This window comes from Alkalibaculum bacchi, from assembly GCF_937875145.1.
GTDB lineage: Bacteria > Bacillota > Clostridia > Eubacteriales > Alkalibacteraceae > Alkalibaculum > Alkalibaculum bacchi_A.
This window is the reverse complement of the sequence record NZ_CALNCS010000005.1, coordinates 1-57671: the sequence shown is the minus strand read 5'-3', so window position 1 is coordinate 57671 and position 57671 is coordinate 1. Positions and strand designations below refer to the sequence as shown.

The window sequence follows — 57671 nt, the reverse complement described above, 5'->3', positions numbered from 1 at the left end:
TTTAGATGATTTAAAGGTATCCATAGTAAGCGAAGACATTATGATAGAAGGATATCCTAGGAGGTAATATACATGTTTACAGGATTAGTAGAAGAAATTGGCATCGTTAAAAACATACAAAAAACAAGTCAATCAGCCAGGATTACTATAGAGGCTAGTATTGTTTTAGAAGACGTAAAACTAGGCGATAGCATTTGTACAAATGGAGTGTGCTTGACCGTAACAAATCTTCAGAACAATCGTTTTTCCGTAGATGTAATGCCAGAAACCGTTCGCGCTAGCAGCCTGAAATCTCTACGCTCTGGCAGTAGCGTAAATTTAGAAAGGGCTTTAAAGGCTAGCGACCGTCTTGGAGGTCATATTGTCTCTGGTCATATTGATGGCGTAGGCATTATTCAACATTTTAAAGAAGAAGAAAACGCTACGTGGATTACCATTGCAACGCAGCAAAGCATTCTTAAATACATCGTAGAAAGAGGGTCTATCGCCATTGATGGTACAAGTTTAACCGTTGCATATGTAGACGATAGAGTATTTAAAGTGTCCATCATCCCCCATACAAAAGAAAAGACTATCCTTCTAAGGAAAAGAATAGGTGATGAAGTAAATCTTGAATGTGATGTAATAGGAAAATACGTGGAAAAGCTTACAAGATACAGCAACGATAGCACTATAAATATGGATTTCCTAGCAAGCAATGGATTTATTTGATGCCGGCAATTAGCGACCAGCCACCAGCATTCAGCTATCAGCACTTTAGGGCTAAGCTTCGCGGGTCCAAAGATCCTTCACTGGCGCTCAGGATGACAACGCAGGAGTTTGGGTCATTGCTCTGGCTCGGAGACGAGTTTCCGCTTTCAGCTTTCCGCCATGTACTTCAATAAGCAAGAAAAGACTAGATAATAAAAACAAAGAAGAAAAAAGGAGTTGTATAGATTGTACAAATTTAACACTATTGAAGAATCATTAGAAGATATCAAAGAGGGTAAAGTCATCGTAATCGTCGACGACGAAGGTCGAGAAAATGAAGGGGATTTATATGTCGCTGCTGAGAAAGCAACTCCAGAAAGCATTAACTTCATGGCAAAATACGGCAGAGGCCTTATTTGCACTCCTATGAAAAAACAAAGATTAGAAGAATTGAAAATTCCTCAAATGTCACATATCAATACAGACCCAAAATGTACTGCCTTTACTGTTTCAGTAGACGCTAAAGAGGTCGCTACAGGAATTTCTGCTTATGAAAGATCGAAAACCATTATAAAGCTAACACAATCAGATGCTAGCAATCAAAGCTTCACTAGCCCAGGACATGTATTTCCTTTAGCAGCGGTAGATGGAGGAGTTCTAAAGAGAGATGGTCATACAGAGGCAGCTGTAGATTTAGCTGAATTAGCTGGACTTTATCCTGCTGGTGTAATCTGCGAAATCATGAACGATGATGGAACTATGGCAAGAGTTCCTGAATTAATGGAGTACGTAAAGATTCACAACTTAAAGATTATTACGATTGCAGACTTAATAGAGTATAAAAAAAAACAAGAAAAGATCGTTGAAAACTGTGCTAGAGCTCAGATGCCTACAAAATACGGGGAATTTGAAATCGTCGCTTTTAGAGAAAAACACTCAAATTTAGAACATGTAGCTTTAATCAAAGGAGATATTTCTAATAGCAAACCTGTACTTGTACGAGTTCATTCTCAATGCTTAACAGGGGATGTTTTTCATTCATTAAAATGTGATTGTGGTCAGCAATTAGAGCAAGCTATTAAAAATATAGAAAAAGAAGGTCGTGGAGTACTCTTATATTTGAATCAAGAAGGTAGAGGGATCGGACTTGTAAATAAAATTAAAGCTTATACTCTGCAAGATCAAGGTATGGACACCATTGAAGCAAATCTTGCACTAGGATTTCCTGAAGATTTGAGAGACTATCAGGTTGGCGCTCAAATTCTACAAGACTTAGGCATTAAGAAAATAAAGCTTATGACTAATAATCCACAAAAGATTTACGACCTCTCTTTGTACGGTATGGACATCGTAGAAAGAGTGCCGATACAAATAGAAGCAAATATCAAGAACGAAGCTTATCTCATGACAAAACAAGAAAAAATGGGCCATATTACCCATTATTAAAATAGGAGGAATGAAAAATGAAAGTATATGAAGGAAAATTGATTTCAAAAGGAAAAAAGTATGGTATTATCGTGGGTCGATTTAATGAATTTATCGGAAGCAAATTGCTCTCAGGAGCTATAGACGGATTAAAAAGGCATGGTGTACAAGAGGATGAAATTGAGATTGCATGGGTGCCTGGCGCCTTTGAAATCCCTTTAGTAGCTAAAAAAATGGCTGCAACAAAAAAATACGATGCAGTGATTTGTTTAGGTGCGGTCATTAGGGGGTCCACTTCTCACTACGATTTAGTTGCAGGTGAGGCTACAAAGGGAATTGCTCATACGTCTCTAGAATTAGGCTTACCCATTATTTTTGGCATCCTAACAACAGAAAATATTGAGCAAGCCATAGAAAGAGCAGGTACAAAGTCAGGAAACAAAGGCTATGATGCCGCTACTACGGCAATTGAAATGGTCAACTTATGTGAGCAATGGCCGAACAATGGGTGACGGTAGTTAAACGATAGTTGAACAATTCTTCATTGCATCTGTTTAATTATTTAAAAAGTTCCGCTTTCCACATTCAGCTTTCCGCTATTATGTTTTTTCTTCTCAACTGGTATATTTCCATGTTGTTATAGAGATAATAGGAGTAATAATGGGGTGCGAGAAGATGATTTTAAGAAAAAGAATATTATTTATTATTGCTATTCTCTTGTTTATTGAGCTGTTAGTGCTTACCTATGTTTTTCTCCTCTCCCCTACTAATCATGCAGTAGGGGATTCTTTCTTTGAAGTAAAATCTGGAACAAATATGGATAAAATTGCGCGCAATCTAAAAGAGCAAGATTATATTCGAAGTGTGTTGGCCTTTAAACTCCACCTTCGATTAAATCATATAGATAATTTTAAAGCAGGCAATTACAATCTAAAAACTACTATGAATGCTAAAAACATTGCACACAAATTGTCAATTGGAGATTCTGATCAAAGAGATATTAAAGTAACTTTTCCAGAGGGCAAAACATTAGTAGAAATGGCAGAGATCTTATCTCATCATACAGACTTTACGAAGGAACAGATTATTCAAGCATGGAACGAACCTGACTTTATAGACCAAATTATTAATGAATTTGATTTTATAACGGAAGAGATTAAAAATCCTGGTATATCCTATCCACTAAATGGATACTTATTTCCGGATACTTATTATATAAAAGATAAGAATACTCCTCCTCAAGATATTGCATTAAAACTAATTCAAAGAATGGAGCAAATGATTTTACCTTATTCAGATCATATAGATGCTCAAAACTCTTCTGTACATGAAATACTCACTTTGGCTTCTATTGTTGAATATGAGGCTAAGTGGGACGAAGATCGCCCACTTATTGCAGGTGTCTTTCATAATCGACTAAAAAACAATATGAGATTAGAAAGCTGCGCTACACTTGAAATGGCTTTAGGTGTACACAAGGAAGTATACACTCATAATGATATTCGCGTAGACTCTCCCTATAATACTTATCAGATTACAGGGATTCCTATAGGCCCGGGTAACAATCCTGGACATAAGTCTATTGAAGCTTGCCTTTTTCCCAAAGAACACAGTTACTTCTATTTTTTATCCGATATATATGGTGACGGTAAGACGTATTATTCTAAAACTTTAACAGAGCACAATGCTTTAAAGGCTAAGTATTTATCTTCAAACTAGCATAAAAGCTCTTTATATATATTTCTACTTTTGATAGAATAATTAAAAAGATTATTTGTAACTATAGTTACCTACTATTTATAAGAATTCATTTAGAATATAGTTATAGAAATCAAAAAAATTATTCGGAGGAGTATATATGATTAGAGATATTATTATTATAGATGAAGAAAAATGCAATGGCTGTGGACTATGTGTAAACGCCTGTCACGAAGGTGCACTGAAAATGGTTGACGGAAAAGCTAAGTTGATCTCTGAATCTTACTGTGATGGATTTGGCGATTGTCTTCCTGCTTGCCCAACAGATGCAATTACCATTGAAAAAAAAGAAGTAGCTGCCTACGACGAAGAAGCGGTAAAAATAAATATGGCTAAAAGAGCCGCAGAAAAATCCAGCGTGCCAACAGGTTGTCCTGGAAGCATGGCTAGCAAAATTGAGCGTAAGGAAGTACCTACTACACAAAGCCAAGAGACACCACAAATTCAATCACAGCTTGGTCAGTGGCCATGCCAAATCAAATTAGTGAGACCTGATGCGCCTTATTTTAAAGATGCTCATCTGCTCATTGCAGCTGATTGTACCGCTTTTGCTTATGCTAATATTCATAATGACTTTATGAAAGACAAGATCACCATTATTGGATGTCCAAAATTAGATAGTGGCGATTATAGCGAAAAACTTACAGAAATTTTAGCCCATAATGATATCAAAAGCGTAAAAGTACTAAAAATGCAAGTTCCTTGTTGTACTGGTATTGCTAATGCTACAATAAAAGCTTTACAAGATTGTGGAAAGATGATTCCATGGAGTGTTACAACCGTATCCACAGGTGGAGAAATCATCGAAAATTAAGTAACAACACCTTTCAAAAGATTCCTTAGATTAAGGAATCTTTTTTATTTTTGTAGAAGATTCTATTTCTAGTTTAGAAATTGTTTAAAGTTTGTGGATAACTTTAAAATATTGGTGGATATTGTCGTAATTCCTGTTAATAACATATTTTTATTGATAAATCATCTGTATTACCCATTTTCCATTAGATTTTCAATTTATTGTATTATATTCTGTTGATAACTTGTGCATATTGTGTAGATTTTAGGGGATAATAGTTGGTTCTTTGTTTATATCATGTAAATAAGTCGATATTTATTTGTAGACAAGCTGTTTACAAAATGTTAAAATTAGACAGTACCACTATAGAAATAATTGAAGGTGATTTAATATGGCATGTAATAATAAAAGAGTATTAATTCCTACAGTTTTAGATGGTCAACCGATAAATCATTTTTTTATACTATATTTCAATTTTTTTATTGCCTCTTTAGCTTTATCTACTTTCATCTGGCCTAATTCCTCCGCAACTTTACATATTGGATTTGAGATTATTTATACTATGATCACTATCTGCATTTTTAGTGTTATTTGGGTCGCTATAGATTTTGAAGACCTTTCACCCATGTACCGTGTCATAGGATTTGGCTTATTAACTGTAACTGTACTGAGTCTATTTCATATTGCTGAGTTTATAAACGTATACAAGGACAGGACCCTCTCTCTCTTTGAAATGCATACTCCCTATTGGCTCACTGCTCGGATTGTCGAGGCTATTATCATTGTTCATTCTGCAATGGTACATGGAACAAATAAAAAACATACTAAGACTTTTCTCCTAATAAAAACAGTTTCAATTATTATGGCCATTATATTATTCATTCACTTTGGCCGCAGTTACCTACGTCCATATGCCAAATGGGTTTATCAAGGTGAAATAAGTTTGATACTTTTTTCTACCATGCTTGTGTACATAATAATTTTGGGACAAATAATAAGAGGTTCTAAGTACGATTTTACAAAAGACAGACATGTGATTAGAGCTATATTTTGTTTCATCGGTGCCGCAATTTGTCCTTTACTCTTGAACATAAATGTGCAGTTAAAATTTTTAATTATTTTAGGTTATCTCTTTAAATTAGGTGCCTACTTTGCCTTATTACAAGGTGTTTATCTACAAGCTATTATACTTCCTTATAAAGCATTAGGACGTTCTAAAGAACAGTTAAATAAAACCTTAAATAGCTTACCTTTAGGCGTAATGGAATTTAAACCAAACAAAGGTATTACTTATGCAAATCAATACCTTTTAGATTTATTAGAATGTACTCCCTCTGACTTATATCAGATGACAATAAGTGAATTCTACACCGCTTTTGAAGCAGAGCTACAATCAGAACAATATGAGGTATTTGAATTAAAAACGTTAAAAGGCCATCATATTATTACTCAATTAAAGAAATTTGAAAATGAAAACAGTACCCTCATTGCTCTTACAGATACTAGAGCAGAACAAAAACTAAATACACTGCACCTTCAGACAGAGATGATTTTTAATTCAATAGCTTCTATGATAATACTCTTTGACGAAAATCACACCATTATATATGCAAACAAAAGCAATGAGCAATGTGTGGAACTAGATTCAAATTCGATAATAGGCCTTAGTGTTTATGAATACAATAAGATGCTAGATCTTAAGCGCAACAATGAAGACTACTTAAAATATGATGGTATTAGGCATCAAAATGCCCGATACACTTTAATCACTCCTAGCGGAAAGAAAAAAACCATAATAAGTCAATATAAAGAAATCAAAGATGCATATGATAATATTGTTGGTTATGTGTCCATCGCTAGCGATATCACTGATATGATTAGAGAACAAGAAAAGATCCAGCAGCAAGAGAGGTTGGCATTAATCGGTCAAATGGGAAATGGTATTGTCCACGAAACAAAAAATTATTTAGCTTCTATTAAAGGCTACTGCGATCTTCTTACTCTTAATTCAGAAGATATGACCATAAAAAACTATGCATCAAAAATTGAGACTATAGCTAATGACATGAATGCTTTGGTATCAAAATACTTAGAATTATCACGACCTTCAGAGGCAATTTTAGATATCCTCTCCATAAATGAATTAATCGAATCTGTTCTTTACATAATAAAAAGTCCTTCATTTTTGGATAATACCCTACTAAAACTAGACCTTTGCAAAGGTGATATGGAGATTTTAGCAGATGACAATCTCATTAAACACGTTATTATTAATTTAGCTAAGAATGGAGTAGAGGCTATGACAAATGTAGAAAATGCGCTCTTAATTATATCCACTAAAGTAAAGGGTCATTTTATGGAAATTTCAGTAAAGGATAATGGTTGTGGTATTTCAAAAGAAAATATTAAAAAACTGGGTACACCTTTCTTTACCACAAAACAATGTGGTACTGGCTTAGGATTAGCTAACTGTTTTAAAATCATAAGTGAAAGTGGTGGCCAAATAAATGTAGACAGTAAATTAGGAGAAGGAACAACTTTCTATATTGAATTGCCAATATTTGAGGATGATGTATATAACGGAAAAGATCCAAAAAAGAATTTTTCTACAATAGCGTAAAGCAATTTAGCTATCAGTCGTCAGTCATCAGCGTATTGCATTCCTTTTGGGTCATTTCGTTACTAGAGATAGTATACGGACTAGGATTTTTGTACTTAAAAGCAATTAAGTAGAATAGGCTTTACTTAATTGCTTTTTCATTTGCTTTCTTAAGTGTATTTTTCTTTATAATATGATATTATAAAGTAAGCAAAAATCTTATAATAAAAGCTAATTATTCCTTCTTAGGAGGATTTATATGAATTATGAAGATATCCTTAAAGTATTAAGAAAAAGTGATTATAAAATAACCCCTCAAAGAAAATCTATTATCCAGGTATTGATTGAAAATAATACAAGTTTAATTTCTATAGAGACCCTATTTATGAGAACGAAAGCACTCTATGGCAAAACTAATATTTCAACAATCTATAGAAATTTAGAAATACTAGAAAACTTAAATTTAATATACAAGGTGATTGATGAGGGTACCTCTTTATACAAACTCAATTGCAGCCATATAGGTCACCACCACCATCTTATCTGTAAAAATTGTGGAAAAACAGAGACAATCGACTTCTGCCCAATGGAGACCCTACAACAATTATCTAAAGAAAAAGAATTTAATCTAGAAGACCACAAGCTAGAATTATATGGAACCTGTAAGAAATGTCAGGTAAAAGAGTTGTAAATTCTACGTTCTAAGTTGTAAGTAAAATACTTTTAAGTATTCCTCTCAAGATGATAGCCATCAGCGGCCAGCGTTGGCCATCCGTATTTTTGCTATCTACGGTAGCATTGGTATCAAAAATTAATGATTAGTAGGTATTTTTATGCTAAGCTTAGCTCCTAAACTATGCCATTCTTAAAACATCAGAATAAAAATTTTATAAATCAAATAAATAGCCAAAGGCGATATTTACGCTCTGGCTATTACCTTGTTGTTTTCCTTTCAACATTCAGCTTTCCGCTTTCTGCTTATTCGATTGTATTTTCAAATCTTTGTCTTTCCGCTTCAATCATTCTCTTGACCATTTGTCCACCAATAGGACCGCCTTCCATTCCGTTTTGTTTTGCTGGTAAGTCTCCCTTATAATGATCATTGTTTTCTTTGCAGTACTGTAAATGTCCAATTTCTTCAGCACATTCTAATTTGAATTTTGTCATGGCTGCTCTTGCTTCAGGTACTAGTGTTTTCTTTGGTTTTGACATATCTTCACCTTCTCTATCTAATTGAACTTTATATTTTATTTATTACATACTATTATTATGTCGAACTTTAGATTTTTTATTACGAAAATTCTTGTCAAATTAAGGAAAATACAAAAAGTTATCAACATATCACCAAGTTATCAACATATACACAATGATTAATTGCCTTTATTTTCATAGAATATCTATTCTATTTATGTATACTAGTCGATTTACTAACAAGGTAATTTTAATTATCCACAAGTTGTTAAGCTTTTAAACAAATTTGTGCATAACTTGTACACATATTATATTAAATGCATTTATTTCTATTTTTATCCTTAAATAAAAAAGTTCTAAATTCAAACAGAACTTAGAACTTAAGCTTTTCTATTTATATATCCTATTTCTTTAAATACGAGCTCCGGATATGTTTGAGTCTGGTATTGTTTTGCTAGACTTAAAATAATAGACGAACACACAAAGAAGAGAATTCCCCCTTGAGGAGCCATAATAATAAAATCCACAATGCCATGTCCCACAATCATCCCTTGAATGGAAGCCAATAAAGGAAACGCAGGATTATTATTTTTGCCGAGTAAAAACAATAATCTAATAATGTAACTTTTCACCCATAAATATAATGTTAAACCTACAGCGCCGTATAAAGCAAGCATACTTATCCATATATTATGAGCATGAGTCTTCTTTATATTCTGCCATATTCCAAAAGTTCCCCAACCAGTAATAGGTTTATCTAAAAACAAATGTATGGATTTTTCCCATATAATATTTCTGCTCTTGGCTGGATGATTGATTTCTGGAGACAATAGTGCGAAGACAAGAACTGCAACAAAGATGGCTATTAATGTAATCCTCGCAACTTTATTCTTATTACACAGTCCATATACTAGTATTCCAAGTAGTAAACCTACAGTAGCCCCCCTAGAACCTGTTGCTATTAAAGCTAGGGCAAAGACCCCCATACTAAGCAAATACCATCCTTTTTTGTCTTCTTTTTTTCGTCCATACAAGTAAAATGCCAATAACACCATAGCTGCAAACCAAGCTCCGGCAATATTGGGATTTCCAAAAGTGCTATAAATTCTATAATTTTCTACAGTAGGTTTATAAGGTCCTTTAAAATATAGATCAGATGTCCAGGTCATATCTACAAAATAGGAAGCTAGTTTTTCAATTAAACCTAAAATACCTGCCATAAAAGAACAAGTCCAAACCTTATGCAAAAATTTATCAATCGTCTCCTGATTTTTCAAATAATCCTGTAAATAAATATTTAAGCTTATATATAACAATAAAAGAAATGATGCTAGCGCTGATAAAAGCGATTTATTGGCTATTCCTGATATAATAGACCAAATAAAGAGTAAAAACAAACCTACATTGATAGGATGTAGGATAATGGGTATTTTCTTTTTATATATTAAAAAAGCCATTATAATAGGAGGCACCACACTTAGGTAAGGACTAAGTACTGTGGCCAATATTCCAATATTCAACATAAATTACACCTGTTTTTCTTTATATATGTCTTTAATTTTATCACATATTATGGAAAAAGTTATGAATATATTGTAAATATTACATTAAGCTTTCATAAAGCATCTACAACACTTTAGTTCTAAGTCTTACGTTGTAAGTTCTAATTAAAACCTTTTAGATTACAATGATGAACGAGATAGAGCGTTAATGCAAGAAAGTGCCTTTGGCACTTTAGCCATCAGCAATCAGCTGCAAGCTATCAGTGCTAGGGTCGAGTCTCACAGGTCAAAGATTCAACTACACATAAAGATGGCTTATATAATAGTTAAATTCAAAAGTAAAACTTTCCTAATACACTAGATTAATTTTTCTATTACAAAATATAAGATAATTTTTAGCTGATATAGCTTAGTATCGTATCTAATGTATGAACTCTAGCATCATCATATTCTTGAAATATCTGAATAGCATAATTTACATCATTATACACTTTCCAATATCCATTTAATAAATAGTTTTTTCCGCCATTTAAAACAAAGCCCCTTACATCTTCAGAGGGGATTCCTAAAAAAAGTCCAATTTCATGAGGAAATTCTTTTATATAATTTTCTTTTAATTTCTCTAGCTGGCTATTTAGATCTCCAGTATAACCTTTACTTGTGAGAATTTGTCTAATATCATTTCTTTGTAAATGACTTTTCAAATTCTCCTCCTTATAAAATAAAAAAGTTGAGCTACTAGTACCTTCTCTAAGGCAAAAGACCTGCAACCCAAAAAAATCGGCTATATCATCCTGATTCTCCATCCATAAATCTAACAGATTTTGACGCGAATTTAGAGTCAATAAAGAAGACGGCTTAATGGATTGTATTGTCGGAGCAACTCCAAAACCAATGGTTGCAATTAATTGATCAAGCCCTCTTAGTCTATTTAGTTTGCGAATACAGTTCCATTGTATTTGATGATCTCTCACAATAAAAGCACCTCCATGCTCTTATTGTTTCCTGTTTTTATATTAAATTTGCTTGTTAAATTTGGTATTTTATTTACCAAAAGTTTATAAGTATAGCTTGATTTCTTAGAACAATAATAAAGATATGGAAAAAAATATGTTTATACACAGATATATTATTTACGGCCTAATTGGTATATGCTTAGAGATTTTTTGGACAGGATTAGAGTCTTTACTAAACAATAATTATACAATGGAGGCGAAAACTTCAGTTTGGATGTTTTTTATCTATGGTTTGGCTGTATTCTTTGAACCAATCCACCATAAAATGAAAAGAATAAACCCTATGTTTAGAGGTCTGATTTATATGATCCTCATATACACAGTAGAGTTTTTAACTGGAGGTATACTTAAGGTTTTACTAGGCGCATGTCCGTGGAATTACACGGATTGGGGATCCTTTTATGGATTGATTACCCTATCCTTTATGCCTGTTTGGTCTGCATTAGGATTTATATTTGAAGGAATACACCGTGGACTGGATACTATTGATATGAGATTAAGAGTGTAGTATAAAGCGGAAAGTGGAAAGGCTATAGCTACCGATGGTAGCTATAGCCTTTTTTAGTGCCGAGGCACATTTTCTTTACTCTGCCTATTATAATAGATTATCTTAATACTTAGTTGGTAGAGATCCTTCGCTTCGCTCAGGATGACTGAGGCAGGGGCTAGGGTCCTTTTCTCGCCTCTAGGCGAGTTAAGATTTTGCTGACCACCTTACCACCTGACTACCTTACCACCTTAGTTACTACAATTTCATCTCCAGGTCGAATAACGCCACCTTTTAACACTTTCGTAAAAATCCCTTCTGTAGGCATAATGCATTTTCCTACTTGTTGCTTTATAGCGCAACCAGTATGGCATTCTTTTCCTATTTGAGTGACTTCCATAAGCACATCGTTTATTTGTAATTTTGTACCAACGGGTAAAGTATGTAATTCTAAACCTTCAGTAGTCAAGTTCTCAGCAAATTTACCAGCGTCAAGATTTTCTACACCTAGTGCAATCATCTTATCTATACTCTCTTGGGCTAATAGACTTACTTGTCTATGCCATTTTCCACCATGGGCATCGTCCTTTAAACCAAAATCTTCAATAAAAACGCCTTCAGGTATAGGTGTCTTTATAACACCTTTTTTTTCACTTATATTAATAGCAGTTACTTTAGCCATGCCTTACCTCCAATTTGATTTTTATTTCATGTCCATATAGCAGGGTCCTTCTTTTAACAATAGTTGAACCATTGTTGAACGATCGTTAAACCATAGCTAAACAATTGTTAGTAAATATTCATCAACCACAACGGTAAGAGCATCATTCTCTACATTACTTCGCCTTTAGGCGAAATGTGGTTTTGCTGACCACCTGACCACCTATTTCTCAAACGTTCCCGACTTCCCACCAGTCTTTTTCACCAGTGTAATATCACCTATTACCATTCCCCGATCTACAGCTTTACACATATCATATATGGTTAATGCTGCAATGGAAACAGCAGTTAATGCTTCTACTTCAATTCCCGTTTTATAGGTGCATTTTGCTATAGCCGTAATTTCTATGGCTTTTTCCGCTCTATTTGGTTTTAATTCAACTTTGACAGAATCTATAGGAATATTGTGACACATGGGGATTAATTCATAGGTTTTCTTTGCCCCCATAATGCCTGCTATTCGAGCAGTAGCTAGTACATCACCTTTTGGGGTGTTCCCTTCTATAATCATATCCAAAGTCTCTAATTTCATTGATATTTTACCTACGGCGATGGCTTCTCTTTTAGTCATTTGTTTTTCCGAAACATCTACCATCTTTGCATTTCCTTTTTCGTCTATATGTGTAAGACTCATAGCTATCCTCCAATTTTATTCATACTTCTCACAGATGAGAAGTCCTTTCCAAAATTATGTCCCTGTGGCTTGTTATAAATTGTATCTTGTATTAAATGATCTAGTTTATCAGGATATTTTCGAATCGTCTCTATTAAATCAATTTCTCCATTATTTCCCAAACAAGGTTTTAGCTTACCATCGCTAGTTAATCGGATCCTATTACAAGTTGAACAAAATTTATGGCTCATAGGGCTAATAAATCCGACCTTTCCCTTGTAACCATCTATTGTATAATAGGTAGCAGGTTGACCTTTATTGCTTTTATAATCAAATACCAATTGAGGGCGAGCTTCGATGATTTCTTCATTTGGAATAATTTTATCTGAATTAGCCTCTCCAAAAGGTCCAATAGGCATAAGCTCTATAAATCGAACTTGTAAGGGCATATCCTTTGTCAACTCTATAAAAGAATCGATTTCATCGTCATTTACTCCCTTTACTAGAACAGTATTGATTTTTACAGGTTGCAAACCTATGGCCAAAGATTTTTCGATACCAGCTAGAGTATCTTTTAATTTACCCCCTCCAGTTATATAAGAAAACTTGTCTTCTTTTAAGGAGTCCAAGCTTATGTTTAACCGAGTCAAACCAGCTTTCTTTAAGGTTTCTGCCATCTTATTTAACATAACGCCATTGGTAGTCAATGAAATATCTTCAATACCTGAAATTTTAGCAATTCTTTCAATGATTTCGCATGCATCTTTTCGAATGAGTGGCTCTCCTCCTGTAATTCGGACCTTTGAAATTCCAATTTGAGCCATAGAGCGGACTACTGATTCAATTTCCTCTGCTGTAAGGTGTTTTTCTCGTTCCTCTGCACATTGTTCTCCCTCTGAAGGAGAGCAATAAATACACTTTAAATTGCATTTTTCTGTAATTGAAATTCTCAAATATTTTATTTCTCTATTAAATCGATCCTTCATTTTTTCACATCCATTTAAGGATTTCTCCTGTATTTTGTTTTGCCTTACTTTTACATACTTAATTAAAATATACAGATTGCTTGTTGTAATTGTTTACAATTTGCATAAAGAACCAGAGATTTTTCACAAAGGAATAGAAGAAAAGGATATGAATTAATATGTAAAAAAGAGTACAAAAATTAATCATAACAATATCTTCTCCTTTTCAAATCCTCAAGAAATACCTTTCATTTCTCTCGGTCATTCGGAAGGCAAGGTCGTTTCCAAACTTACCCACGGTCAATCAACCATAGTATCCCTTAGGTTGAGCAACTCGGAGTTATTATATTTATAGTTTAATTCACGTAGACAAGGATGTCAAGTATATGAACGATAGTTTAATAATTATTTAACGATTATTCGTGTAAGGCCATGGCAAGCGACACTTCTTTATGTTACAATACAGTTAAAATACGCAAAGGAGTGTTTCTAATGATAAAGGTTGGAATCTTAACTGCCAGCGATAAAGGTCACAAAGGGGAAAGAGAAGATAAAAGCGGTAAAGTCATACAGGAAAGAGTAGCTGAAATAGATGGAGAAGTAGTTGAATACCTAGTCCTTCCCGATGAAAGAGAAGTCATTAGTAGTGCATTGATTCGAATGGCAGATGAACTACATTTAGATTTAGTTCTCACAACAGGTGGCACCGGTTTCTCTCCACGAGATATTACGCCAGAGGCTACAAAAGATATTATTGAAAGAGAAACGCCAGGCATCCCCGAAGCAATAAGAGCAGAAAGCATGAAAATCACAAACCGAGCTATGCTGTCAAGAGCTGCTGCGGGCATTCGAGGTAAGACATTAATCATCAATATGCCAGGAAGTCCAAAAGCCGTAAATGAAGCTTTAGATATAATCTTACCAGCTCTAGGTCATGGCATTGAAATCCTAAAAGGACAAAGCGGAGAGTGCGCCAGGAAATGAGAAGTTGGAAGTGAGAGTTAGAGGTGAGAGCTTGGGTAGGCTCTGGGGTCTAAGATCCTTCGCTGTCGCTCAGGATGACTAAAACAGGATCCTAAGCTAGCTTTGGGATCCTGTTGTGTCAAAGATACCGTTTTGTGTCGAAGGTATCCTTTCACCATAGCTGCTGCATTGTCATCCTGAGGCTTTAGCCGAAGGATCTTACTTTTTCTCGCCTCTAGGCGAGATTGTACCTTTCCGCTTTCAGCATTCAGCTTTCCACTAAATCGTGCGCCGATATCAGTCCTGATTCAATGGCTTCTTTTCTAAGTTCTATGTAAAGTTCTGCTTTTGTAGCGTTTTCGTAAGGGAGTACGAATAGAATTCCTATTCCTAGTGCAATCATTCCTAGTATATACCATCCAATAAAAGACAGATCCAAGACCCACATATTAAACTTATGTCCTTTTGTCATGTTCATGCTCATCTGAATGGCTACATCCGTTTCCATTTGAGGATTATCTGCTAAAATATAAGGTACCATACTATAGGAGTAAGATTTTATAATACCTGGTATAATTAGCAATAAACTCCAGAAGAAGATATAAAGATCTCGAAAGAACATGGTCTTTACAATATTTAAATAGTTGCCCTTCGTAAATCCGTATCCTAAATAGTTTAAATCTGCGCCGTATCTAGAAGATTGCACAAAGAACTTTCGCCCACCCATTTCTAAAGGATACCCTAGAAAAATACGTAAAGCAATTCCTACAAGGAGAGCAATTAGAGCAATGATACCAAAGACAGCTAAGAGATATGCTAACATCTCCCCATCCATAATGGAGTCGAAAGGGATCTCATTGCCGAAACCATTGAAATCACCACTACTGTAATTATACTCGTCTAAAAAATTCGCACCAGTCTCATTTCCCATCCGCGCTCTCATGGAAGACGAACCACCGCCAGAGCCTCCTACAATAGCTAAAATAATACTGACTAAGAAAGATTTCCAGTAGGTAACTTTTAACACGCTTTTCGCTCTCGTTTTTAATTCTGCACGAGTCCACATCATTTATCACACCTTTTCATAATATTGAATACCTTTATTATATTATATGATTCTTTATTATGATATACATATTTTAAGATGCTTATTAATTATGCTACTGCATTTTTCATCTGAAGGAGCTTGCAACGAAGGATTTCTCAAAATAATATTAACAGGTATAAATATCAGAATAGTTGGGGTCTAATACAAGAAGTTTCATTTTAATTATCTATTACTTGCTCTTCGTCGTTCATTTGTAGAGATCCTTCGCTGACGCTCAGGATGACTGACTCAGGGGCATCTCTATTGTTACTTTAAACAAATCCCCGTCTATATTGATGCTAAATTTGCCTCCTTGAATAGCAGTTAAACTTTGTGCTATAGACAATCCCAGTCCTGAACCTTCTGTAGTCCTAGATTCCTCACCTCGCACAAATCTTTGTGTTAGTTCTTCTGGACTTATATCTAAGGCTTGAGCAGATACGTTTTTCATGATAATTCTTCCATAGCCATCTTCTACATCTGTTTCAATATACACTCTCGTATAGGGCATGGTGTATTTAATAACATTAGTAAATAAGTTTTCTGCTATTCGCCACATATGCTTGCCATCTGCTTGTATAAGTATATCTTCTACGATGGCATTTGCTCTGATTTCGATATTCTTCTCCTGCAATTTTTCCTCGTATTCTCCAATGGATTGTTGTACTAGTTCATTAAGATCTAAAGTTTGCAATTCTACATTTAAATTGCCACTTGATGCCTTGCTCGCCTCTAATAAATCATCAATTAATTGTTTTAGTCGATTTGACTTTTCCTCTAGTATACTTACGTATTCCCTTGTATTTTCACCTTGCAAATCTTCCCGCTTCAAAAGGTCCACATAATTGATAATAGATGTAAGAGGTGTCTTTAAGTCGTGAGATACATTAGTAATGAGCTCTGTCTTTAGCCGCTCTCCTTTTATGGCATTATTTACAGCCTCTTTCATTCCATCTTTGATTCTCACGATGTCTCCATAAAAACCTCTAAAAGGAACGACGATATCTTCTTCATTGTATTTTTCTGTATAATTACCATATGCGTATTCTTTTGTTATACTCATAATCTTTTCTAGTGAACTAAGGGTTTTTTGTACATATAAAAAGGCGTATATATTAAAAGCTACAAACCCTAAAAAGGCTGCAAGACTAATAATACCATTGCCGCTTGCAAACATGAGGATTACAATAATGCCATTAGCTATTACATATATTATGAAAGATATTAAAATTCCTATGAAGAACTTCGTTCGAAAACATACTTTAAACAAATTATGACTTATCGTATTGGTCAATAAGCTTTTGTTCTTTAGCTGCCTTAGAAACGATAAACCTAGCAATAAAAACACATTCATATATGAGGCTAATAAAACTTCGCTTCTATAATCACGTGTAAAAATATCTCCTAAGCCCGTGGCAAATATAAACTCTACGGAAGATCTCAAAATTACAATAGCAAACAGCGCTATTATAATTTGTATTTCATTGTATATCTTCATAGATTTTCTAGGAATTATATTTCCATTGCTATTTCTCCCTATAATTCGCACTAGGATTCCTAGGCTTAGAATAAAAGTAATTACAGCAGCAATAAATATGGATCTCACTTTTGGATAAATACTCAAATTCCTATTAAATTCTGTACCTTCAACAAAGAATTCATCTCCCATACGAAGGGATTTATAAACAGCAGTATGAACTTTGTAATCTGTTCCCTTTAACATCTCCATGATATTGCTATTATAATTATAATATCCTTTATTATCTGCTCGATATTGATCGAAATACGCATAATTTGTTTGATTTTTTAAAAACTCTATAGGGTTATTATCTTCTATATTCGTATAAACTTCCTCTGTATTAAAATTTTCTATATAGTATAGAAAATTTACATTGTTAGAAAGATTTTGCTCAATTCTATAAAGACGATCAAATTTGTTTTGTATCTCTGAGTCTACCTGCTCTTTTACAAAGGGTTCATCAATAACGATCCCCTCAGTACTAGCAGATTCCTCTAAAACACCGTAGTGATCTCTTATCTTATCTTTTCGCAAATTCTCTTCCATGGATTTAATATTCTCTTCTGATTTTAATTCTACATAATATTCAGTAATATTGTGTATTAAATCATTATATCTCTCTTGAAATTCATCAGATTCACTATACTTTTTGGCGGTCCCTAAATCTCTTAAATAACTTCCTGCTGGATGCAGTACAAATACACTAGCTATCATAATGATTACAAGTATAAACTTAAGTAAACCATATAAACTAAAGCTTTTCGATCTTGTATCCAATACCCCACACCACCTTTAAATATTTTGGTTCCTTTGGATTGATTTCTATTTTCTCTCGAATTCTTCGAATATGAACAGATACTGTGTTTTCCACACCATAGGAGATTTCGTTCCAGACTCTCTCATAAATTTGATTGGAAGAAAATACTCTACCCATATTTTCCATAAGGTATTCTAAGATACCGTATTCCGTAGCCGTCAGTTTAACTGCTTCTCCATCTACAGTCAGCTCCTTTGCCTCTGTATCTAGTTCTAATCCTCCTGTTCGAAGTACACTAGCTTTAGGGGCAATGCTCCCTAAGCGAGTATACCTTCGCATCTGAGATTTTACCCTAGCCATTAATTCTAAGGAATTAAAAGGTTTTGTCACATAATCATCTGCACCCATATTAAGTCCTACTATTTTATCCGTATCTTCTGATTTTGCAGATAATAGAATAATAGGTACATTTTCATTCTTTCGAATTCTGATCATGGCAGAAAGTCCATCGAGCTTTGGCATCATAATATCTAATATAATCAAATGAATTTCATTTTCCTCTAATATAGTAAGAGCTTCTATGCCATTTGTTGCCCTAAAGACAGTATAATTTTCTTGTTTTAAAAAAATCTCTATAGCATCCAATATGGCTACATCATCATCACATACTAAAACCTTTAAATCATCCATACTTTTCCCCCTAAAATTTCATCATCACTACTTCACTTTTATTCTAACAGAGTACTATTACAAATAATCTACATAATTCTTAAGAATTTCTTAAACTCCATGCTAATCATGACTAAACAAGAAAAGCTATCCTATTAAAAAGATAGCTTAATCATTATTCGTCTTGTATTGTACTAGGAATATTTACAACAAAAGTCGTTCCTTTCCCTTCTACTGAGGAAACGTCAACTCTTCCACCAACTCGTTCTATATTGTTCTTTACTACGAACAGTCCTAATCCTTGACCTGTTATCTTTCCAACATTAGAACCACGTACGTAAGGATTAAATACAGTCAAAAGGTTATCCTTAGGAATTCCAATACCTGTATCCATTATTTTTAATTCAATTCGATCTCCCACTTTTTTTATGTCTAGTTGAACTTTTCCACCCTTAGGAGTGAATTTATAAGCATTGGTTAAAATATTATAGATCCCTTGAGTCAGAAGGTATCTATCTGTAGTCCCAACAATCCCCTTCTCTCCTAGAAATGCTAATCTTACTCCCTTGTCTTCAAATTGCAGTTTAAATCCCTTTATTATTTTGTTGATTTCTTCTGTTAGATCAAAAGTTTCAATCTTTAAGGGATCTTTTGCTTGTTCTATTTCAAATATCTCCTTTAGATTCCCTATTACATCTGTTAATGTGTCCACCTGATTTATCAAACTCTCTAGTCGGTTTTCATCCATTGTCACAATACCATCTACAGCCCCTTCTAATTGAGATTTCATGATAGTTAAGGGTGTTCTTCCTTGATGAACTACCGTGTCGAGCTTTTGCTTTCTCGCCTTTTCCTTCATCCTCAGTTTTGTAGCTAATAGAACCAAGCTGTTTTGAATTTCTGTAATCTCTGTAATATGAGATAGTGGAAGCTCCTCTTCTAAATTTAAATCTAAACCCTTGGCATAATTAGCCGTGTTCATTAAGTCCTTGGCAGTTTTTCTGCTGATGAGAATACTTACCACCAAGGCCATGAGTAAGACAATTCCACCTGATATTAAGCTCGTATTCAACAATTCCTTTTTAAATAATATAGAAGTAACCGAATCCTCAATGGATCCCTGCCTAGTGATAATGAGTTTTCCAATACTATTTTGGCCATCTTCTAAATTGTATTCATCTCTTACTTCTGAGTTCTCTCGTCCCATCATCTGTCTATGCATTCTACCCATACCCATTTTCTTAGCAGAGAGGATGATTTGCCCGGTTGAATCGTAAATGGATATCTCAGTTATGGGATCATCTAAATACTTCTGCATTTCCATTTGCATTTGTTTTTTAGTTATGAGCTCATTGTGTAAAATAAACTCAGCATACTCTTGAATTTCTTTCATTTGTTTTTCGTAATTTTGTCCAATATAACGGACAAAATATTTGTCAATTAGTATGCTGTAAAGTGCGGAATTGGTGATAATTGCTATCGTGGCTATGAGGATTAGTGTAATTAACCATTGCTTTTTAATGCTCATGTTCATTTCCTTCGAATACATAACCTGCACCATACCTAGTCTTTAGATACTGAGGATTTTTAGAATCCTCTTCTATCTTATGGCGTATTCTCTTAATATACGTATCAATGCTTCTATCATACCCCTCATAATCATTTCCGAGAGCTTTTTCAATAAGTTGATCTCTAGATAAAACCATGCCCACATTATGAAAAAATACATATAGTAAATTAAATTCCATGGAAGTAATTGGTATTTCCATTTTACCTTTAAATAATTTATGGCTGTCCACATGTAATTCAAAAGGATGGATATGAAGAATATGCTCACGCTCTTTATGGGAGTACACCCGCTTAATAAGCACATGAACTCTCTTCATCAATTCCCTCGGGCTAAATGGCTTTATAACATAGTCATCTGCCCCAAGATCAAAACCCTGAAGCCGATCTACCTCTTCCTGCTTTGCCGTCAGCATAATAATAGGAATTTGAGATACCTTTCTGATCTCTTCTAAAACCTCAAATCCATCTATACCTGGCATCATAATATCTAGAATCACGATATCTATTCTTTGATCATAAAAAATAGCTAAAGCATTGATTCCATCGTCAGCAGAGTAAACATGATATCCTTCACGAGTTAGGTATTTACTAATAATCTCTTGTATCTCCTTTTCATCTTCTACCACAAGGACATTGTACATAAAAAGCTCCTCTCACTGTATTAGATTATATCTTAATTTTAAGTTTAACTCTATAACTAGAAAAGGACAACCTTTAAGGTTGCCTTTTTTAAAGCGCCATGAGGCGCTTTAGTTCTAAGTTGTACGTTGTAAGTTCTATGTTAAAACAATTGTTTTCACTTCCAACATTACAACTTATAAGGTTTTTCGTAAGCGACTAATTAACTTTGTACTTTTTAGTTAATTATAATAGGGGCAGTCTTCATTATTTCTAAAGTATTGCATTCCCATACCTTGCCTTCCTCTTCCTGTACCCCCACTTACTTCATATTCTTCATTTTCGGTTGATTGAACCATATCTTCTAAGGAATTTTGAATTAGTACGCTTCCCACAATTCCTGTAGCCATGAACAAGAAACCCACAATAATCAATAAAACAATTCCTTTTTTCAATCCAATCCACTCACTTTCTTTTTAATACTTCTTTTTTCTTTAGATATTCTTCTTCTGTAATCTCTCCTAAAACAAACTTCATTTTTAATTCCTCTATCATTTGATGATCCTTTGATGTAAATATTTTTACAGCCCAGATGACCAATGCAGCTGTTAGCAAAAATAAGCCTAACATCATAAGTGAGCCCCATAAGCCTCCACCAGCAAAACAAGCTCCATTTGCATAAAATCCTCTACCCATCATATTATCACTCCTCGTATTTGTTAAGAACCTTTTTCGTTCTTGGATACGTCTTTTCATCTATTTTCTTATTTACATATCGGTTTATGATTACTCTAATCATCCTTTCTATTTCTTTCTTTGAGATGATTATAGTCAAAGATTGTGGCAGAAATATGACAGGAAAGTGCCCTTGGCACTTTCAGTCATTAGTCTCTAGTCACCAGCTTTGGAGTATTCCTTTTGAGTCGGTTTAGAGGTGAAGATTCTTCGCTGTGCTCAAGAATGACTGAGTAGTTAGCTAATGTTTGATTCGTGCGTCTCTTTAAGTGCCGAAGGCACATTGTTGACCCAAAAGGAATACCCGATCCTGATAGCTGATCGCTCGCCGCTAAAAAAAGTTATCTCATTTTTAATGAGATAACTTTTTTTATATAGTCTATTTTGTTTAGAGCTTAAATTCTTTATCTAATTTCGTATGCTTGTAGGTCCTTTTATGGCTTTCATAATCTCCTACAATATTACCATGTCCAATCATCTTATATTTGTAAATTAAAAGACCTTCTAAGCCTACAGGTCCCCTAGCGTGGATTTTATTGGTGCTAATACCTACTTCTGCGCCAAATCCATAGCGGAATCCATCACTAAATCTAGTGGAGCAATTCCAAAAGACATTACCAGAGTCTACTAAATTCATAAAGGTTTCTACCCGTTCCTTGTCCTCTGTAATAATAGCTTCCGTATGACCAGAACTATAGGTGTTAATGTGTTCAATCGCTTCTAACAAACTGTCTACAATTTTTATAGACAACTTATAATCTAAATACTCCGTCTCCCAATCTTCTTCCGTAGCTACACCTACAGGGATAAACTCTCGCACTCTTTCGTCCCCTACTAGCTCTACGTTTTTTGCTTCCATCCCTTTTTTAAGAAGTGGCAAAAATCTTTTAGCAATATTAGCGTGGACAAGTAATGTCTCTGTTGCATTGCATACGGCTACGTATTGGGTCTTTGAGTCTAAGACTACATTTACAGCCATATCTAAATCTGCGTTTTCATCTACATAAGCGTGGCAAATACCATCTGCATGACCTAATACAGGGATATTGGAGTTTTCCATAATCCATTTTACGAACTCATTGGACCCTCTTGGTATAATCAAATCAATATAGTCATCTAACTTTAACATAGCATTCACGTCTTCTCGCGTTTCAATAAGCTGAATCCATCCTTTTGGCAGACCAGCTCTTTCTGTAGCTGTTTTAATGATTTCCCATAAAATTCGGTTCGTATTGTGGGCTTCGCTCCCCCCCTTTAAGATAACCGCATTTCCACTTTTTAAACAAAGAGTAGAAATTTGAACTAACGCATCTGGTCTTGATTCAAAAATAACCCCAATAACCCCAATAGGGCAACTAACTTTATATAATTCTAAATCCGTATCTAAGGCAGTAGACGCAAGAGTCTTTCCAACAGGCTCTGGCAGTTTTCTCAAACTTTCAATACCAGCAATAACGTCCATAATCTTGCTTTCATCAAATTTTAACCTCTTTAGAAGTGGTGCAGGCAAGTTCTCTTTTTCACTTCTTTCCAGATCCTCTGCATTTGCCTGTAAAACATCTTTCATCCTGCTTTTGAGTTCACTTGCTATTTCAAGCAAAGCTTTATCTTTGCAATCCGTATCACATGCTGCTAAATCTATTGATGCCCTTTTGGCTTTACTTGCCGCTTCATATGTACTCATATTTAACACCTACCAATCCTTAATTTTTCACTCATTACTATAGAGTAAGGCTCCTACTTTAAGACTTAAAGCAGGAGCTTGCCCTCATGTATAAACTGATTAGTATAATAATACTATAGGGGTATTTTTTATGCAAGAGAAAAGCCATTCGCTGTATTTCACTATTTTATGAATTATCGCTGAAAATCTGTAATATTCTGACTAGATTCTATTCTAACTTGCACATCTAATTCAATTTCTGCATTTTCTAAAATATTTGGCACATGAACATTTGGGTATTTTCGACTAAGATCCGTCCCTATGTGAAAGAGGTCAATATTTTGTTCTTGGAACTTATAAAACAACTCCTTTCCTCTCTTTTCCACTTCCTTAGACGCTGCCTCAACAATTTCTTTTTCCTTATCCATTATTTTAGTATTACCTTCTATCCCCATAATAGATGTGAGCAAGTCTATCTGCATTTTTAAGATGACCTTTTCTCCATCGTACTCAATATCTTGTTTTGCCTTATTTTTTAAAATTAGAAGTGAGATCAAATGGCCGCTATCTTCTGGATTTTCTATGGTGAGATTGCTTTCTTTAATATTATTGATCATGGACTGGTAAACTGCTAGCTCTTTAGTATCTAATTTTCCCACCATTTTATCCTCCTTTAGTATAGCTGCTCCTGTCGTAGTAATTCTCTTTTCTTCTGGTTCCTGACATAGTGCAACGGTAGGAAGGAGGCTTATTCTTCCAGATTGTATCCGCTCATTATAAAACTCATTGAGGCGTATGGGCAAAATCTCTTGCTGATCCTTCTGCATGACCATCATATCTTCTAAAAATATCCCGGTAAACTGTTCATCTTGAAGACGAGTACTTAAAAATTCTACAGGATCTCCTTCTAATATAAAGGCAAATATTTTTATTGTAGGCTTTTGATTTCGAAGTATCGTATCTAAATGATCTGTAAGACCATGCTTCGCTAGTCTCTCTGTAAATATAAGGGCCTTCATTACATCGTAGGCCATGGGGTAAGTGGACGACCTTTGCATAGTATAGAACGCTTGATTTATAGTAGCTCCTCTTCCTTCAAGGACTATTCGCTTGCTTGTAGCACCTTGGGTAGTATTGCCTCTATCACCAGAAAACACCTCACTATAAAGGATTACATTACCCGATTCATCTTCGTCAATTAATCCTGAGGCGACAAAATTTACCTTATTCATGTCTTTATAGCCATAGCATCCACTGAAAACAAGAGAAAAGGTGAGCATAATATATAATAACCTTTTCTTCATTCGTTCTCACCCCCCTCATCAAAAAATATGGGATTCCCTATTTCATTTAAAGTCCCCCTATAAATAAGATCTTGGTACTTAAGCACGCTCCTAGTTGCTATTGGATTAGCATAAGGATATCCCACTGTATTTAAATCTGCCATATGGGCAATGAGCATGACAAAGCCTGTATAGAAACCTGGCAATCCTAAGAGGGCGGATAAAATTACTATGAGCGTATTCCAGTAAAAAATTGCAATATACAGCTTCGGCACAAGATAAGAGCATATAGATGTAATTCCTACAACTACAACGGTAATTTGGGAGGCTAAGCCCGACGCCACTGCCGCATCTCCTAATATTAAGGCACCGATAATACTTAAAGTAGAACCAATAGGTTGAGGTAATCGCACAGCAGCTTCTCGAAGGATCTGAAAAAATCCTATCATAATTATGAGCTCTATAATGGTGGGTACAGGCACTACAGCGCGGTACATTGCCAGTTTAAACAAGAGGATCGTTGGTATTAACCGAAAATGATGGGTAACCAAAGCAATATAGATTCCTGGTGCTAATGTAGCTGCCCAAAAGGAGATAAATCGCAAGAACCTAGCGGTATTTGCCATATATTTATTCATAGTATAATCATCTGTAACCTGAAAGGAATCGTTAAAAAAATAAGGAACGATAGCTACATTAGAGCTTCCATCTACTAGCATGATGATGCGGCCTTCGCTGATCTTTTGTGCACAGATGTCTGGCTTCTCAGAATAGCCTACTGTATCAAATGCCGTACCCTTCGCCTTGAGGGATTCCTCAATATTATTAGAGTAAAAGATATAATCTCTACTAATGGCAACGTCTTCAATCTTTTCTCGCACGTATTTTACCACTTCCGCTGGTGCAGTTCCTTCTATATAAAGCATATAGCAGGATGTTAGAGACTTCTTTCCTAATTTAAATTTTTCTGCCTTCATGTCTGATGTCTTTAATCTTCGGCGAATAAGGGAGAGATTGTCTTGAATATCTTCTGAGAAGCCTTCTCGAGGCCCTTTTACAGTAGCCTCTGATGTAGGAATATCTACTGATCTTTTGGCAAAACCAGCTACATTGCAATGGATGACCTCCGTATAAGAAGTAAAGAATAAGAGTACACACCCACTAGAGAGGTGCTCAAAAGCTTCTTCTATAGAACTTACTTCCGACGCTGGGTTAGCGAGTATAGATTCCCTGCACAAGGTTTCTACATCAGAGATTGGTTTATTATAATTTAACAAGGGCTCGATAATGTACTGACTGAGTTTTGTGCCATCTATCATATTTTCTATTCCCACTATCGTAATCAACTCGTCTTGACAATAAATCTTGCGGTAGATTACATCTGAACTATTGTTCAGTTTCTGTTGCAATACTTCTAAACTCAAATCCATCTAATCACCTCATTCCATACACTTTTTAGTTTTTGAAGATATTCTTTTTTTATTCGATAAAACGAAAAATAGTAGTATGATTCAAGCTTACCATGGCAATAATCTCCTTAGGGCACAGCTGATGCATTTTAATTACACAATAAGTAGCTCAATATTAAATAAGAGGTATCAATTATGGATCGATTTAATCCTTATCACTTGATGTTTCTCATATGGTCTGTCAGCATTATTTCTTTAAAAACCTATCCTAGGATATTTTTAGTAGATGGTTGGAGGGACACCTGGGTAGCGGTCATCGTCTCTTCAATACTTATCTTAATAATTGGACTATACTTTATGAAAATTTGGAAATCCTCTGAAGAAAAAAATATAGTCAAAATATATCGGATAGCATTTGGGGAAACCCTAGGAAATGTTTTCATAGGGTTATTTATACTGACGTCGTTTTTAATTTTAATCGAAAGCGCTGGCGTAGAAGCAGATGCTATGCATAATCATATGAGCATTGAAACACCTAAATGGTATTACGGGCTATTTTTTGTCCTGCCAGCCATGTACGTAGTAAATAAAAAAATATCCGCTATAATAACCATTTCTATCGTGGGAATTATCCTCATCTCAATTGCAGGAATTAATTTAGGTGCCTTAACTACCCCAGATAAGAAAGTAGAGCTTTTATTTCCTATTTTTGAAAACGGCATTACAAAAGGCTTTCTCATCTGCATACTAGAGACATTAGGATTATATGGGCACCTTTCTATCGTATTTCCTTATTTAAGCTATATACAAGATAAGAGAAACAAAATGACTATAGCCGTAGTGAGCGCTCTCATCTATCTCATTCAGATGGAAATCGTCTCCGCAATGGGCATACTCATGACCTTTACTCCAGAACGAGCAATTACCATGAATTATCCTAAATTACTGCAGACCCAACTAGTGAGCTTTTATCAATTTTTTGACTTTGGAGAGCTATACGTTATGCTTCAAACTGTAGGGGGCTGGATTCTAAAATACTGTATCACTTTTTACGGAATTTTACTCATTCTTAAGACATACGGCATAACACAAAAGCAAAGAAAATATGTTATTTACATTCTTTCTGCTCTTGTATTTGTCTGTACTCATTTTGCTGTTAGAGATTCCTTGCTCTTCTTTAGGCTATTAAATGCTTTACAATATATTACCCTTGTAAATTTCGTAATGATTCCATTAATCGCATTTTCCTTGCTTCAGATCAAGATAAAATTGCAATTAGCGCAGAAGGACATCAATAATTAACAATCTAATTGTGGTATACTAAGCTATAGAATGAAGTCGAAAGGAAACTACAATGAGTAAAAAATTAGTATTAGCAGAAAAACCTTCTGTAGGTCGTGATATAGCAAGAGTACTAAAATGCAATAAAAAGGGTGAAGGATTTATAGAAGGAAATGAGTACATCGTGACTTGGGCCTTAGGACATCTGGTAGAATTAGCATCTCCTGAAAGATATGATGAAAAATATAAATCATGGAATATAGAAGACTTGCCTATGATGCCTTCTCCGTTTAAATTAGACGTCATAAAAAAATCCAACAAACAATTTCACGCTGTTAAAAAGCAACTAAACCGAAAGGATGTTACAGAAATCATTATAGCCACAGATGCTGGTCGAGAAGGAGAACTGGTGGCTAGGTGGATTACTGAAAAAGCACACTGCCAAAAGCCTATGAAACGTTTGTGGATCTCCTCTGTTACAGATAAGGCCATAAAAGATGGATTTAATCACTTAAAGGATGGTAGAAATTACGACAATTTATATTATTCTGCCTTAGCTAGAGCAGAAGCAGATTGGATTGTAGGAATAAATGCTACAAGGGCCTTAACGTGTAAATATAACGCACAGCTTTCCTGTGGCCGGGTACAGACTCCAACCCTTAATTTAATCGCCACACGAGAAAAGGAAATAAAGGATTTTGTTCCTAAGAATTACTGGGAAGTTGAGCTTAGCGCAAACAGCAACTCTTTTTTATGGAAAAACCAAAAGACAAATGAAAGTCGAATCTTTGACGAGAATAAACTTCAAAATCTCCTAGGGAAATTTCAAGGTCAAGTTCAGGCAAAAGTGATAAAAGTAGATACAAAGGAAAAATCTTCTTATTCACCTCTCCTCTATGATCTAACGGAATTACAAAGAGATGCCAATAGATTATTTGATTTTTCTGCTAAGGAAACCCTATCTATCGCCCAGCGACTATATGAAAATCACAAGGTACTAACCTACCCTAGAACAGATTCTAGATATTTGACTACAGATATGGTCTCTACATTGTCGGAGCGTCTAGATGCCGTAAGAGTACAATCTTATTCCTCCTTTATAAGACAGATCCACATGCCAATTAAAGGAAGCAAACACTTTGTAGACAATAGCAAAGTAAGCGATCACCATGCCATTATCCCTACGGAAGAAAAGGTAATATTGTCAAGCCTTTCTGATGCTGAAAGAAAGATATTTGATTTGGTTGTAAAGCGCTTTCTCTCTGTATTATTTCCTCCTTACAAATACGAACAGCTTCTCATTGAACTTGAAGTATGTGGTGAAATCTTTGTAGCTACAGGAAATCATCCTATTCAATTAGGTTGGAAAGAGGTGTACTCTAAAGATCAGAATCTACAAGAAAACAAAGAGGTATCTTTACGCCCTCTAGAAGAAAATTCTTTTATTGACATTAAGAGTATTCATAAAGTACAAGGTCAGACATCACCTCCTCCCCTTTTTAACGAGGCAACACTTCTATCTGCCATGGAAAACCCTGCAAAGTACATGGACCAAAAAAACAGCAAAATTGCAAAGGTATTAGGCGAGACAGGAGGCCTTGGTACAGTAGCTACTCGGGCGGATATTATTGAGAAGATCTTTCATAAATTCTACGTAGAAAAAAAGGGAAAAGATATTATTACCACTAGTAAAGGGCGCCAGCTCTTAGATTTGGCACCGGAAGATTTAAAATCTCCAGACCTAACGGGAACTTGGGAACTTAAATTAGATGCTATAAAAAACGGAAAATTGGCAAAGAAGAAATTTATAGAGGACATAAAAGTTTATACTAAAGACATGATACAGGAAATCAAAACAGATACGGGTAAGTTTGTCCACGACAATATTACTGGTGAAAAGTGCCCTAACTGCGCAAAACACATGCTAGAACAAAAGGATAAGTTTGGCACGGTCCTAGTGTGTATAGACCGAGAGTGTGGAACACGTAAACGAATAAGCAAGACCACAAACGCAAGATGCCCTCAGTGCCAAAAAAGGCTTACACTACAAGGTCAAGGAGAAGGTCAGATCTTTACTTGTAAATGTGGCTACAGGGAAAAATTAAGTTCCTTTAACAAGCGCAAGAATTCAGAGAAGAAGACTATTACAAAGAAAGAAGCACAAAAATATCTAAAGAAGAATAATCAAGATCAGCCTGAGGTTAATACGGCTTTAGCGGATGCGTTGGCGAAGTTGAAGCTAAAATAAGGTGGTCTAGGTGGTCAGGTGGTCAGCAAAATCATTACTCGCCTTCGGGCGAGATAAAGACCCAAGCTCCTGCTATTGTCATCCTGGAGCGAAGCGAAGGATCCCTACAAACGAACTATAGCGTATAAACTACATAATGAGCGATCACTTAGAACCGAATACAAAACCTTCAATGAACAATGAACATTGAACACGGAACAGCACAAATATGCGACTTACTAAATCCTTATATTGCTCATTATTCATTGTTCACTACGATGTAAGTCGCATATTTGCTGACCACCTTCTCCATATATATGCTTCGCTAAATGAAGCAAGTCTTTCTTGTTATTATCCACTTTTTCCTCAATAACCTCTTCCAAAATCTTCTGTAATATTTCACCTATTAATTTACCTTGTGGGATTCCTGCTTTTATTAGATCTTGTCCATTAATTGCTAAGCCTTTTATAGAATAACAGCTTTTACTCGCAATAATCTCATCTATCAAATAGTTAATTGTACTAATTTTACCTAATTCCTTATCATCTTTAGAATTTTGAGAGAGGGACTTTGCCCTTCTTAGTTGTAATAGTTCTTTTAGGACTTTAGGCGTTAGTTTATTCATCCACTTTTTTATATAGGGTTTATCTTCAATTAAATCTAAATCATAATAGAAAATTAGAGTATAGACTCTATTAGTGGTTTCCTTATCAAAGCGCATATCTTGAAGTATTTTCTTTACTATAAAGGCACTTTTTTCTGAAGAGTGATTATTATCTATATTTTCCTCTTTTTCATAAGACAATATCGCTTGCTTACTTATACTGTGAAGTAGAGTTGCCATTCGTAGATACAAGATAGGTGGTGTATTAACAAGAGTTTTTACGGAAAGTTTGTATGCACGATCATCCTTTGATTGTATCGATAATTCAGGGATGATTACGTCTATTACATCCCAGAATTCTAGAAGAACTTCTTCTACATATTGACCACAAATCATCTTAGAAAACTCTGAAGTAATCCGCTCTATTGAAATGTATTTCAGTTTATCTTTATAAGTATGTATGCTCTTTTTCGTATCCTCCTCAATTCGAAACCCTAATACAGCAGAAAAACGTAATGCCCTCATGATCCTGAGTCCATCTTCTGTAAATCTCTCATCTGGACTCCCTACAGTCCGAATGATTTTATTATATATATCTTCCTTACCATTGAAATAATCGATTATACCTGTTTTGGGGTTATAGGCTAGGGCATTCATGGTAAAGTCTCTTCGCTTTAAGTCTTCCATTAAGCTCTTTGTAAAAAGGACTCCATCTGGACGACGATAATCTGTATAGGTGCCATCAATTCGATAAGTCGTAATTTCTATTGGCATATGATTGATGACTACAGTAAGGGTACCATGTTTTATACCTGTTTCAAGCACTGTAAAAGAAGAAAATAATTGAAGAATTTGTGGGGGTAATGTATTAGTAGTAATATCAAAATCGTGAACTTCTCTCCCAATAAGAACATCACGAACACATCCACCAACGATAAAGGCCTCAAAGCCTGCCTGCTGGATTGTTTCTAGTGCATATGTAATTTCTTTTGGCAATAGGATATTCATTAAAAAACCTCATTTTAAGTGGAAGGTGGAAGAAAAACAAGCCTCGCCTATAGGCGAGAAAATGTAAGATCCTTCGTCGCAAGCTCCTCAGGATGACATACTCTGAGGTTCGGTGTACATTCTCTGGAGTTCGGTGTACATATACTGGAGTTCGGTGTACATATACTGGAGTTCGGTGTACATATACTGGAGTCTGGTGCGCATATACCTGTCATCCTGAGCGAAGCGAAGGATCTTAAGACCCTAGAAGCTTGACCCAGATTGCAACTTCCAACCTTCGTCCTGAGCGTCAGCTCAGGACATTATACATCATTATTTTCGACAGATTGTTTTTTAGCATTTGGATTGTGATTTTGAGCTTCTTGAGTAATTGGAGTTTGCCCATTTGCCTTTTCTTTTCTTACCTTTTTTTATCTGGTTGGCTATCTTTCGTCATACTAACATCTCCTTTAAATCATTTGATATTAGTATGTCCACATTCATAGGTGAATATTTTATTATTTGGAACAATAGTGGAGCAATCGTTGAACAATAGTCGAACAGTAGTTGAACAATTGTTTAACTATGGTTTAACGACCGTTCAACAATCGTTTAACTATTGTTAATTCAACTCGGATGTACAATGAGGACATCTCGTTGCATCTATATGTATCTCACTATAACAGTAATCACAAGCCTTTGTAGTGACAGCGACTTCTTCTTCAACTTCTTTTCGTTTAAATCGATTAAGCTGTTTTATAACGATAAAGATGGAAAAGGCAATAATTAAGAAATCAATAACATTATTTAAAAATAGTCCATATTTTAAAGTAGGTACTTTGGCCTTTTCTGCTAGAGCTAACGTAGGGAAGTCCCCTGGTCCTAAAGTCAAGAACAAATTAGATAAATCAATATTTCCTAATAATAATCCCACTAAGGGTGTAATGATATCAGTAACTAACGATGTTACTATTTTTCCAAAGGCACCACCGACAACGACACCCACAGCTAAATCAATCATATTTCCCTTTACTGCAAATTCTTTAAATTCTTTCCACATTTCGTTTCCTCCTTTTTTCGTATTTCCAACACGAGCCTCTAATGCTCATAGGGTATTTATACCATGTATTATCTCTTCTAAAACAGTTTTTAACAGCGGAAAGTGGAAGGCGGAAAGTGGAAATTGTAATTATCAATTTCTACATACATTTATACACCCACTTAATTCCTAAAGATCCTTCGTCGCTGGAGCTCCTCAGGATGACTAGGACAGTCAACTCAGGTCATAACCTCGCCTAAAGGCGAGTATCGTTTTTTCCGCCTTCAGCCTTCAGCTTTCAGCTTTTGAGCTTTTGCTCACCACCTTACCACCTGGGAGTAATACCCAATCTATATGGCCCCAAGGGCAAGATAAATTGAATGGTATTACCCCTGTCAAGGTTGGCGAGGTTTGTAGCGACTGTAAGGAGTTACAAGCCCGCAACCTACGACAGACCACCTGTTTTTCTAAAATCCCAACAAATCCAAAACCTTCTCCTCGACACGCCTATTCTTTCCTTCAAATGGGAAATTATGCATGTGAAGAGCTGGATTGAAGTTTAGTTCAATAATACAGTAATTATCTTCTGTGGGTGCTTCTTTATAATCTTTAAGAATAATATCGATGCCACATATCTTAGCATTTAGAGCTTTTGCAGCTTTTATAGCAATATCTTTATAGCCTGGGTGCATTTCGTCTGTATAATCTATAGTATCTCCACCAGTACTGACATTTGAGTTTTCTCTCAAATAAACAGTCACATCTTTATCTAAAATAGATTTTTCCGTTAAATTTTGTTTGAGTAAAAAATCCTCTTCTACTACTCCTAGTTGAATTTTTTCTAAAGGTGTCACATATCCTTTACCCCTAAGAGGGTTTCGATTTTTTATTTCTACTAATTCTTCAATCGTGTGTTTTCCATCGCCGACTACATTTGCAGGCACCCGGTGGACTACTGCCGCTAATTCATCTCCAATAACTAAAAATCGATATTCCTTACCTTTAAAAAATTCTTCAATTAAAACTGTACTATCTAATGCAAGAGCATAATCTACAGCTTTTTTAAAATCTTCTACCTTTCGATTTTCATCTAGTATGACTACCCCTTGTCCAAAGTTTGTGGAATTTGGTTTTACTACAATCTCTAGCCCTTCAAACTCATTATATGCCTGTAGAGCCTCTTCTTGAGAATGAATCACTACACCATGGGGTACATTCATCTTTTGTTCTTTAAGGAGCAATTTTGTGACCTGTTTATTCTCCATAAGTAGTACAACAATATAGCTGTCTGCAGAAGTCTTCGTCGCCTGTTGAATATATTCTACTTTTCCTTCTTTTTCTAATCGAATGAGATTTTCTTTTTGATCTATAATTTCAACATGAATACCTCGCCTTAAAGATTCCTCAATCATAATTTGAGTAGATAGTTCTAATCCTTTTATATTCACTTCCATCATTTCGCCTCACTTGTTCTAATTTCAGTAACTTATCTTATTAATATACACGATTTAGTAGGATTTATCTAGAAAATATATAGCGGAAAGCGGAAGGTGGAAAGCGGAAAAATTCCTCGCCTTTAGGTGAGAAAAAGTAAGATCCTTCGTTTGCGCTCAGGATGACTGGCAGGAGCTAGAATCTAAAGCAGGAGTATCCTATTGAATAAAAAAGCCACCCTTAGGTAACTTCCCTTGGGTAGCTTAATTTCCGCTTTCTACTTTCCGGTTTCGTTGTGAGAATCTTACCTCGAAATCAGCTAAAGCTGATTCCTCGGTCGCGCCATTCGCCAAATGAAAGCAAAGCTTTCATTTCGTATCCATATGATTTCTCAGCCAAATCGGCAAACCGTTTGTCTGTTCAATCATATGGGTACTACGAAAACTCTATTTTCGCTTGGCTCATTAGTTCACGCAAAAAAACCTGTAGATTTCTCTACAGGTTTCGGCTTCAAAATTATAGGCTTACTACGTTTTCTGCTTGTGGGCCTTTAGCGCCTTCAACTACGTCGAAAGAAACTCTTTCGCCTTCAGCTAAAGTTTTGTAACCATCTTTTTGAATTTGTGAATAATGTACAAACACATCATTTCCTTCTTCTGAAGTGATAAAACCAAATCCTTTGTCTCCGTTGAACCATTTTACTGTTCCGTTCATGTTAATACCTCCGAAAATTATAATCCCTTTTATCACTTGTAAAAAAACAAATTCATTAGAACAAAATGTGTATTCAATGCCAAATCTAAAAAGCTGTTATTCTAAATTCATTAATATAATTCTTTTACTAATAATGCAAGGTAAGATTAGTATATACCAATTCTTAAGTTTTATCAACTTTTTTAGCATTTTTTTAATAAAAATAATGGAAAAAGCCAAGGAACTCATCCACTTGGCTTTTTCTTATAATTTATTTTATTTTTCTACTGCTTTTCCTAATGCTTCTTGTGCTAATTTAACAAACTCACTGTAAGATTGGGTTGCTCCTGAAATGCTGTCTACTTCTGTAACATCTTGGGATTCTACTAAAGCTGCTTCATATTCTGGTAAGTATGTTTCTGGTTTTGTACCTACTGCAGATTCCATACTTGTGTTGTATTCTTCATCTTCTGATTTTAATACATCTCCATTTTTGTAGTCAAAGTCTACAGTTGTAATTTTACCACCAGCAATTTCTAAAGTAACAAATGGAGTCCAACCATAATCATCAGCTTTACCTTCTGCTGTGTAAGTACCATCAGCTGCACTTTCTGGTGTAGTAACCCCATCTAATGCTGTCTCTTCTGTAGGCTCCTCCTTAGGTTCTTCAACAGGTTGTTCTTGATTTGTATCTGGTTCAGTAGCTGGTTCTTCTTTCTCAGCACCACATCCGATAAATGTAATAACTAATAAACCTGCTAAAAATAAAACTAAAAACTTTTTCATTTGTAATCACCTCTGTAAAATAATTTAAACTTCGTCATTTTTGACTTAATCTATTGCATAGTGTGCGCAATCTTGAAGTCAATTATTTATACATTTTGTTCCCCATAAAATAGCAATCCAAACAAAATAATGGTTATGGATATTATAAGATAAAAACCTATGCTGGGATTTGTAATTCCTCCATAGACAATGATACTAGAACCAAATATAGCTAATATAGGAATAATATATCTTCTAATAGGTTTTAAATCTCTAAAATGAATCATATACCAAATATGCAATAAAATATAAAAACCATATATGAGAACAATAGGTATTTCATCAATGGCAATATACCTTCCAAATAGATTATTGAGGCTACCGTACCAAATAAATAAATAGATACAAGACAAAGCAAAAGAATAAATTACTGAATAAGTCGGCATTTGCGTTCTTTTATTTACCTTTGAAAGCAATTTAGGCATAGGACCTTGTCCCCTTATAGCAAGAGAAAAAGGCATACGAATACAAGCTATGATCAAGCCGTTCAATGTACCTAAACAAGATATGACCACAAATAAAGATAATAATACGCCTGCAGGACCACCAAATAATGCCTTTGAAGCCACATTTACTGCATTGTCGCCCAATTCAATAATAGTAGATGCCCCAAGCACTCCAACAATACCTAAAAAATAGCTGACATATACTATTAATACAATGATTGCCCCTATAACAAGAGCTCTAGGTAAATTTTTCTTAGCATCTTTTATTTCATTGTTAATTGTAACTGCTGAAATCCATCCATCAAAAGCAAAAGCTGTAGATACAACAGCAGAAGATAAGGAACCCATATGATTACTAGCTTCTTTAGCACCTCCTATGAAACCTTCTAATAAAACTCCATTTCTTAATCCAAATATGGTTCCCACTATAGCGATTAAACCAAGAGGAATTAATTTTATTACAGTAGTAGTCACTTGAAGTTTCCCAGCTAAAACCGGTGCAAAATAATTCATAATGTAAATTATTGCTATATAAATAAATGCTATGACCCAAGTGGCATTTGAATTGTCTCCTTGTGGTACATTAAATAGAACTAATGTGTACGTGGCTGAAATCCATGCTAAAATAGCAGATAAAGGCGAGTAATATAAAATACCATTAAACCAGCCCATTAAATAACCCATTCGCTTTCCATATGCCCTCTCGTAATAATCTACGATTCCATTGGCTTTTTCTATTCTCTGAGCAAATTCTGAAACAACTAAAGCCCCAAAAACCATGGCCATAGCTCCTAGTATCCATGCAACTAAAGCTATATAAATATTTCCATTTGTCATTTTTAATACATCATCGGCTTTAAAAAAGACGCCTGAACCAATTACTACTCCAACAACCATAGAAGTAGCCGTCCAAAGTCCATATTTTTTTTGTAGAGTTTCCACAATATTCCCCTTTCTAGATTTGTAATTGATTTTATTTCACTTATATTTTTCTAGATTTTAGACACAAAATCAATCCTACAATAAAAAAATTCATTTTACAATAGCTTTGTCTCGAGTATTCCAATCTTAGTATGGTATTTTCATAAAAGAAATATAAAAAAACAACAGATTCATGTTTACATTTTAGGTATTAGGTGTAAATAAGATGTAAGTTCACTTTTTTGAAGGAGGATTATAATTTGGATAATAAAAATATGGAAGATAAGAAAAAACTCACTACCGTAGCAGGCGCTCCCGTCGCAGATAATCAAGATGTTATGACTGCTGGTCCTAGAGGTCCTATGTTTTTACAAGATGTGTGGTTTCTAGAAAAATTAGCTCATTTTGACCGAGAAGTAATCCCCGAGAGGAGAATGCATGCAAAGGGCTCTGGTGCTTTTGGTACTTTTACAGTTACAAATGATATTACTAACTATACTAGAGCAAGTATTTTCTCAGAAGTAGGAAAACAAACAGAGATGTTTGTGCGTTTCTCTACTGTTGCAGGAGAAAGAGGCGCTGCTGATGCAGAGCGAGACATTCGCGGCTTTGCAATGAAATTTTATACAGAAGAAGGAAATTGGGACTTAGTCGGCAACAATACCCCAGTTTTTTTCTTTAGAGATCCTTTAAAATTTCCTGACTTAAATCATGCTGTTAAAAGAGACCCTCGCACAAATATGCGAAGTGCTAACAACAATTGGGACTTTTGGTCATCCCTTCCTGAAGCTCTTCATCAGGTTACTATCACTATGAGTGATCGAGGAATTCCATATTCTTACCGACATATGCATGGATTTGGAAGTCATACATATAGCATGATTAATGCTGACAACGAAAGAGTATGGGTTAAATTTCATATGATATGTGAGCAAGGCATAAAGAACTTATCCGATGAAGAAGCTGCAGAAATTGTCGGAAAAGACCGAGAAAGTCATCAAAAGGACTTATTTGAGAACATAGAAAAGGGTAACTTCCCTCGCTGGACCATGAAAATACAAGTAATGACAGAAGAACAAGCAAATAACATGCCTTATAATCCATTTGATTTAACAAAGGTATGGTATAAAGGCGACTTCCCTCTAATTGAAGTAGGATTTATGGAATTAAATAAGAATCCAGATAACTACTTTAGAGACGTAGAACAAGCTGCTTTTAACCCTGCAAATGTTGTGCCAGGCATTAGTTTCTCACCTGACAGAATGTTGCAAGGTCGACTATTCTCCTATGGAGATGCACAAAGATATCGACTTGGTGTAAATCACCATCAAATACCTGTAAATTCACCTAGAGGTGCAAAATACGTAAACAGTTACCATAGGGATGGACAAATGAGAGTAGATGATAATCAGGGTGGCAAATTACATTACGAGCCAAACACTTATGGGCAATGGCAGGAACAACCAGAATACAAAGAGCCTTTACTTAAATTATACGGTGATGCAGATCGATGGAATTTTAGAGAAGATGACGATGACTACTACACACAACCTGGTAAATTATTTAGATTAATGAGCCCAGAGCAACAACAAGTTTTATTTGAAAACACAGCAAGAAATATGGGCGATAGCGAAAAGCACATTAAAATTAGACATATAGAAAACTGTTACAAGGCAGATCCAGCTTACGGCGAAGGAGTCGCAAGAGAATTAGGTATTTCTATAAAAAAAGACCTTTCTCATTTAGGTGCAGCAGAATAGTTAAAGCGCTTTAGTCGCTAGTCATTAGTCACTAGCATCTGGGTATTCCTTTAGGGTCAAGATCCTTCGCCTTGCTCAGGATGACTGGCGTAGGAGCTAGTGTCAAAACCATACTTTTCCTATTTGATATAATACCACCACAAAAAAACCACAATTCATTGTGGTTTTTTTGTTGTTTATTGTTTCATGATACACAATCTGTAGATTGTATGCTAAAATGAATATATGGTATTTATCTTATTTGCTTTCTCTATCTTCTATCTTTCGTATCATTAAATATCACTCTTCAATCTAATATATAAAACACAATGAAAGGATCTTGCACATGAATAAAAAAATTGGCTTTATAGGCTGTGGTAATATGGCTAGAGCTATGATTAGCGGAATCGTACACTCAAAATTTATTGAACCATCTACTATTTATGCTTCTAACTCTTCCTCTGGGAAATTGGATCAAATTAGGGATGATTTTTGCATTTGTACTACAGACGACAATTTAAAAATTGCTAAGGAATGTGATGTAGTCGTTCTATCAGTAAAACCCCATCTATATGGGAAAGTCATTAATCAAATCAAAGATTTTATAAAAAAAGAAGCAATAGTAGTTATGATCGCTGCTGGACAAAAAATCGAGGACAATGAAAAACGATTTAATCGCAAAATAAAACTAGTAAGAGCTATGCCTAACACTCCTGCTCTTGTCAATGAAGGGATGACTGCTATCAGTGTAAATACTCTTGTTACAGATGAAGATAAAAGATTTATACAGTCTATGTTTGAATGTTTTGGAAAGATAGAGTTTGTAGAAGAAAGATTGATGGATGCTGTAACTGGAGTAAGTGGTTCTTCACCAGCTTATACCTATATGTTTATCGAAGCACTCGCCGATGGTGCAGTACTACATGGTATGCCTAGAAAACAAGCTTATACCTTTGCTGCTCAAGCTGTCCTTGGAGCTGCTAAGATGATATTAGAAACTGGTACACACCCAGGAGCATTAAAAGATGCAGTCAGTTCCCCAGGAGGTACAACCATCGAAGCCGTAGCTAGCCTAGAAAAAAGCAGCTTTCGCTCTGCGGTCATTGAGGCTGTAAATGCTTGTGTAGAAAAATCAAAAAACATGAATTAGCTGAAAGCTAACAGCGGACTGTTGAAATTTTTGACTATCTTTAGTGACTATTAGGCAGTCCCAGTTATGCGCCTCGTGAGGGTATGTTTCCCTTTCCGCATTCAATTTTCAGCCTTCAGCTAGAAAAAAAGGAAGTGATGTCTATTAATATTTTATACGAAAAGTTTAAGGAAGTTTCTTTTACTGTTTTACCTGTCACTATATTAGTTGTTATTTTAAATTTTACGATTACACCTATTGATCACATATTAATGTATCGATTTTTATTAGGTGCTTTGCTTATCATCATTGGTATGTCTATTTTTTTAGTTGGTACGGATATCGGGATTTCCCCATTGGGTTCTCTTCTTGGTTCCACAGTAACTAAAACCAATAAGACTGCTATCGTCATTTTTTCAGGGATTTTGCTAGGGTTTATTATTTCCGTGGCAGAACCAGACTTACATATATTAGCAGGTCAAGTTCAGGATGCAACTGGAGGCGCAACCTCAAAAATAAATATAGTTATGATTGTATCCATTGGTGTTGCTCTATTGCTTTCAACAGGATTATTTCGAATTATTAGAAATCTCAAATTAAATAGATTGCTGACAATTATTTATGGAGTCATCTTTATCTTAGCTTTATTTACCTCACCTGAATTCCTTGCCATATCTTTTGACGCTTCTGGAGCAACTACCGGTGCTCTAACAGTGCCCTTTATGTTGGCATTAGGCTTAGGGGTTTCTTCCTTAAAAGCTGGTAAGAACTCAGAAGATGATAGCTTTGGATTAGTTGGAGTCACTTCTACTGGAGCAATCTTGTCCGTTATGATTTTTCGTTTATTTGCAAAATCAAAGGATTCTACCATTGAAGCCAGCACTATAGTAGCGAAGGAAATAAACAGCTCTATCTTTCGACCCTTTTTAGAGCAAATCCCACATATGGTGAAGGAGATGTTTATCGCCCTACTTCCATTAGTGATTATATTCCTTATATTCAATGCAATCTCTTTTAGATTATCTAAGAAGAAGTTTGGAAAAATAGTAAAAGGTTTTGCTTATACCTATATTGGACTGATATTATTCCAAACAGGTGTAAATGCAGGCTTTATGGAAGTTGGTAAAGTAGTGGGTCATTCTATTGCATCTCTTGACAACGACCTAATTGTAATTGCAATTGGATTTATTCTAGGTTTAGTAGTCATCTTAGCTGAGCCAGCTGTACACGTTCTTACGGAACAAATAGAAGATGTTACTAGTGGTTCTATTAAGAGAAAAGTTATACTATTTACATTATCTATTGGTGTAGCATTTGCCGTATCTCTATCCATGGTGAGAATTGTGGTGCCAGGCCTACAATTATGGCACTTTTTACTGCCTGGATACCTTATATCCATATTTTTATCTTATAAAGTACCTAGTTTGTTCGTAGGTATTGCCTTTGACTCAGGGGGAGTAGCTTCTGGTCCTATGACTGCTACCTTTGTCTTAGCCTTTGCTCAAGGTGCTGCAGAGGCAATTGATGGAGCTAATGTTCTAGTAGATGGTTTTGGTGTTATTGCAATGGTTGCAATGACTCCTCTCATTGCATTACAAATATTAGGGTTAATTTATAAAATAAAATCAGTAAAGAAGGATGTGGACGGATAGTGATTTCTAGTAAATACAATTTATGTTGCGTAATCATAGATTACGGATTAGGCAGCAAAGTATTAAAGTTGGCTAAAGATATAGGTGTTTCTGGTGGTACTATTTTTTTAGGAAAAGGCTCTGCAAAAAATTACTTATTGGAATGGTTTGATCTTACAGATATCCGAAAAGAAATTGTGCTTTTTCTCGCCGAAGAACATGTGGCTGAAAATGTACTGGATGCTATAAATAAAAAATTTAAATTTTGCAAACCTAATCATGGTATCGCTTTTTGTTCTCCTTTAGAAAACATTGTAGGTTCAAGGAGTTGCCATGTTGATAAAATTAAAGAAAGCAGAGGTTCTGATGATATTATGTATAAGGCTATTTTTACTATTGTAGATCGAGGCAATGCAGAATCCGTCATAGATGCAGCAGAGAAAGCGGGATCACAAGGGGGCACTATTATCAACGCAAGGGGTTCTGGCATACACGAAAAAAGCACTTTATTTGCAATGACTGTCGAACCTGAAAAAGAAATTGTATTAATATTATCCGAAAAAGATAAGACAGAAGCTATCGTCGAATCCATAAAAAATGAGATCAAACTAGAAAACCCAGGAAATGGCATTCTCTTTATACTTGATACCATCTCTACATATGGAATCTTTAAAGACAACTGAAAGCGGAATGCGGAATTTTTAGCCACCTTTGGGTGGCTTTTGTATTAGATTCTTCCCTTCGCTCAGATAACCTATGTGTGCTTTGCGCACACCCCATCAAACTGATAAAATTTCCAACATACCACGAGCCTAACTAAAGGGTTTCCGCTTTCAGCATTCGGCTTTCAGCTTCGGCTGTTTTCAAGATAAGCAGTTGGCCCCAATTCATACAGATTATTTCCGTAGCTATCAATGGCTACTACGACAGGTAAATCTTTTACTTCTAATCTTCTAATAGCCTCTGAACCTAAGTCTTCGTAGGCTACCAGCTCAGATTTAATAATCGATTTGGCCATTAAGGCTGCTGCTCCGCCAATTGCCGCAAAATACACGGCTTTGTTTTTTTTCATAGATTCTATTACTTCTTGAGACCGTATTCCCTTTCCAATCATACCCCTTAAACCTAAGTCTAGAAGTTTAGGAGCATACGAATCCATCCTATAGCTGGTTGTTGGGCCTGCTGAGCCAATTGGTTTTTGTGGCTTAGCTGGTGTAGGTCCTACATAATAAATTATAGCATTTTTTAGCGGTATAGGAAGGTCTTCTCCTTTATCTATAAGTTCAACAAGCCTTTTATGTGCCGCATCCCTAGCAGTGTATAAAACTCCCGAAATCAGTACCTTATCCCCAGCTCTTAGTTCTTTTGCTCCTTCAGCAGTAAAAGGCACATTTATTCTCTTTTCCATATTGATCCCTTTCTTTTAACAATTGTCAACAGTTGTTTTAAAACTTTTTAGTATATAATGCATTTTTCAATAGTCTGTCTGTAGAGATTCCTCGGCGCAACTGAGAGGCAAGAAGTTAAACGCAAGATACTTTTTCACCTTTAGGAGAGTTTTCCGCTTTCAACTTTCACACATCCCAATTTAGCAAGTTCCGCTTTCAGCTTTCCGCATTCTACGCTTTATAAAATAACACTTTTATGCCTCGTCACATGACAATTGATATTTACAGCTACAGGCAAACCTGCAATATGAGTTGGAAACTCTTCCACACTTACTTTTAAGGCAGTTGTTTTCCCTCCAAAACCTTGTGGTCCAATACCTAATTTGTTAATTTCCTCTAGTAGATCTGCTTCTAATCCTTTATAAAATCCATCTGGATGATCTTCACTTAAAGGACGGAGAAGAGCCTTTTTAGCTAAATTAGCTGCCCTATCAAAGGTTCCACCTATTCCTATTCCTACTACAATAGGAGGGCAAGGATTGGGACCTGCTTCTCTTACTACCTGTAAGACAAAATCCTTAACCCCCTCTATGCCATCAGAAGGCTTTAACATCTTTATTTGGCTCATATTTTCCGAACCAAAGCCCTTAGGGGCCACTGTAATCTTCAGTTGATCCCCTTCAACAATATGATAGTATATAATTGCTGGGGTATTATCTTTTGTATTGATTCTATTTAGTGGATCTTTTACCACGGATTTTCTCAAGTATCCCTTGTTATACCCAAGCCTTACCCCTTCATTAATTGCATCTTCTAATAATCCGCCCACAATATGAACATCCTGTCCTAATTCTACAAAGACACAGGTCATACCAGTGTCTTGGCAAGCTGGCATGCTTTCTTCTCTTGCAATTTTGATGTTTTCTAAAATATGATCTAATATCTCCTTCGCCATAGGCCAAGGTTCACAAGATGCAGCTTCTTCGATTTTTTCTTTTACATCCAATGGAATATTATAATTTGCATCAATGCATAATTGTTTAACAGCTTCTGTTATATCCTCTACTTTAATATCCTTCAATCTTTATCACAATCCTTAAATAAGTTTAAAAGCACCCTTAGTGCTTGAGGCACCAGTGGTGGCTCAAAGATTTTGCTGACCACCTGACCACGTGACCTCCTACTTTTAATTATTTTATCATATCTTCTTACTTCTCCAAATATTTTGTCCTATCTTCATTATTTCTTTGTTTAATTAAGGAAAAGTTAAGAGTAATTAATGTATAATATAATTAAGCTAAATATTATTTTGTAGTAAGCACCCTGTATAGAAATCCAAGACAATCGTCTACTATAAAATGAATGAATATAAGGAGGTAATCTATTGCCAACAAATAAACCTAAAATACCAAAGAAGCCCATATTCTTTTACTATGGTATAGCTTTACTCATTATCATATTATTAAATTCCTTTGTATTCCCTAATATATTGGAACCACAAATAACAGAAGTGGATTATGGAACTTTTCTGAACCAAATTGAAGATGGACAAGTAAAAGAAGTAGAAATAGAGAATACTCAGATTAAATTTACTACAAAAGATGCCAAAAATAAGGATGTAACTTATGTTACTGGCCGAGCAGATGACCCTGATTTAGTAGAGAGATTGCATAGCCAAGATGTAAAATTTGCTCAGATAATACCCGAAGAAATTTCTCCTCTTATGAGTCTATTTATCTCTTTAATATTACCAATGTTGTTTTTTATAGGCGTTGGACAATTACTTACTCGTAATTTACAAAAGAAAACAGGTGGTTCAAATGCCATGTCCTTTGGAAAGAGCAATGCAAAGGTCTATATAAAAGCAGAAACGGGTAAAACCTTTGCCGATGTAGCTGGGCAGGATGAAGCGAAAGAAGCTCTTACGGAAATTGTAGATTTTCTCCACGACCCCAAGAGGTATACAGAGATTGGTGCTCAACTACCTAAAGGTGCTCTATTAGTAGGGCCTCCTGGAACTGGAAAAACATTGCTTGCTCAAGCTGTAGCAGGTGAAGCCAATGTACCCTTTTTCTCTATCTCTGGATCTGAATTCGTGCAGATGTTTGTAGGTATGGGTGCTGCAAGAGTTCGTGATCTCTTTAAACAAGCACAAGAAAAAGCACCTTGTATTGTCTTTATAGACGAAATTGACGCTATCGGTAAAAAGCGTGACAGTTCAGGTATGACAGGTAATGATGAAAGAGAACAAACATTAAATCAATTGCTGACAGAAATGGATGGCTTCGACGGTAGTAAGGGAGTAGTAATTTTGGGGGCTACAAATAGACCTGAAACTCTAGACAAAGCTTTGCTTCGTCCGGGTCGATTTGACAGGCGAATTCCAGTTGAACTTCCTGATTTAAGAGGTCGTGAAGAAATCTTAAAGGTACATGCAAAGAAAATCAAAGTAGATAACAATATTGATTATAATGCCATTGCTAGAGCTACAGCTGGAGCTTCTGGTGCTGAATTAGCTAATATTGCCAATGAAGCTGCTTTAAGAGCTGTCCGCATGGACCGAAAAGAAGTCAATCAATCTGATTTTGAAGAATCTGTAGAAACCATATTAGTTGGTTATCAGCGAAAAGGTGCAGTCATATCAACTAAAGAAAAACTGATTATCGCTTACCATGAAATTGGTCACGCCTTAGTAGCAGCAAAGCAAACAGACTCTGCACCAGTACAAAAAATCACTATTATTCCTAGAACATCTGGTGCCCTAGGTTATACGATGCAAGTAGATGAAGGGGAGAAAGTCCTTTTATCAAAAGAAGAAGCCTTTAATAAAATCGTCACCTTTACTGGTGGAAGATCTGCAGAAGAAGTCATCTTTAATTCCATCACTACAGGAGCGTCTAATGATATTGAACAGGCTACAAAATTAGCAAGAGCTATGGTCACTCGTTATGGTATGAGCGAAGACTTTGATATGATGGCATTAGAAACTGTAAACAACCCATATCTTGGTGGAGATTCTTCTCTAACTTGCTCTACAAATATGGCAGGCAAAGTAGACCAAGAAGTTCTAAACATCATCAAAGCCGCCCACTCCAAGGCAAGAGAAATACTAACAGAAAATATGGATAAACTTCATGAACTAGCGAAATATTTACTAGAAAAAGAAACGATAACTGGTGAAGAGTTTATGAGAATACTTAATGACAAAGAGGACGCATAAGCGTCCTCTTTGTCATTGGTGGAAAGTGGAATGCGGAAATACTCGCCTTCGGGCGAGATCGTGAAAAGCAAGATCCTTCGTCTAAAGTCTCAGGATGACAAGACAGTAGCCAAGGTTAAAAAATGCACCATATGCTAAAAAATATTAATTGCCAAAAGACTAAAATGAAAGCTACCCAAAGGTGGCAAATTTTCCACTTTCAACATTCTACTTTTCACTAATCATAGAACGAACTCGTCAACCTTATCATATATTCTTTTTAATCCATCCACATCCATACCTGGAAATAACCCACTGTTTGTTCCTAGTATAAAACCTTTAAAGTCTGTGGCATCTTTGATTTCACTTACCATAGATTTTATAGCATTTTCGTCATCTGAAGCATTAATGTCATTTATATCCAAATGCCCCCATAAGCAGATCTTTTTACTATAGCTTGCTAAATCTTTTACATTCATTTTGCAGTTTCGATCGATGCAGTGTATTCCTTTAAAGCCTGCTTCTACGATATCATCCATAACACTCATATAGTACCCATCAGAATGGAAAAAGGGAGTCATTTTCCTACTTTCAATTTCTTTGACTTGGCGTTCTAAAGTAGGTAAAAAAAGCTCTCGAAATATACTTGGTCGTACAATTAATCCATCCTGAAAAGCGATATCATCCGCTACAATGATGCCATTGATGCCTTGATGTGACAACTTTCCGATGGTCTCTTTATTAATCTTTTCAACTTCTAGAATGAATTCCTCTAGCTCTTCGTCTCCACTCATAACCATAGATAGATACTCTGGAAAACCCAAAACTCTCAAACCTAATTCAAAAGCTCCATCTAATATAACAAAGGAAAACAAATCCCTATTGACCCATTTATTTATATCTAAGGAGCTACAGTCAACAGACAGACTATTCTTAGGATAGGTAGGTGAAAGCACGATCATATCTAGTCCTAAGCTTTTTGCAAACTCGTATCTTTCATCAAAGCCAATAGATAAAGTGTCTAATGATTTTGCAATTACCTTATCATCCAGTACCAATTCTCCCTTTGGCACCCTTGCTCCCCTCTCATGTCTCAAAATGCTCTGTACTAATTCACGTGAACTTACCACTTTTATCACTCCAGTCTTACTTATGCGAATTATTATATCATAAATTTTCTAGTATATAAAAAAGACAAAATCCTAAATAGGATTTTATCTTTTTCAAATAAGAATTTTTATTACACTTTATTTTGTTTTTTAATCCTCTACTACGTCTACGTAAGCCGTTCTTAGGATTTCTTCATTGGCACAGGCTTGTTTGTAAAACCAATCTCTTACGGTTTTAGCTATTTCATGATCTGTACCATTCATTGTTTCGGGGTATACAGCAATCAATTTATGAGTTCCCTCTTCTTTGAGCCCAACCTTTTTACCTTGAAATTCTCCCATATACTTTCCTCCTCTGTACTCTATTCTATTTATGTATACCCAAATTTAGAGAAATTAATATAAAAATTATGGAGTAATTTTTAAGCGGAAAGTGGAATGTAGAAGGTGGAACTACTCACCTAACTCGAGCTCCTGCCTAGTCATCCAGAGTACAGCGAAGGATCTCTACGCATTAATTACTAAAATAGAAGCATCTAAAAACAAGTTCTGATTCCTCTAACGCACGTCACCGGCCACCATGGGTGGCCAATTCCTGGTGGCTGAACGCTGACGGCTAGTCCTTTAGGTCTTCTTCCGAAATAGCACTTTCACCACCAATTATAGTTCCTTTGATGAAATTACTATCATATTTTTCATGCTGACTTTCTTCATTTCTAAAATCATACCAAGAGGGTCGTTGATAGATTCTTAGTCCGAATTTTGGTATCATTGCTAATATATGATCAAATATATCGGACTGTATTCCTTCGTATTGATCCCATACAATCTCTCTTGTAAATGCATAAATTTCTATAGGTAGACCAAATTCCACTGGTGATAATTGTCTTACAATTTGAGTCATTCCCTTATGGATTTTAGGATGGTATTTTAAATATTGGTGAATGTATATCCGAAACACGCCTATATTCGTCAAATGCCTTCCATTTGCCACATCGTCATAGTCTACATTATGGGCCTCATTATAAGTTCTAATTTCCTCTTGTTTTGTTTCAATATAATCTGTTAAATAATGAATCTTTTTAAACGCTTCTAGCATTTCATTGGTACAAAACTTTATGCTTGATATATCTATGTAAATAGATCTTTTTATCCTTCTTCCACCAGCTTCTGTCATACCTCGCCAATTTTTAAAGGAATTCGTCATAAAAGCATAAGTTGGAACAGTATTTACAGTTCGGTCAAAATTTTCAATCTTTACTATATTCAAAGAAATTTCTAGAACTTCACCATCCACATTGTAACTAGGCATTTCAACCCAATCCCCTATTCGCATCATATCATTTGCAGACAGTTGAATACTAGCTACTAACCCTAATATAGAGTCTTGAAAGACTAACATTAGTACTGCTGAAAATGCACCAATACCACTTAAAAGTAGTAGTGGATCCTTTCCCATAAGGGCGGCTATAATTTGTAAGCCAGCTATAACATACACAATGATTTTTATCACCTGTAAAAAACCCTTTATTGGCCTATATTTAGAATATTCAAAAGTATTGTAAATATCATCTACTACATTGAGCAAACAACTGATTACAGATACTACTACTACAATAAAATAAATTGTAGCAATATTTTGCAGTATAATTGTTAAATACTGTGGAAATAAAGGAGCAAATGCATAAATAATGATAACAGGTACAATATGAGACAATCTGTCATAGACTTTTCGCTTTAAAAAGGCTTCATTCCATTTTAGCTTATTCAATCCTTTAAACTTAGTAAAAGAAAAAATGACAAGTCTATTTGTTAATTTCATCCCTATAATGCAAAATAAGCCCATAAATAACAATAACAAAATAATAGATATATTTAGAACCAATCCCTCAGAAGTCTCTAAATGGTCAAACCAGCTCGCTATGTAATTAATCATATCTAACCTCCTAGCTGTATTTTGATAGTAGATAGTTTACAATACTTTTAATAAAAAATCTAGTAAGTGCTTCATCTCTGTAATAACCTATCTACTCCTCAATCTTTTTGTATTTTTTTAATGAATTATCTAGATTCTACACAAAAATAATTTGACACCATTCCCTATTAAAGGGTAAAATTTAAAAGTTAAACGAATATAAATATTATATGTATAAGGAAGATGAAAATGTCTGAAAAAAAATTTAGTTTTCAAGAGGAGGTTCGCAGAAGAAGAACTTTTGCTATTATTTCTCATCCAGATGCGGGTAAAACTACTCTTACAGAAAAACTATTACTATATGGCGGTGCTATTCGACTAGCAGGCTCTGTTAAATCTAGAAGATCTCAAAATCATGCTGTCTCTGATTGGATGGAGATCGAAAAGCAGAGGGGAATTTCTGTTACCTCTTCTGTATTACAATTTGAATACGATGATTACTGCATAAATATCCTTGATACTCCTGGTCATCAAGATTTTAGTGAAGATACCTATCGAACCCTTATGGCGGCCGATTCTGCAGTTATGGTTATAGACTCTGCTAAAGGTATTGAAAGCCAGACAAAGAAACTATTCCATGTCTGCAAAATGAGAGGCATTCCTATATTTACATTTATAAATAAATTAGACCGTGATGGAAAAGATCCCTTTGAATTGGTGGAAGAACTTGAGAAAATTCTTGGTATTCGCTCTTACCCTATGAACTGGCCTATAGGAAGCGGAAGAAACTTTAAAGGAGTATACGATAGACAAAAACAGCAAGTTGAAGTTTTCGGTGGAGGAAATCATGGACAATCCCTAGCACAAGCTGTAAAGGGTAATGTAGAAGATGATAGCTTTAAGGAACTTTTAGGAGATGAATTACAGGAAAAACTTATTGAGGATATTGAATTATTAGATATTGCAGGTTTTGAATTTGATTTAGAACAAGTATCACAGGGAAACCTTACTCCAGTGTACTTTGGAAGTGCCTTAACGAATTTTGGTGTAGAACCTTTTTTAGAGGGGTTTTTAAACTTTACGTCCCCTCCTAGTTCAAGAAATAGCAATCAAGGTCATATTAACCCAGAGTCTGAAAATTTTACAGGATTTATCTTTAAAATCCAAGCGAATATGAATCCAACTCATAGAGATCGTATTGCATTTTTGAGAATCTGTTCTGGCAAATTTGAAAAAGGTATGCAAGTAAATCACGTTCAGGAAAATAAGAAGGTAAGACTAGCTCAACCACAGCAATTTTTAGCTCAGGACCGAGTCATAGTAGATACTGCTTACCCTGGAGATATCATAGGTATTCACGATCCTGGAATCTTTAGAATTGGCGATACCTTATGTGAAGACAATTCAAAAATCCAGTACGAAGGCATACCCTTATTTGCTCCAGAACACTTTAGCAAAGTATACACAAAAAACGCCTTAAAGAGAAAACAGTTTGTAAAAGGCATTACCCAATTGGCAGAAGAAGGGTCCATTCAAGTGTATAAGAGACCTAATATTGGCGTAGAGGAATTAATCGTAGGTGTAGTTGGCGTTTTACAATTTGATGTTTTAGAATATCGATTAAAAAATGAATATGGTGTTGATCTCATCATGGAAAGAACACCTTATCGCTATATCCGCTGGATTAAAGGAGATCAATTTGACCCAGATCGTTTCAATCTAACCATGGATACAATGATCGTAGAAGACGTAGACGAAAACCCAGTACTTTTATTTGCTAACGAATGGTCTATTGCTACAGTACAAGATAGAAATAAGGATGTAGAATTGGCGGAGATATCCTACAGAAAAGCTAGCTACTAGATGTTAGTCTCTAGTCATTAGCTTGTATGTATTCCTTTTGAGTCTTTAAGATCCTTCGCTACGCTCAAGGATGACCGGGGCAGGGCTTCGCGGGTCCTTAACTCGCCCAAGGCGATTATGCTTTTCCCGTCCAACCAACCAGCGGAAAGTAGAAGTTTTAGTCACCTTTGGTAACCGTTTTAAGTCAAAGGGGGACACATTTAAAAATGTGTCCCCTTTTTCTGTAGGTCTTTAGATTCTTCGCTGCGCTCCAGAATGACTGGGATAGGCTTCATGGGTCTTTATCTCGCCTTAAGGCGAGTAAGGTTTTGCTGACCACCTTACCACCTTATTTCACACTTCCGAATAATCCTGCTTTAATTCTCGATGCTCTCGATTTTTTAAAATAAGCTCAGGGTTTTTTACGCTTACTTTTGTGCCTTTTGGTACAGAATCCGTAATAAAGGCATTACTCCCTATAGTAGCTCCCTCCCCTATTACAGTATCTCCTCCTAGTACAGAAGCTCCTGAATAGATGGTTACTCCGTCTTCAATAGTTGGATGGCGCTTACTTCCTTTTAGTTTTTGACCACCCCTAGTAGATAAGGCTCCTAATGTAACCCCTTGATAAATCTTCACATTATTTCCTATTATCGTCGTTTCTCCTATTACTACTCCAGTACCATGGTCAATAAAAAAGTACTTGCCTATTTGAGCTCCTGGATTAATATCTATACCTGTTATAGAATGAGAATATTCACTGAGTATTCTTGGTATTAATGGAATATTTAATAGATACATCTCATGAGCTATTCGGTGCATTGTAATAGAAAAAATCCCTGGATAGGAGAATACAATTTCTTCTAGACTAGAAGCTGCTGGATCTCCGTCTAATGCGCCCTGAACATCTGTAGATAAATATTCTCTTATAGTAGGCAGTTTTGATAATATTTTAAAGCTTAACTCTGTAGCTTTATCTATCATCTCTTCTCTTTTACAGATTAATTTTTCACTTTTATTGTGCCGATTTTCATCTAAGCTAAGGGCATAAATAATCTGCTCTGTTAAGGATTCATGAACATAGACCAGGAGTTCTCCTGTATGATATTGTAAAATATCTTTACTGCATGCATACCCATCAAAATATCCAGGAAAAATCAACTTTCTCATTTGCTTTGCAATCTTAATAATCGTGTCCCTATTTGGCATTGGACAAGCTCCATGAGGTTGTATGCGCTCTTCCTCTTTATAGCTAACTAGTAAATTATCAACTAAATTATTAATCGTCTGCACTCTTAATTTGCGGTCCATATATTTTCCCCTTTTACTTTTAAACAATATATATTGTTTTTTATTAAATAAAATTATCTCAGTTTTTTAGAGATTATACAAGCGTTTTAGCCGTAAGTTGTATGTTCTAAGTTCTAAGCTCTAAGTAAAACCTTTTGCCACCACTGGTGGCAATTAAGAATCAGTATATAAGTTGACTTTTGCCTATAGATATCTTCCTCTTACTACTTAGTGCGCACAGATCCTTCATTGCACTCAGGATGACTTAATCAGAAACTAAGGCTGGCTGTACGGGCCTCTTTAGTGCCAAAGGCACTGTTGGATGCCCAATCCTGATTGCTGATTGCTAGTGCCTGTATTTTGACCCTAACTACTGCCTTGTCATCCTGAGGCTTCAGCCGAAGGATCCTACGCCTTTACCCTACCTCGCCCCTGGCGAGAAAAGGTTTTGCTTACCACCTGGGAGTAATACCTGATTTGTCTTGACCAAAGGGAAAGAGAAATCAAGTGGTATTACCCCTGTCAAGGTTGGCGAGGTTTGTAGCGACTATAAGGAGCTAGAAACCCGCAACCTACGACAGACCACCTTATCTTTCATCTATCGGCACGTACTCCATCTCTTTTGCTATACTCTTATAAGCTGGTCGGATAATTTTGCCTTTGTTGACGATTTCTTCAATTCGGTGAGCACTCCATCCTGATATTCGAGATATGGCAAATATAGGAGTTAATAATTGCATTGGTATATTCAACATTCTATAGACAAATCCAGAGTAGAAGTCAATATTTACGCTAACGCCTTTATAAATCTTTCTCTCTTCTACTATGACTTCTTTAGCAAGATTCTCTACCTTATAAAATAAGTCAAACTCGTGCTCTAGTCCTTTTTCAGTAGCTAATTTTTTACATTGATCTCTTAGTATTTCCGCTCTAGGATCTGATACAGAATACACTGCATGACCCATACCGTATATTAATCCTGAATGATCAAAAGCATCACCGTGAAGAAGTTTCTTTAAATAATCTCTTATTTCACCTTCATCTGACCAATTCCTTAGATTCGCTTTTATATCCTTAAACATTTGAACAACCTTAATACTAGCACCACCATGTCGAGGTCCCTTTAGTGAGCCTAATGCAGCAGACATAGCTGAATATGTATCTGTTCCACTAGAAGTGACAACGTGAGTCGTAAATGTGGAGTTATTTCCACCTCCATGCTCTGCATGTAAAACCAGTGCTAAATCTAATAGGGCTGCTTCTGTTTCAGTAAATCCACTATCTGGTCTAAGCATGTGAAGAATATTTTCAGCTGTGCTGTATTCTGGTTTAGGATTATGAATAAATAAGCTTCGGCTGTCAAAGTAATGAGAATACGCGTGATAACTATAGACAGCTAATAGGGGAAAACGGGCTATTAACTCAAGACATTGCCTTAATACATTTTCCACGCTAATATCATCAGGATTTTCATCATAACTGTAGAGTGCTAAAACACTCCTTGAAATCATATTCATAACGTCTTTACTAGATGCCTTTAAAATCATATCTCTTACAAAGCTCTTTGGCAAAGTTCTCAAACTTGAAAGCATTGTATTAAACTCTGTCAATTCCTCTATACTGGGTAAATGACCAAAAAGCAAAAGGTATATGGATTCTTCAAATCCATGTCGTCTTTCTTTTAAAAAGCCTTTTGTTAAATCCTCTACATCAATACCCCTATAAAAAAGTTGACCAGGCTTAGGAATCGTCTGGCCATTCTGTATTGTATACGATTGAACATCTCCAATTTCCGTAAGTCCTGTAAGTACTCCTCGTCCGTTAATATCTCTCAATCCGCGTTTAACGTCGTATTTAGCGTATAACGCTGGATCTACATAACTACTCTCAGATGCTAATTGGGCTAATCTTTTAATCATAGAGTTCCTCCATTTTATTGGATTTGTAGGATGTCTTACACCTGGAACAAACCAAAATAATCCTTTTCTATATATATATCCATTATTATTATACTATAATGGGCTAAAAATAAAAATCCCTTTTCCATTTATTCATAATTTTATCATTTTGTGGAACTTCTTCTATTATTTTGTATTGAAATAATAAGGATAGCAATTGCTGGACCTAATATAATGCCAATAGGACCTAGGGCAATAGAGCCTAATAAAGTAGCTACAAAAGTATATAGAGGTCTGATTCCGATATGCTTTCCTACAATTATTGGCTCTAAAACTTGACGAACAATGACTGCTATTACAAATAAAATAGCTATTTTCGTTGCCAAATCCGTATTCCCCATAACAAAACTAATAATAGACCAAGGTACCAGAACAATACCTATTCCTAAAACAGGAATCATATCCAGTATAGAAATACCTAGTGAAACAAGAAAGGGATGAGCTATATCAATCATATCTAAACCTATAAAGAGAATAAGAAAAGTAATTCCAATTAATTTAAGTTGCGCCTTTATATACCCCTTAATGCCACTACTCGTGTCCTTCATCACATTTCGTAGAAAATTGTTCATATTATCACCCTCTAGCGATTTTACTTTGTTTGTTGCTGAAAGCTGAAAGCCGAAAGCGGAACTTAATAGTAGTAAAGCAATGATTATACAATTGTTCAGCAACTATCAAAAACATTACCTCGCCTAAAGGCGAGCAATGCTAACTGTATAGAGTTGCTTTTACAATGTACTGTGGACTAAAATACTAATTTCTCTTTATTATTGAACACTAGCATCTTACCTTTCAGCTTTATCAATTCCCTAGTTCCACACTTATCTGTGAAAACAATCCTAGCAAATCATCTACTTTTAGCTTTGATTTTTCTGCATTTTTCTTATCTAGAATCGCCTCTCCTTGATGCATCATAAGCAACCTATTTCCGTATTTTACTGCGTATCTTAGATTATGAGTGACCATAATGGTAGTTAAATGTTTTTCGTGGACGATTTTATCTGTTAGCTCCATAATTTTTTCTGCTGTTTTAGGGTCCAAGGCTGCAGTATGCTCATCTAAGACCAAGAAATCGATAGGTGTCATAGTGGACATAAGCAAAGCCATAGCTTGCCTTTGGCCCCCCGAGAGAGTACCCACTTGTGTATTTAAGCGATCCTCCAAGCCTAGCCCTAATTGACTAAGGCTTTCCTTGTAGTATTCGATGCGGCTTTTGTTCGTTCCCATTCTAAGATTAAAGGACTTACCCTTATTATCTGCTAAGGACATATTTTCTAATATGGTCATTGTTGGGCAAGTTCCCATAGCTGGGTTTTGATAGACTCTTCCAATTTTATTATAACGGACATGTTCCTTAATATCGGTTATGTCTTTATCTCCTACAAAGATTTGTCCTTGATCGATATCAATGCTTCCACAGATGATATTGAGCATAGAGGTCTTTCCACTTCCATTGCTTCCTACTACAGAAACAAACTCCCCTTTCTCAATACGTAGATTGAAACCTTGAAATAAGCAGGACTCATTGATTGTGCCTGCACTGTACACTTTATGGATATCTTTAAGCTCTAGCACCTTTAGCCCTCCTCTTCTTCTCATGACCTGTGATCAATATAATCATAAATAAAACAGATGTAATTAGCTTCATGTCGCTTGCGCTCATTTCATATGGTATGAATAATTTTACTACCAGATAGACGCTTACAGTTGATATAATTGTTAAAATCACTTTTAATGGCAATTCTTTTTTCATGTACACAATACATACCACTGCTACTACAATTGCTAAAATCATAGATAAACTCATATCCATAGCTAAAGAGATACTAGCTTTATATACTATAGAACCAATTATGGCTGCACTAGTTGGCTTGACAAAAGAAACTCTTTTAAACAAACTGGTTCCAATAATTACAGATGCAAGACCGATGACCATGGCTCCTGTTCCCATAGATACTTCAAAAAAACCTTGTTGTTGTGCCATTACACTACCACTTAATGCAACGAGAGCATTTGCTATAACCAGTCCTAAGATTTTAACGCTGCCGCTATCCTTTGCAAGAGACACTACTAAAGTCGTATTATCTCCAACTGCTCTTAATAAATATCCTGATTTTGTCTTTAAATATAAATCCAACAAAATCTTCGATCCAATCGTTACAATGGAAATGATAATCAATACTTTAAGATTGTCTAAAAGGTCAGGATATAAAGAATCTAATCCTCTATTAGAAAAGATGGTTTCCATATTAAAAATTGGTACATTTGCCTTGCCTGCAATATGTAAATTAATAGAGTATAACCCCGTCATTGTTATAACACCTGAAAGTAAATCCCGAACCTTAAACTTTACATGTATAATACCCGTTACAAGCCCTGCAATACCACCTGCTAAACAAGATAAAAACATAATAATATAAGGATTGTGCCCTAATGTGATGGCGTTAATCATACCACTATCTACATTTGTCATTAACATAACAGTAACAGCAGCTCCTAGTGGAAAACTGCCGTCTACTGTTAAATCTGGAAAATCTAATATTTTATATGTAATATATAAGCCTAGAGCCATAATCGCATAAATCATACCCTGTTCGAGAATACCTAGTAGAATCATCTAATAAAACCTCCGGTTTTTTAGTCGCTAGACTCTAGTCACTAGTCCTTAGCTTCTGGGGATTCCTCTAGGGTCTCTTTACGGCTACTTTCAGTAGCCACTAAAAGACCCAAAAGGAATACATGCAAGCTAGAGTCTAGTGACTAGCGACTGTATCTTCTGCTCTTTTCATCATATCTTCTGGTAAAGTAAGTCCTAATCTTTCCATAACTTCACTATTGATGTAAAGGCTACTTTCTTCAATGGTTTCGTATGGAGTGTTTATTGCTGTTTTTTCACCCTTTAATATAGCTGCTGCCATTTTTCCTGTTTGTTTTCCTAAACTTATATACTCGATTCCTTCAGAGGCAATACATCCTAGTTTTACTTGTTCAATTTCGCTTCCAAAGACTGGGATACTCCTAGCATTTGCCTTTTCTAAAATTACTGGTAGAGAGCCTACTACTGTATTATCCGTTAAATTAGTCAAAGCATCTACTTGTGGAAGAAGTTTATCTACTGCTAAAGGAATATCTGCAGCTACAGAAATACCAGAATCGATAATTTCAAATCCATAATCACTTGCTTTTTCTTTGTACTCCGCAATAGTTGATTCTGAGTTTACTTCGCTAGTCGTATAAAGTATGCCTATATTCTTTGCTTCTGGCATCATAGCTCGAATGAGCTTTAATTGAGCTTCTACTGGAAGCTTATCGCTGGTACCAGTAATATTTCCTTCTGTAAGCATTGCTGCATCTGGGTCGGTAACTGCTGTAAAGACTACAGGGATATCTGTTTTTTTTGCTGCATTAAATGTGCTTTGGGCAATTGGAGTGGCTATTGCTGCAATAAGGTCCATATCTTTGCTGACAAATTTCTGTGCAATTTGATTCGTTATGGCTGTATCAAATTGGGCATTTTCATATTCTACAGTTAGGTTTTCCCCCTCTACGAATCCCTCTTCTGCAAGCCCTTGTAAAAATCCTTCTCTACAATTATCTAATGAAGCATGCTCCCCAAATTGAGCAATTCCTATAGTGTATTGTTTATCTCCATTGGTACTTGTTTGCTGATCTCCACTACAAGCTGTAAAAAGCCCTGTTGTTAATAATAAGCCTAAAGTAAGTGCGATTGTTTTTTTCATGGTTTGTTCTCCCTTTCTTATTTAGATATTCTTTGTATCATTTCAACTCCGTATAGATGTGTGTATAGCGGAAAGCGGAACTTTAATAGTCGTTAAGTTCTGAAGCACTTAGCCATCAGCGATCAGCATTAGGGCTTGAGCGTCTTAGATCCTTCGCTAGCGCTCAAGGATGACAGGGCAGGAGCTCGGGCCCTTTTCTCGCCTTATAGGCGAGTTTTGCTTTTGCTGACCACCTGACC

51 protein-coding genes and 1 riboswitch (1 of these 52 running past the window's edge) are annotated in these 57671 nt (G+C 35.5%); of the genes, 18 read left to right on the top strand and 33 right to left on the bottom strand.

Features of this window, described 5'->3' with window-relative positions; translation table 11 throughout:
• The 8 genes from ribD to Q7P22_RS00370 form a co-directional block, all read left to right on the top strand.
• On the top strand, window positions 1–67 hold the final stretch of the coding sequence (gene ribD, locus Q7P22_RS00405) for a bifunctional diaminohydroxyphosphoribosylaminopyrimidine deaminase/5-amino-6-(5-phosphoribosylamino)uracil reductase RibD (protein WP_303859595.1). 1028 nt of this gene lie to the left of the window's left edge; only the last 67 of its 1095 coding nucleotides appear in the window; its start codon lies off the left edge, out of view; it ends in the stop codon at window positions 65–67.
• Window positions 68–72: 5 nt separating this feature from the next.
• Window positions 73–711, top strand: coding sequence for a riboflavin synthase (locus Q7P22_RS00400; protein ID WP_113920242.1), 639 nt, complete (start codon window positions 73–75; stop codon window positions 709–711).
• Window positions 712–936: 225 nt separating this feature from the next.
• Window positions 937–2136, top strand: a complete 1200-nt coding sequence (locus Q7P22_RS00395) for a bifunctional 3,4-dihydroxy-2-butanone-4-phosphate synthase/GTP cyclohydrolase II (RefSeq protein WP_113920243.1) — start codon at window positions 937–939, stop codon at window positions 2134–2136.
• Window positions 2137–2153: 17 nt separating this feature from the next.
• Window positions 2154–2627 (top strand): 6,7-dimethyl-8-ribityllumazine synthase, encoded by a 474-nt coding sequence (gene ribE / locus Q7P22_RS00390; RefSeq protein WP_303859583.1) that lies wholly within the window; start codon window positions 2154–2156, stop codon window positions 2625–2627.
• 148 nt (window positions 2628–2775) lie between these two features.
• On the top strand, window positions 2776–3834 hold the full coding sequence (gene mltG / locus Q7P22_RS00385; protein ID WP_303859582.1) for an endolytic transglycosylase MltG: 1059 nt from the start codon (window positions 2776–2778) through the stop codon (window positions 3832–3834).
• Between the two features lie 139 nt (window positions 3835–3973).
• Window positions 3974–4687, top strand: coding sequence for an ATP-binding protein (locus Q7P22_RS00380; protein ID WP_113920246.1), 714 nt, complete (start codon window positions 3974–3976; stop codon window positions 4685–4687).
• A 370-nt stretch (window positions 4688–5057) separates the two neighbouring features.
• Entirely contained in the window at window positions 5058–7286 is a 2229-nt protein-coding gene (locus tag Q7P22_RS00375) for an ATP-binding protein (RefSeq protein WP_303859581.1), read from the top strand.
• Between the two features lie 238 nt (window positions 7287–7524).
• Window positions 7525–7956 carry a Fur family transcriptional regulator gene (locus Q7P22_RS00370; protein ID WP_303859580.1) on the top strand — a complete coding sequence of 144 codons (432 nt, stop codon included), beginning with the start codon at window positions 7525–7527 and terminating at the stop codon, window positions 7954–7956.
• A 287-nt stretch (window positions 7957–8243) separates the two neighbouring features.
• On the opposite strand, the gene Q7P22_RS00365 is transcribed toward Q7P22_RS00370, so the two are convergent.
• The 3 genes from Q7P22_RS00365 to Q7P22_RS00355 form a co-directional block, all read right to left on the bottom strand.
• On the bottom strand, window positions 8244–8477 hold the full coding sequence (locus Q7P22_RS00365; protein WP_303859579.1) for an alpha/beta-type small acid-soluble spore protein: 234 nt from the start codon (window positions 8475–8477) through the stop codon (window positions 8244–8246).
• A 359-nt stretch (window positions 8478–8836) separates the two neighbouring features.
• Entirely contained in the window at window positions 8837–9979 is a 1143-nt protein-coding gene (locus Q7P22_RS00360) for an O-antigen ligase (RefSeq protein WP_113920250.1), read from the bottom strand.
• A gap of 374 nt (window positions 9980–10353) precedes the next feature.
• Window positions 10354–10932 (bottom strand): DUF3793 family protein, encoded by a 579-nt coding sequence (locus Q7P22_RS00355; protein ID WP_303859578.1) that lies wholly within the window; start codon window positions 10930–10932, stop codon window positions 10354–10356.
• A gap of 124 nt (window positions 10933–11056) precedes the next feature.
• Here Q7P22_RS00355 and Q7P22_RS00350 point away from each other — a divergent pair, with 124 nt between their 5' ends.
• On the top strand, window positions 11057–11482 hold the full coding sequence (locus Q7P22_RS00350) for a hypothetical protein (protein ID WP_303859577.1): 426 nt from the start codon (window positions 11057–11059) through the stop codon (window positions 11480–11482).
• Window positions 11483–11699: 217 nt separating this feature from the next.
• Here Q7P22_RS00350 and Q7P22_RS00345 read toward each other — a convergent pair whose 3' ends face one another.
• The 3 genes from Q7P22_RS00345 to moaA all read right to left on the bottom strand — a co-directional run bounded on the left by Q7P22_RS00345 (window position 11700) and on the right by moaA (window position 13780).
• Window positions 11700–12143: an MOSC domain-containing protein gene (locus Q7P22_RS00345; RefSeq protein ID WP_113920253.1), complete on the bottom strand. Its 444-nt coding sequence runs from the start codon at window positions 12141–12143 to the stop codon at window positions 11700–11702.
• A gap of 201 nt (window positions 12144–12344) precedes the next feature.
• Entirely contained in the window at window positions 12345–12821 is a 477-nt protein-coding gene (gene moaC, locus Q7P22_RS00340; protein WP_170128206.1) for a cyclic pyranopterin monophosphate synthase MoaC, read from the bottom strand.
• Window positions 12818–13780 carry a GTP 3',8-cyclase MoaA gene (gene moaA / locus Q7P22_RS00335; RefSeq protein WP_303859576.1) on the bottom strand — a complete coding sequence of 321 codons (963 nt, stop codon included), beginning with the start codon at window positions 13778–13780 and terminating at the stop codon, window positions 12818–12820. The genes moaC and moaA overlap by 4 nt, the downstream gene beginning before the upstream one ends.
• A 182-nt stretch (window positions 13781–13962) precedes the next feature.
• Window positions 13963–14111: riboswitch (molybdenum cofactor riboswitch) on the bottom strand.
• 140 nt (window positions 14112–14251) lie between these two features.
• Here moaA and Q7P22_RS00330 point away from each other — a divergent pair.
• Entirely contained in the window at window positions 14252–14743 is a 492-nt protein-coding gene (locus tag Q7P22_RS00330) for a molybdenum cofactor biosynthesis protein B (protein ID WP_113920256.1), read from the top strand.
• A 247-nt stretch (window positions 14744–14990) separates the two neighbouring features.
• Here Q7P22_RS00330 and Q7P22_RS00325 read toward each other — a convergent pair whose 3' ends face one another.
• The 10 genes from Q7P22_RS00325 to Q7P22_RS00280 form a co-directional block, all read right to left on the bottom strand.
• Entirely contained in the window at window positions 14991–15788 is a 798-nt protein-coding gene (locus Q7P22_RS00325; RefSeq protein ID WP_303859594.1) for a DUF975 family protein, read from the bottom strand.
• Window positions 15789–16044: 256 nt separating this feature from the next.
• Window positions 16045–18105 (bottom strand): HAMP domain-containing sensor histidine kinase, encoded by a 2061-nt coding sequence (locus Q7P22_RS00320; RefSeq protein ID WP_303859575.1) that lies wholly within the window; start codon window positions 18103–18105, stop codon window positions 16045–16047.
• Complete coding sequence (locus Q7P22_RS00315; protein WP_113920259.1) at window positions 18080–18775, bottom strand: response regulator transcription factor; 696 nt, start codon at window positions 18773–18775, stop codon at window positions 18080–18082. Before Q7P22_RS00315 ends, Q7P22_RS00320 begins: the two co-directional genes overlap by 26 nt.
• Window positions 18776–18929: 154 nt before the next feature.
• Window positions 18930–20282, bottom strand: a complete 1353-nt coding sequence (locus Q7P22_RS00310; protein ID WP_303859574.1) for a HAMP domain-containing sensor histidine kinase — start codon at window positions 20280–20282, stop codon at window positions 18930–18932.
• A complete protein-coding gene (locus Q7P22_RS00305; RefSeq protein ID WP_113920261.1) occupies window positions 20272–20964 on the bottom strand; it encodes a response regulator transcription factor in 693 nt (230 codons plus the stop codon). The genes Q7P22_RS00310 and Q7P22_RS00305 overlap by 11 nt, the downstream gene beginning before the upstream one ends.
• A gap of 219 nt (window positions 20965–21183) precedes the next feature.
• Window positions 21184–21396, bottom strand: coding sequence for a hypothetical protein (locus Q7P22_RS00300; RefSeq protein WP_113920262.1), 213 nt, complete (start codon window positions 21394–21396; stop codon window positions 21184–21186).
• A 10-nt stretch (window positions 21397–21406) separates the two neighbouring features.
• The gene (locus Q7P22_RS00295) at window positions 21407–21640 is read right to left on the bottom strand and encodes an SHOCT domain-containing protein (RefSeq protein WP_303859573.1); all 234 of its coding nucleotides are present in this window, start codon (window positions 21638–21640) and stop codon (window positions 21407–21409) included.
• A 424-nt stretch (window positions 21641–22064) separates the two neighbouring features.
• Window positions 22065–23360 (bottom strand): glutamate-5-semialdehyde dehydrogenase, encoded by a 1296-nt coding sequence (locus Q7P22_RS00290; protein ID WP_113920264.1) that lies wholly within the window; start codon window positions 23358–23360, stop codon window positions 22065–22067.
• 173 nt (window positions 23361–23533) lie between these two features.
• Complete coding sequence (locus Q7P22_RS00285; RefSeq protein ID WP_303859572.1) at window positions 23534–24643, bottom strand: Ger(x)C family spore germination protein; 1110 nt, start codon at window positions 24641–24643, stop codon at window positions 23534–23536.
• Entirely contained in the window at window positions 24640–26052 is a 1413-nt protein-coding gene (locus Q7P22_RS00280) for a spore germination protein (protein ID WP_303859571.1), read from the bottom strand. Before Q7P22_RS00280 ends, Q7P22_RS00285 begins: the two co-directional genes overlap by 4 nt.
• Before the next feature lie 174 nt (window positions 26053–26226).
• Here Q7P22_RS00280 and Q7P22_RS00275 point away from each other — a divergent pair, with 174 nt between their 5' ends.
• Together Q7P22_RS00275 and Q7P22_RS00270 are read left to right on the top strand one after the other, a co-directional pair.
• Window positions 26227–27333, top strand: a complete 1107-nt coding sequence (locus Q7P22_RS00275) for an endospore germination permease (protein ID WP_303859570.1) — start codon at window positions 26227–26229, stop codon at window positions 27331–27333.
• Window positions 27334–27385: 52 nt separating this feature from the next.
• Window positions 27386–29560 (top strand): DNA topoisomerase III, encoded by a 2175-nt coding sequence (locus Q7P22_RS00270; RefSeq protein WP_303859569.1) that lies wholly within the window; start codon window positions 27386–27388, stop codon window positions 29558–29560.
• A 242-nt stretch (window positions 29561–29802) separates the two neighbouring features.
• Here the strand turns inward: Q7P22_RS00270 and Q7P22_RS00265 are convergent, their stop codons facing one another.
• From Q7P22_RS00265 to Q7P22_RS00240, 6 genes are all read right to left on the bottom strand, one after another.
• The gene (locus Q7P22_RS00265; RefSeq protein WP_303859568.1) at window positions 29803–31152 is read right to left on the bottom strand and encodes a CCA tRNA nucleotidyltransferase; all 1350 of its coding nucleotides are present in this window, start codon (window positions 31150–31152) and stop codon (window positions 29803–29805) included.
• A 601-nt stretch (window positions 31153–31753) separates the two neighbouring features.
• A complete protein-coding gene (gene mscL, locus Q7P22_RS00260; RefSeq protein ID WP_303859567.1) occupies window positions 31754–32191 on the bottom strand; it encodes a large conductance mechanosensitive channel protein MscL in 438 nt (145 codons plus the stop codon).
• A 446-nt stretch (window positions 32192–32637) separates the two neighbouring features.
• On the bottom strand, window positions 32638–33627 hold the full coding sequence (gshAB, locus tag Q7P22_RS00255) for a bifunctional glutamate--cysteine ligase GshA/glutathione synthetase GshB (RefSeq protein ID WP_303859566.1): 990 nt from the start codon (window positions 33625–33627) through the stop codon (window positions 32638–32640).
• Between the two features lie 493 nt (window positions 33628–34120).
• Window positions 34121–34318 carry a cold shock domain-containing protein gene (locus tag Q7P22_RS00250; RefSeq protein ID WP_113920272.1) on the bottom strand — a complete coding sequence of 66 codons (198 nt, stop codon included), beginning with the start codon at window positions 34316–34318 and terminating at the stop codon, window positions 34121–34123.
• Between the two features lie 255 nt (window positions 34319–34573).
• Window positions 34574–35083, bottom strand: a complete 510-nt coding sequence (locus tag Q7P22_RS00245) for an FMN-binding protein (protein ID WP_303859565.1) — start codon at window positions 35081–35083, stop codon at window positions 34574–34576.
• Between the two features lie 86 nt (window positions 35084–35169).
• Window positions 35170–36510: an APC family permease gene (locus Q7P22_RS00240; RefSeq protein ID WP_303859564.1), complete on the bottom strand. Its 1341-nt coding sequence runs from the start codon at window positions 36508–36510 to the stop codon at window positions 35170–35172.
• Between the two features lie 254 nt (window positions 36511–36764).
• Here Q7P22_RS00240 and Q7P22_RS00235 point away from each other — a divergent pair, with 254 nt between their 5' ends.
• The 4 genes from Q7P22_RS00235 to Q7P22_RS00220 all read left to right on the top strand — a co-directional run bounded on the left by Q7P22_RS00235 (window position 36765) and on the right by Q7P22_RS00220 (window position 41671).
• Window positions 36765–38249, top strand: a complete 1485-nt coding sequence (locus tag Q7P22_RS00235; RefSeq protein WP_303859593.1) for a catalase — start codon at window positions 36765–36767, stop codon at window positions 38247–38249.
• 325 nt (window positions 38250–38574) lie between these two features.
• A complete protein-coding gene (proC, locus tag Q7P22_RS00230; protein WP_303859563.1) occupies window positions 38575–39378 on the top strand; it encodes a pyrroline-5-carboxylate reductase in 804 nt (267 codons plus the stop codon).
• Window positions 39379–39521: 143 nt separating this feature from the next.
• A complete protein-coding gene (locus tag Q7P22_RS00225) occupies window positions 39522–41009 on the top strand; it encodes a DUF1538 domain-containing protein (RefSeq protein ID WP_303859592.1) in 1488 nt (495 codons plus the stop codon).
• On the top strand, window positions 41009–41671 hold the full coding sequence (locus Q7P22_RS00220) for a P-II family nitrogen regulator (RefSeq protein WP_303859562.1): 663 nt from the start codon (window positions 41009–41011) through the stop codon (window positions 41669–41671). The genes Q7P22_RS00225 and Q7P22_RS00220 overlap by 1 nt, the downstream gene beginning before the upstream one ends.
• A gap of 164 nt (window positions 41672–41835) precedes the next feature.
• Here Q7P22_RS00220 and Q7P22_RS00215 read toward each other — a convergent pair whose 3' ends face one another.
• Window positions 41836–42396 carry a Fe-S-containing hydro-lyase gene (locus tag Q7P22_RS00215; protein ID WP_303859561.1) on the bottom strand — a complete coding sequence of 187 codons (561 nt, stop codon included), beginning with the start codon at window positions 42394–42396 and terminating at the stop codon, window positions 41836–41838.
• A 218-nt stretch (window positions 42397–42614) separates the two neighbouring features.
• Window positions 42615–43457 (bottom strand): fumarate hydratase, encoded by an 843-nt coding sequence (locus Q7P22_RS00210; RefSeq protein ID WP_303859560.1) that lies wholly within the window; start codon window positions 43455–43457, stop codon window positions 42615–42617.
• Between the two features lie 303 nt (window positions 43458–43760).
• Between Q7P22_RS00210 and ftsH the strand changes: the two genes are divergently transcribed.
• Window positions 43761–45596, top strand: a complete 1836-nt coding sequence (gene ftsH, locus Q7P22_RS00205; protein WP_303859559.1) for an ATP-dependent zinc metalloprotease FtsH — start codon at window positions 43761–43763, stop codon at window positions 45594–45596.
• Window positions 45597–45817: 221 nt separating this feature from the next.
• On the opposite strand, the gene Q7P22_RS00200 is transcribed toward ftsH, so the two are convergent.
• The 3 genes from Q7P22_RS00200 to Q7P22_RS00190 form a co-directional block, all read right to left on the bottom strand.
• Window positions 45818–46705, bottom strand: a complete 888-nt coding sequence (locus Q7P22_RS00200) for a uroporphyrinogen decarboxylase family protein (protein WP_303859558.1) — start codon at window positions 46703–46705, stop codon at window positions 45818–45820.
• Window positions 46706–46834: 129 nt separating this feature from the next.
• A complete protein-coding gene (locus tag Q7P22_RS00195) occupies window positions 46835–47026 on the bottom strand; it encodes a hypothetical protein (protein WP_113920280.1) in 192 nt (63 codons plus the stop codon).
• Window positions 47027–47300: 274 nt separating this feature from the next.
• The gene (locus tag Q7P22_RS00190) at window positions 47301–48620 is read right to left on the bottom strand and encodes a mechanosensitive ion channel family protein (protein WP_303859557.1); all 1320 of its coding nucleotides are present in this window, start codon (window positions 48618–48620) and stop codon (window positions 47301–47303) included.
• 228 nt (window positions 48621–48848) lie between these two features.
• Between Q7P22_RS00190 and Q7P22_RS00185 the strand changes: the two genes are divergently transcribed.
• Window positions 48849–50462, top strand: a complete 1614-nt coding sequence (locus Q7P22_RS00185; RefSeq protein WP_303859556.1) for a peptide chain release factor 3 — start codon at window positions 48849–48851, stop codon at window positions 50460–50462.
• A gap of 333 nt (window positions 50463–50795) precedes the next feature.
• On the opposite strand, the gene epsC is transcribed toward Q7P22_RS00185, so the two are convergent.
• From epsC to Q7P22_RS00155, 6 genes are all read right to left on the bottom strand, one after another.
• Window positions 50796–51752 carry a serine O-acetyltransferase EpsC gene (gene epsC / locus Q7P22_RS00180; protein WP_113920283.1) on the bottom strand — a complete coding sequence of 319 codons (957 nt, stop codon included), beginning with the start codon at window positions 51750–51752 and terminating at the stop codon, window positions 50796–50798.
• Window positions 51753–52318: 566 nt separating this feature from the next.
• Window positions 52319–53650 (bottom strand): citrate/2-methylcitrate synthase, encoded by a 1332-nt coding sequence (locus Q7P22_RS00175; protein ID WP_303859555.1) that lies wholly within the window; start codon window positions 53648–53650, stop codon window positions 52319–52321.
• A gap of 143 nt (window positions 53651–53793) precedes the next feature.
• On the bottom strand, window positions 53794–54261 hold the full coding sequence (locus Q7P22_RS00170) for an AI-2E family transporter (RefSeq protein WP_113920284.1): 468 nt from the start codon (window positions 54259–54261) through the stop codon (window positions 53794–53796).
• Between the two features lie 232 nt (window positions 54262–54493).
• Window positions 54494–55267 (bottom strand): ABC transporter ATP-binding protein, encoded by a 774-nt coding sequence (locus tag Q7P22_RS00165; RefSeq protein ID WP_303859554.1) that lies wholly within the window; start codon window positions 55265–55267, stop codon window positions 54494–54496.
• Window positions 55254–56309 (bottom strand): ABC transporter permease, encoded by a 1056-nt coding sequence (locus Q7P22_RS00160; protein WP_303859553.1) that lies wholly within the window; start codon window positions 56307–56309, stop codon window positions 55254–55256. Before Q7P22_RS00160 ends, Q7P22_RS00165 begins: the two co-directional genes overlap by 14 nt.
• Window positions 56310–56445: 136 nt before the next feature.
• The gene (locus Q7P22_RS00155) at window positions 56446–57432 is read right to left on the bottom strand and encodes an ABC transporter substrate-binding protein (protein ID WP_303859552.1); all 987 of its coding nucleotides are present in this window, start codon (window positions 57430–57432) and stop codon (window positions 56446–56448) included.
• Window positions 57433–57671: the final 239 nt, after the last annotated feature.

Bases quoted from the DNA above. Each gene is read 5' to 3' on its own strand.
- Q7P22_RS00290 (WP_113920264.1), bottom strand. From the start codon at position 23,360: ATGAGTACATATGAAGCGGCAAGTAAAGCCAAAAGGGCATCAATAGAT.
- Q7P22_RS00215 (WP_303859561.1), bottom strand. From the start codon at position 42,396: ATGGAAAAGAGAATAAATGTGCCTTTTACTGCTGAAGGAGCAAAAGAA.
- Q7P22_RS00185 (WP_303859556.1), top strand. From the start codon at position 48,849: ATGTCTGAAAAAAAATTTAGTTTTCAAGAGGAGGTTCGCAGAAGAAGA.
- Q7P22_RS00375 (WP_303859581.1), top strand. From the start codon at position 5,058: ATGGCATGTAATAATAAAAGAGTATTAATTCCTACAGTTTTAGATGGT.
- ribE (WP_303859583.1), top strand. From the start codon at position 2,154: ATGAAAGTATATGAAGGAAAATTGATTTCAAAAGGAAAAAAGTATGGT.
- Q7P22_RS00315 (WP_113920259.1), bottom strand. From the start codon at position 18,775: ATGGATGATTTAAAGGTTTTAGTATGTGATGATGATGTAGCCATATTG.
- Q7P22_RS00330 (WP_113920256.1), top strand. From the start codon at position 14,252: ATGATAAAGGTTGGAATCTTAACTGCCAGCGATAAAGGTCACAAAGGG.
- Q7P22_RS00250 (WP_113920272.1), bottom strand. From the start codon at position 34,318: ATGAACGGAACAGTAAAATGGTTCAACGGAGACAAAGGATTTGGTTTT.
- Q7P22_RS00160 (WP_303859553.1), bottom strand. From the start codon at position 56,309: ATGATTCTACTAGGTATTCTCGAACAGGGTATGATTTATGCGATTATG.
- Q7P22_RS00400 (WP_113920242.1), top strand. From the start codon at position 73: ATGTTTACAGGATTAGTAGAAGAAATTGGCATCGTTAAAAACATACAA.
- Q7P22_RS00380 (WP_113920246.1), top strand. From the start codon at position 3,974: ATGATTAGAGATATTATTATTATAGATGAAGAAAAATGCAATGGCTGT.
- Q7P22_RS00280 (WP_303859571.1), bottom strand. From the start codon at position 26,052: ATGGATTTGAGTTTAGAAGTATTGCAACAGAAACTGAACAATAGTTCA.
- Q7P22_RS00175 (WP_303859555.1), bottom strand. From the start codon at position 53,650: ATGATTAAAAGATTAGCCCAATTAGCATCTGAGAGTAGTTATGTAGAT.
- Q7P22_RS00285 (WP_303859572.1), bottom strand. From the start codon at position 24,643: ATGAAGAAAAGGTTATTATATATTATGCTCACCTTTTCTCTTGTTTTC.
- Q7P22_RS00275 (WP_303859570.1), top strand. From the start codon at position 26,227: ATGGATCGATTTAATCCTTATCACTTGATGTTTCTCATATGGTCTGTC.
- Q7P22_RS00350 (WP_303859577.1), top strand. From the start codon at position 11,057: ATGGAAAAAAATATGTTTATACACAGATATATTATTTACGGCCTAATT.
- Q7P22_RS00295 (WP_303859573.1), bottom strand. From the start codon at position 21,640: ATGATGGGTAGAGGATTTTATGCAAATGGAGCTTGTTTTGCTGGTGGA.
- Q7P22_RS00195 (WP_113920280.1), bottom strand. From the start codon at position 47,026: ATGGGAGAATTTCAAGGTAAAAAGGTTGGGCTCAAAGAAGAGGGAACT.
- epsC (WP_113920283.1), bottom strand. From the start codon at position 51,752: ATGGACCGCAAATTAAGAGTGCAGACGATTAATAATTTAGTTGATAAT.
- Q7P22_RS00310 (WP_303859574.1), bottom strand. From the start codon at position 20,282: ATGAGCATTAAAAAGCAATGGTTAATTACACTAATCCTCATAGCCACG.
- gshAB (WP_303859566.1), bottom strand. From the start codon at position 33,627: ATGATGGAAGTGAATATAAAAGGATTAGAACTATCTACTCAAATTATG.
- moaA (WP_303859576.1), bottom strand. From the start codon at position 13,780: ATGAAGGATCGATTTAATAGAGAAATAAAATATTTGAGAATTTCAATT.
- proC (WP_303859563.1), top strand. From the start codon at position 38,575: ATGAATAAAAAAATTGGCTTTATAGGCTGTGGTAATATGGCTAGAGCT.
- Q7P22_RS00360 (WP_113920250.1), bottom strand. From the start codon at position 9,979: ATGTTGAATATTGGAATATTGGCCACAGTACTTAGTCCTTACCTAAGT.
- Q7P22_RS00190 (WP_303859557.1), bottom strand. From the start codon at position 48,620: ATGATTAATTACATAGCGAGCTGGTTTGACCATTTAGAGACTTCTGAG.
- Q7P22_RS00270 (WP_303859569.1), top strand. From the start codon at position 27,386: ATGAGTAAAAAATTAGTATTAGCAGAAAAACCTTCTGTAGGTCGTGAT.
- Q7P22_RS00245 (WP_303859565.1), bottom strand. From the start codon at position 35,083: ATGAAAAAGTTTTTAGTTTTATTTTTAGCAGGTTTATTAGTTATTACA.
- Q7P22_RS00235 (WP_303859593.1), top strand. From the start codon at position 36,765: ATGGAAGATAAGAAAAAACTCACTACCGTAGCAGGCGCTCCCGTCGCA.
- Q7P22_RS00365 (WP_303859579.1), bottom strand. From the start codon at position 8,477: ATGTCAAAACCAAAGAAAACACTAGTACCTGAAGCAAGAGCAGCCATG.
- Q7P22_RS00305 (WP_113920261.1), bottom strand. From the start codon at position 20,964: ATGTACAATGTCCTTGTGGTAGAAGATGAAAAGGAGATACAAGAGATT.
- Q7P22_RS00345 (WP_113920253.1), bottom strand. From the start codon at position 12,143: ATGGCTAAAGTAACTGCTATTAATATAAGTGAAAAAAAAGGTGTTATA.
- Q7P22_RS00325 (WP_303859594.1), bottom strand. From the start codon at position 15,788: ATGTGGACTCGTGCAGAATTAAAAACGAGAGCGAAAAGCGTGTTAAAA.
- Q7P22_RS00265 (WP_303859568.1), bottom strand. From the start codon at position 31,152: ATGAATATCCTATTGCCAAAAGAAATTACATATGCACTAGAAACAATC.
- mscL (WP_303859567.1), bottom strand. From the start codon at position 32,191: ATGTGGAAAGAATTTAAAGAATTTGCAGTAAAGGGAAATATGATTGAT.
- Q7P22_RS00155 (WP_303859552.1), bottom strand. From the start codon at position 57,432: ATGAAAAAAACAATCGCACTTACTTTAGGCTTATTATTAACAACAGGG.
- Q7P22_RS00370 (WP_303859580.1), top strand. From the start codon at position 7,525: ATGAATTATGAAGATATCCTTAAAGTATTAAGAAAAAGTGATTATAAA.
- Q7P22_RS00170 (WP_113920284.1), bottom strand. From the start codon at position 54,261: ATGAACAATTTTCTACGAAATGTGATGAAGGACACGAGTAGTGGCATT.
- mltG (WP_303859582.1), top strand. From the start codon at position 2,776: ATGGGGTGCGAGAAGATGATTTTAAGAAAAAGAATATTATTTATTATT.